This is a genomic window from Afifella sp. IM 167, assembly GCF_020144925.1.
In the GTDB taxonomy this organism is placed as follows: Bacteria; Pseudomonadota; Alphaproteobacteria; order Rhizobiales; family Afifellaceae; genus Afifella.
On record NZ_NSLC01000003.1, the window covers coordinates 391101 to 447782 of the forward strand.

49 protein-coding genes, 3 tRNA genes and 3 rRNA genes (2 of these 55 running past the window's edge) are annotated in these 56682 nt (G+C 65.8%); 32 read left to right on the top strand and 23 right to left on the bottom strand.

From position 1 onward, the window contains the following. The 10 genes from CLD20_RS07060 to CLD20_RS07105 all read left to right on the top strand — a co-directional run. Positions 1–714: the 3' portion of a ComF family protein gene (locus tag CLD20_RS07060; protein ID WP_370636840.1), read on the top strand. It extends 66 nt beyond the left edge of the window; 714 of the gene's 780 nt are visible here — the last part of the coding sequence; the start codon falls outside the window, past its left edge; it ends in the stop codon at positions 712–714. An 88-nt stretch (positions 715–802) separates the two neighbouring features. Continuing rightward, on the top strand, positions 803–1060 hold the full coding sequence (gene grxC, locus CLD20_RS07065; RefSeq protein ID WP_224405884.1) for a glutaredoxin 3: 258 nt from the start codon (positions 803–805) through the stop codon (positions 1058–1060). Further along, the gene (locus tag CLD20_RS07070; protein WP_224405885.1) at positions 1057–1917 is read left to right on the top strand and encodes a carbon-nitrogen hydrolase family protein; all 861 of its coding nucleotides are present in this window, start codon (positions 1057–1059) and stop codon (positions 1915–1917) included. The genes grxC and CLD20_RS07070 overlap by 4 nt, the downstream gene beginning before the upstream one ends. Next, the gene (locus tag CLD20_RS07075) at positions 1917–2396 is read left to right on the top strand and encodes a DUF1178 family protein (protein ID WP_224405886.1); all 480 of its coding nucleotides are present in this window, start codon (positions 1917–1919) and stop codon (positions 2394–2396) included. The genes CLD20_RS07070 and CLD20_RS07075 overlap by 1 nt, the downstream gene beginning before the upstream one ends. Before the next feature lie 167 nt (positions 2397–2563). Beyond that, entirely contained in the window at positions 2564–3406 is an 843-nt protein-coding gene (locus CLD20_RS07080; protein WP_224405887.1) for a cation diffusion facilitator family transporter, read from the top strand. Between the two features lie 283 nt (positions 3407–3689). Continuing rightward, on the top strand, positions 3690–4751 hold the full coding sequence (locus CLD20_RS07085; RefSeq protein ID WP_224405888.1) for a sensor histidine kinase: 1062 nt from the start codon (positions 3690–3692) through the stop codon (positions 4749–4751). A 219-nt stretch (positions 4752–4970) separates the two neighbouring features. Next, the gene (locus CLD20_RS07090; RefSeq protein WP_224405889.1) at positions 4971–5630 is read left to right on the top strand and encodes a hemolysin III family protein; all 660 of its coding nucleotides are present in this window, start codon (positions 4971–4973) and stop codon (positions 5628–5630) included. A gap of 248 nt (positions 5631–5878) precedes the next feature. Further along, positions 5879–7546 (top strand): putative transporter, encoded by a 1668-nt coding sequence (locus CLD20_RS07095; protein WP_224405890.1) that lies wholly within the window; start codon positions 5879–5881, stop codon positions 7544–7546. Positions 7547–7757: 211 nt separating this feature from the next. Then, positions 7758–9062, top strand: coding sequence for a nicotinate phosphoribosyltransferase (pncB, locus tag CLD20_RS07100; protein ID WP_224405891.1), 1305 nt, complete (start codon positions 7758–7760; stop codon positions 9060–9062). Between the two features lie 139 nt (positions 9063–9201). Continuing rightward, positions 9202–10356 (top strand): hypothetical protein, encoded by a 1155-nt coding sequence (locus tag CLD20_RS07105; RefSeq protein WP_224405892.1) that lies wholly within the window; start codon positions 9202–9204, stop codon positions 10354–10356. A gap of 202 nt (positions 10357–10558) precedes the next feature. Here CLD20_RS07105 and CLD20_RS07110 read toward each other — a convergent pair whose 3' ends face one another. The 3 genes from CLD20_RS07110 to ubiG form a co-directional block, all read right to left on the bottom strand. Beyond that, positions 10559–11566, bottom strand: a complete 1008-nt coding sequence (locus tag CLD20_RS07110) for a serine protease (RefSeq protein WP_224405893.1) — start codon at positions 11564–11566, stop codon at positions 10559–10561. Between the two features lie 457 nt (positions 11567–12023). Then, positions 12024–12623, bottom strand: coding sequence for a YjbE family putative metal transport protein (locus CLD20_RS07115; RefSeq protein WP_224405981.1), 600 nt, complete (start codon positions 12621–12623; stop codon positions 12024–12026). 118 nt (positions 12624–12741) lie between these two features. Continuing rightward, entirely contained in the window at positions 12742–13509 is a 768-nt protein-coding gene (gene ubiG, locus CLD20_RS07120; protein WP_224405894.1) for a bifunctional 2-polyprenyl-6-hydroxyphenol methylase/3-demethylubiquinol 3-O-methyltransferase UbiG, read from the bottom strand. 253 nt (positions 13510–13762) lie between these two features. Here ubiG and CLD20_RS07125 point away from each other — a divergent pair, with 253 nt between their 5' ends. The 5 genes from CLD20_RS07125 (at position 13763) to CLD20_RS07145 (ending at position 20378) form a co-directional block, all read left to right on the top strand. Next, positions 13763–15016 carry an aspartate kinase gene (locus tag CLD20_RS07125; protein ID WP_224405895.1) on the top strand — a complete coding sequence of 418 codons (1254 nt, stop codon included), beginning with the start codon at positions 13763–13765 and terminating at the stop codon, positions 15014–15016. Between the two features lie 122 nt (positions 15017–15138). Further along, on the top strand, positions 15139–17406 hold the full coding sequence (gene ptsP / locus CLD20_RS07130; protein WP_224405896.1) for a phosphoenolpyruvate--protein phosphotransferase: 2268 nt from the start codon (positions 15139–15141) through the stop codon (positions 17404–17406). 24 nt (positions 17407–17430) lie between these two features. After that, positions 17431–18510, top strand: coding sequence for a peptide chain release factor 1 (gene prfA / locus CLD20_RS07135; protein ID WP_224405897.1), 1080 nt, complete (start codon positions 17431–17433; stop codon positions 18508–18510). 22 nt (positions 18511–18532) lie between these two features. Then, positions 18533–19450, top strand: coding sequence for a peptide chain release factor N(5)-glutamine methyltransferase (gene prmC, locus CLD20_RS07140; RefSeq protein WP_224405898.1), 918 nt, complete (start codon positions 18533–18535; stop codon positions 19448–19450). 259 nt (positions 19451–19709) lie between these two features. Beyond that, positions 19710–20378 carry a DUF4167 domain-containing protein gene (locus CLD20_RS07145; protein ID WP_224405899.1) on the top strand — a complete coding sequence of 223 codons (669 nt, stop codon included), beginning with the start codon at positions 19710–19712 and terminating at the stop codon, positions 20376–20378. A gap of 79 nt (positions 20379–20457) precedes the next feature. Here CLD20_RS07145 and CLD20_RS07150 read toward each other — a convergent pair whose 3' ends face one another. After that, complete coding sequence (locus CLD20_RS07150; RefSeq protein WP_224405900.1) at positions 20458–21225, bottom strand: MOSC domain-containing protein; 768 nt, start codon at positions 21223–21225, stop codon at positions 20458–20460. Positions 21226–21428: 203 nt separating this feature from the next. Here CLD20_RS07150 and clpB point away from each other — a divergent pair, with 203 nt between their 5' ends. Both clpB and CLD20_RS07160 read left to right on the top strand, forming a co-directional pair. Continuing rightward, positions 21429–24059: an ATP-dependent chaperone ClpB gene (gene clpB / locus CLD20_RS07155; protein ID WP_224405901.1), complete on the top strand. Its 2631-nt coding sequence runs from the start codon at positions 21429–21431 to the stop codon at positions 24057–24059. Positions 24060–24278: 219 nt separating this feature from the next. Further along, positions 24279–25094 (top strand): lytic transglycosylase domain-containing protein, encoded by an 816-nt coding sequence (locus CLD20_RS07160; protein WP_224405902.1) that lies wholly within the window; start codon positions 24279–24281, stop codon positions 25092–25094. 9 nt (positions 25095–25103) lie between these two features. On the opposite strand, the gene CLD20_RS07165 is transcribed toward CLD20_RS07160, so the two are convergent. The 4 genes from CLD20_RS07165 to CLD20_RS07180 form a co-directional block, all read right to left on the bottom strand. After that, the gene (locus CLD20_RS07165) at positions 25104–25457 is read right to left on the bottom strand and encodes a DMT family protein (RefSeq protein ID WP_224405903.1); all 354 of its coding nucleotides are present in this window, start codon (positions 25455–25457) and stop codon (positions 25104–25106) included. A gap of 103 nt (positions 25458–25560) precedes the next feature. After that, positions 25561–25713 (bottom strand): hypothetical protein, encoded by a 153-nt coding sequence (locus CLD20_RS07170; protein WP_224405904.1) that lies wholly within the window; start codon positions 25711–25713, stop codon positions 25561–25563. A gap of 24 nt (positions 25714–25737) precedes the next feature. Further along, positions 25738–26334: an SCO family protein gene (locus tag CLD20_RS07175; RefSeq protein ID WP_224405905.1), complete on the bottom strand. Its 597-nt coding sequence runs from the start codon at positions 26332–26334 to the stop codon at positions 25738–25740. A gap of 64 nt (positions 26335–26398) precedes the next feature. Further along, complete coding sequence (locus tag CLD20_RS07180) at positions 26399–28309, bottom strand: M23 family metallopeptidase (protein WP_224405906.1); 1911 nt, start codon at positions 28307–28309, stop codon at positions 26399–26401. Between the two features lie 606 nt (positions 28310–28915). Between CLD20_RS07180 and CLD20_RS07185 the strand changes: the two genes are divergently transcribed. The 10 genes from CLD20_RS07185 (at position 28916) to CLD20_RS07230 (ending at position 39537) form a co-directional block, all read left to right on the top strand. Continuing rightward, positions 28916–30383, top strand: a 16S ribosomal RNA gene (locus CLD20_RS07185). A 235-nt stretch (positions 30384–30618) separates the two neighbouring features. Then, a tRNA-Ile gene (locus CLD20_RS07190) sits at positions 30619–30695 on the top strand. A 53-nt stretch (positions 30696–30748) separates the two neighbouring features. After that, positions 30749–30824 (top strand) — tRNA-Ala (locus CLD20_RS07195). A 343-nt stretch (positions 30825–31167) separates the two neighbouring features. After that, positions 31168–33921 (top strand): 23S ribosomal RNA (locus CLD20_RS07200). 66 nt (positions 33922–33987) lie between these two features. Then, positions 33988–34103 (top strand): 5S ribosomal RNA (rrf, locus tag CLD20_RS07205). The 16S, 23S and 5S rRNA genes sit together here with 3 tRNA genes alongside, the layout of an rRNA operon. A gap of 115 nt (positions 34104–34218) precedes the next feature. Beyond that, positions 34219–34295 (top strand) — tRNA-Met (locus CLD20_RS07210). Positions 34296–34465: 170 nt separating this feature from the next. Further along, on the top strand, positions 34466–36337 hold the full coding sequence (locus CLD20_RS07215; protein ID WP_224405907.1) for a mechanosensitive ion channel family protein: 1872 nt from the start codon (positions 34466–34468) through the stop codon (positions 36335–36337). A 164-nt stretch (positions 36338–36501) separates the two neighbouring features. Then, positions 36502–37782 carry a threonine/serine exporter family protein gene (locus CLD20_RS07220; RefSeq protein ID WP_224405908.1) on the top strand — a complete coding sequence of 427 codons (1281 nt, stop codon included), beginning with the start codon at positions 36502–36504 and terminating at the stop codon, positions 37780–37782. A 121-nt stretch (positions 37783–37903) separates the two neighbouring features. Next, positions 37904–39142, top strand: a complete 1239-nt coding sequence (locus CLD20_RS07225) for an MFS transporter (RefSeq protein ID WP_224405909.1) — start codon at positions 37904–37906, stop codon at positions 39140–39142. 38 nt (positions 39143–39180) lie between these two features. Beyond that, positions 39181–39537 (top strand): TraR/DksA C4-type zinc finger protein, encoded by a 357-nt coding sequence (locus CLD20_RS07230; RefSeq protein WP_224405910.1) that lies wholly within the window; start codon positions 39181–39183, stop codon positions 39535–39537. 140 nt (positions 39538–39677) lie between these two features. Here CLD20_RS07230 and CLD20_RS07235 read toward each other — a convergent pair whose 3' ends face one another. From CLD20_RS07235 to CLD20_RS07270, 8 genes are all read right to left on the bottom strand, one after another. Further along, entirely contained in the window at positions 39678–40190 is a 513-nt protein-coding gene (locus CLD20_RS07235) for a diheme cytochrome c (RefSeq protein ID WP_224405911.1), read from the bottom strand. Between the two features lie 21 nt (positions 40191–40211). Then, positions 40212–40607, bottom strand: coding sequence for a DUF1924 domain-containing protein (locus tag CLD20_RS07240; RefSeq protein WP_224405912.1), 396 nt, complete (start codon positions 40605–40607; stop codon positions 40212–40214). After that, positions 40604–41749 carry a cytochrome b/b6 domain-containing protein gene (locus tag CLD20_RS07245; protein WP_224405913.1) on the bottom strand — a complete coding sequence of 382 codons (1146 nt, stop codon included), beginning with the start codon at positions 41747–41749 and terminating at the stop codon, positions 40604–40606. Before CLD20_RS07245 ends, CLD20_RS07240 begins: the two co-directional genes overlap by 4 nt. Positions 41750–41843: 94 nt before the next feature. Then, positions 41844–43199 carry a HAMP domain-containing sensor histidine kinase gene (locus tag CLD20_RS07250; protein ID WP_224405914.1) on the bottom strand — a complete coding sequence of 452 codons (1356 nt, stop codon included), beginning with the start codon at positions 43197–43199 and terminating at the stop codon, positions 41844–41846. Next, complete coding sequence (locus tag CLD20_RS07255) at positions 43196–43867, bottom strand: response regulator transcription factor (RefSeq protein ID WP_224405915.1); 672 nt, start codon at positions 43865–43867, stop codon at positions 43196–43198. The genes CLD20_RS07250 and CLD20_RS07255 overlap by 4 nt, the downstream gene beginning before the upstream one ends. Positions 43868–43877: 10 nt before the next feature. Beyond that, on the bottom strand, positions 43878–44252 hold the full coding sequence (locus tag CLD20_RS07260) for a PepSY domain-containing protein (protein WP_224405916.1): 375 nt from the start codon (positions 44250–44252) through the stop codon (positions 43878–43880). Positions 44253–44314: 62 nt separating this feature from the next. After that, on the bottom strand, positions 44315–44881 hold the full coding sequence (locus CLD20_RS07265) for a UbiX family flavin prenyltransferase (protein WP_224405917.1): 567 nt from the start codon (positions 44879–44881) through the stop codon (positions 44315–44317). After that, a complete protein-coding gene (locus CLD20_RS07270) occupies positions 44878–46410 on the bottom strand; it encodes a UbiD family decarboxylase (protein ID WP_224405918.1) in 1533 nt (510 codons plus the stop codon). Before CLD20_RS07270 ends, CLD20_RS07265 begins: the two co-directional genes overlap by 4 nt. 97 nt (positions 46411–46507) lie before the next feature. Here CLD20_RS07270 and CLD20_RS07275 point away from each other — a divergent pair, with 97 nt between their 5' ends. Genes CLD20_RS07275 through CLD20_RS07285 form a run of 3 tightly spaced genes read left to right on the top strand, consistent with a single transcriptional unit; the run spans position 46508 to position 49051 of the window. Next, a complete protein-coding gene (locus CLD20_RS07275) occupies positions 46508–47062 on the top strand; it encodes an SCP2 domain-containing protein (RefSeq protein WP_224405919.1) in 555 nt (184 codons plus the stop codon). Between the two features lie 22 nt (positions 47063–47084). Continuing rightward, complete coding sequence (locus CLD20_RS07280; protein ID WP_224405920.1) at positions 47085–48071, top strand: peptidase U32 family protein; 987 nt, start codon at positions 47085–47087, stop codon at positions 48069–48071. Positions 48072–48121: 50 nt separating this feature from the next. Beyond that, on the top strand, positions 48122–49051 hold the full coding sequence (locus CLD20_RS07285; protein WP_224405921.1) for a U32 family peptidase: 930 nt from the start codon (positions 48122–48124) through the stop codon (positions 49049–49051). A gap of 3 nt (positions 49052–49054) precedes the next feature. Here CLD20_RS07285 and CLD20_RS07290 read toward each other — a convergent pair whose 3' ends face one another. After that, positions 49055–49990: a MaoC family dehydratase N-terminal domain-containing protein gene (locus tag CLD20_RS07290; RefSeq protein ID WP_224405922.1), complete on the bottom strand. Its 936-nt coding sequence runs from the start codon at positions 49988–49990 to the stop codon at positions 49055–49057. A gap of 346 nt (positions 49991–50336) precedes the next feature. On the opposite strand from CLD20_RS07290, the gene CLD20_RS07295 reads away from it, so the two are divergent. Further along, a complete protein-coding gene (locus tag CLD20_RS07295; protein ID WP_224405923.1) occupies positions 50337–51080 on the top strand; it encodes a GntR family transcriptional regulator in 744 nt (247 codons plus the stop codon). Positions 51081–51104: 24 nt separating this feature from the next. Here the strand turns inward: CLD20_RS07295 and CLD20_RS07300 are convergent, their stop codons facing one another. Together CLD20_RS07300 and CLD20_RS07305 are read right to left on the bottom strand one after the other, a co-directional pair. After that, on the bottom strand, positions 51105–52217 hold the full coding sequence (locus CLD20_RS07300; RefSeq protein ID WP_224405924.1) for a CaiB/BaiF CoA-transferase family protein: 1113 nt from the start codon (positions 52215–52217) through the stop codon (positions 51105–51107). 7 nt (positions 52218–52224) lie between these two features. Next, on the bottom strand, positions 52225–53415 hold the full coding sequence (locus CLD20_RS07305) for an acyl-CoA dehydrogenase family protein (protein ID WP_224405925.1): 1191 nt from the start codon (positions 53413–53415) through the stop codon (positions 52225–52227). A gap of 211 nt (positions 53416–53626) precedes the next feature. Here CLD20_RS07305 and CLD20_RS07310 point away from each other — a divergent pair, with 211 nt between their 5' ends. Next, on the top strand, positions 53627–55030 hold the full coding sequence (locus CLD20_RS07310; protein WP_224405926.1) for an MmgE/PrpD family protein: 1404 nt from the start codon (positions 53627–53629) through the stop codon (positions 55028–55030). A 4-nt stretch (positions 55031–55034) separates the two neighbouring features. Here the strand turns inward: CLD20_RS07310 and CLD20_RS07315 are convergent, their stop codons facing one another. From CLD20_RS07315 to CLD20_RS07330, 4 genes are all read right to left on the bottom strand, one after another. Further along, the gene (locus tag CLD20_RS07315) at positions 55035–55232 is read right to left on the bottom strand and encodes a DUF1127 domain-containing protein (RefSeq protein ID WP_224405927.1); all 198 of its coding nucleotides are present in this window, start codon (positions 55230–55232) and stop codon (positions 55035–55037) included. A 148-nt stretch (positions 55233–55380) separates the two neighbouring features. Next, entirely contained in the window at positions 55381–56208 is an 828-nt protein-coding gene (locus CLD20_RS07320; RefSeq protein WP_224405928.1) for a tetratricopeptide repeat protein, read from the bottom strand. A 49-nt stretch (positions 56209–56257) separates the two neighbouring features. Then, complete coding sequence (rpsU, locus tag CLD20_RS07325) at positions 56258–56527, bottom strand: 30S ribosomal protein S21 (protein WP_224405982.1); 270 nt, start codon at positions 56525–56527, stop codon at positions 56258–56260. A gap of 113 nt (positions 56528–56640) precedes the next feature. Further along, positions 56641–56682, bottom strand: the final stretch of a protein-coding gene (locus CLD20_RS07330; RefSeq protein WP_224405929.1) for a tetratricopeptide repeat protein. Its footprint extends 1299 nt past the window's final position; 42 of the gene's 1341 nt are visible here — the last part of the coding sequence; the start codon falls outside the window, past its right edge; its stop codon occupies positions 56641–56643.

Genomic DNA, 56682 nt, shown 5'->3' on the forward strand with positions numbered 1-56682 from the left:
GGCGCGGCGGACCTTCTCATGCCGCCGCTCTGCCCGGCCTGCCGCACGGCGGTCGGGGCGCATGACCGCCTTTGCCCGGCCTGCTGGTCGAGGCTGCGCTTCATCGAGCGGCCCTTCTGCCCGGTGCTCGGCGTGCCGTTTTCAGCCGATCTCGGCGAGGCGATCGTCTCGGCGGAGGCGCTGGCCGATCCGCCGCCCTTCCGCCGCGCACGCTCGGCGGTGCTTTTCGACGAGACGGCGCGGCTCCTCGTCCATCAGCTCAAATATCGCGACCAGCCGGGCGCGGCGGGGATCGTCGCGGCGCTGACCCTCCGGGCAGCGCGCGAACTCGCCGATAGGGCGGATCTCGTCGTGCCGGTGCCGCTCCACCGCTTTCGCCTCTGGCAGCGGCGCTTCAACCAATCCGCCGAGATATCCGCCCGCCTTGCCGCCGGGCTCGGCCTCGAACACGCGCCGATGGCGCTGATGCGCACGCGGCGGACACGCCAGCAGGTCGGTCTCAACGCCCGCGAGCGCGCCGCCAATATGCGCGGCGCCTTCTGCGTGCGCGAGCGCTTCCGCCCCCTCGTCGCCGGGCGGCAGGTGCTTCTGGTCGACGACGTCTACACGTCCGGCGCGACCATCAAGGCGGCCACGAAGGCGCTGCTGCGGGCACGGGCGGAAAGCGTCGACGTCGTCACCTTCGCGCGTGCCGGAATCGATCCGCTCGGCTGACCGGGATTGCCGGTGGCGGCCTAAACCGATGGTTCTGTTGCGAAAGCTGCGGCGCAGTCTATATCTGGCGCAATTCCCGGAGCGCCAAATGCCCAAGGTGACCATCTACACGAGACAGTTCTGCGGCTTCTGCTCGGCCGCGATCGGGCTGCTGCAGTCCAAGGACGCCGACCTCGAGGAGATCGACGCGACCTTCGAGCCGGAGAAGCGCCAGGAGATGATGACGCGCTCCAGGCGCCAGACCTTCCCCCAGATCTTCATCGGCGACACGCATGTGGGCGGCTGCGACGACCTCTTTGCCCTTGAAAGGAACGGGGAGCTCGACCGGCTCCTCGCCGCGTCATGACCTTCACCGCCGCCTGCCTGCAGATGCAGGCCACCAACGTCGTCGCGCAGAATATCGCCACGATCGACAAGCTTGCCCGCGAGGCGGCCGCCAAGGGCGCGAGCTACCTGCAGACGCCGGAGATGAGCAACATCCTGGAGCGCGACCGCGAGAAGCTCTTCGCCGCGATCTCGCCGGAGGAGGACGACGCGACGCTTGCCGCCTGTCGCCGCCTTGCCGCTGAGCTCGGCGTTCATTTCCATCTCGGCTCGGTGGCGCTGAAGGCGGGCGAGGGCAAGATCGCCAATCGCGGCTTCCTGATCTCGCCGCAGGGCGAGATCCTTGCCCGCTACGACAAGATCCACCTCTTCGACGTCGACCTTCCGAACGGGGAGAGCTGGCGGGAATCGCGCACCTATTCGGCGGGCGAGGAGGCGGTGCTCAGTGAATTGCCGGAAGGTCTCGTCGGGCTTTCGATCTGCTACGACGTGCGCTTTCCCCATCTCTATCGGGCGCTCGCCAGGCAGGGCGCCTTCATGCTGACGGCCCCCGCCGCTTTCACCCGGCAGTCGGGCGCGGCGCACTGGCACGTGCTCCAGCGCGCGCGGGCAATCGAGAACGGCGCCTACATGATTTCCGCCGCGCAGGCGGGCCTGCATGCCGACGGGCGCGAGACCTTCGGCCATTCCATCATCGTGGCGCCCTGGGGCGAGGTGCTTGCCGAAGCGGGCGGAGAGGGCGAGGCGATCGTCCTTGCCGAGATCGATGCGGAGAAGAGCGCGGAGGCGCGGCGCCGCATTCCCTCGCTCGCCAATGAGCGCGATTTCCGCCTGCCGCGCCCGCCGGCAGGGGCCGCGCCGCGTCTGAGGACGGCCTGATGATCCACTACGCACTCCGCTGCGATGAAGGCCACGCATTCGACGGCTGGTTCGCCTCCTCTGAAGCTTTTGAGACGCAACGGCAGGGCGGGCAGCTTTCCTGCCCGGTCTGCGGCGGCACGAAGGTCGACAAGGCGCTGATGGCGCCGGCCGTCTCGGCGAAGACACGCGGCGCGGAGCCTGACGAGGGAGCCGGGCCGGGCTCGTCGCCTTCAGGCAAGGCGCCCGTGGCCGCCATGCCCGCGCCCGCAGCCTTGCCGCCGCAACTTGTGGAGGCTTTGCGGGAGGTTCGGCGCCTGGTTAAGGTCCACTCCGAATATGTCGGCGACAAATTCGCCGAAGAGGCACGCAAGATCCATTACGAGGAAGCCGATCCGCGCGGTATCTATGGCGAAGCGAGCCCGGAAGAGGCGAAGGCACTGAGCGAGGAGGGCATCGAGTTCCACCCGCTGCCCCTGCTGCCGGAAGATCTGAACTAGCTTTTCAGGGACGCGAGTCCCCATCCAGGGAGGCCGCTATCGGCGGGCATCAGCATCACGGGCATTCTCATGGCGATCATGGCCATGAAGGGCACGCCCATCACGGTCATGGGCATGGGCACGGGCATCACGGCCACTTGCATGGCGCGGGGGGCAACGAGAAGCGCGTGGCGATCGCCGCTTTGCTGACCGGCGGCTTCATGTTCGCCGAGGCGATCGGCGGCTTTCTGTCCGGCTCTCTGGCGCTTGTTGCCGATGCCGGCCACATGCTCACCGATTTCGCGTCGCTGGCGCTCGCCTGGTTCGCCATCCGGATTGCCCGCCGCCCGGCCGACTGGAAGCGCACCTACGGCTTCGACCGCTTCCAGGTGCTGATCGCCTTCGTCAACGGCATTGCGCTCCTTGCCCTGTGCGTCTGGATCGCCGTCGAGGCGATCCGGCGTTTCATGGACCCGGTGGAAGTCCTCGGCGGAACCATGCTGGTCATCGCGATCATCGGGCTTGCCGTGAATATCGGCTCCTTCCTCGTCCTGCACGGCGCGGAGGAAAAGAACCTCAACATGCGGGGCGCGCTGCTGCACGTTGCCGGGGACATGCTCGGCTCGGTCGCGGCCATTGTTGCCGCTGGCGTCATCATCCTCACCGGCTGGATGCCGATCGACCCGATCCTGTCGCTGCTGGTCTGCCTGCTCATTCTCAGGAGCGCCTGGTACGTGACGCGCGAGGCCGGTCATATCCTCCTCGAAGCCGCCCCTCCGGGCCTCGATATCCGGGACATGGAGCGCGATCTCGTCGACAATGTCGGCGGCGTCGTCGACGTCCATCACGTCCATGCCTGGGCGATCAGCGAGGAGCGACCGATGGTCACGCTGCATGCCCGGCTTGCCGAGGGCACCTCGGAGGAAACCGTCGTCCGGGCCATCAAGGCGCGCATCTCGGAGCGCTTTTCCGTCGACCATGCCACGGTTGAGGTGGAGCGCGGGCGCTGCGCCGACGAGAAGGCGGCGTAGGCATCCCGAGCCTTTTGATGTCGCCTTTCTGCGGGGAGCGTCGGGGACCGGTCGCGCCGATCCGCCGGGGAGCTTGAGTTAGCCGGCAAACTCCGTCCGCCTTGACGCGTGGAGAGGCGGAAGGATTATGAAGGCGCGCTTGTTCCGTCTTCCGGGGGTGACAATGGAAGCTCGGCGCGGTGGCTCCGCGGCGGAGAGCCTTTCGCACCAGGACATCGATATCACGTCAGAACTCTGGCGACGTGCGCCGGAGGGGGCGGATTCCCTCGAGGAGGTGGGGGCGATGCAACGCATCGCCGACATCGTCAGCGCCGATCCCGACCAGGTCTATCAAGTCTGCGCGCAGGTGGCGCTGGAACTCAGCAGCAGCGACAGCGCGGCTGTGAGCCTCTGCGAGGATGGGCCGGCGGGAGGGGTCTGCCGATGGGCGGGCCTTGCCGGGGAGATCGAGGGCCTTGCGCTGTCACCGCTTCGCCGGGCGAAATCGCCTGTCGCGGTCTGTGTCGAGCGGGGCGAGGCGCTTCTTCTCAGACGGCCGGACGAGGCGATCTCCGAGTTAGGGGGCGGCCCGGTCTTGTTCGAAGCGCTTCTCGTGCCGTTCGGCGCGGCAGGCAGCGGCCTGGAAGGCGCCATCTGGGTGATGGCGCGTGAGGAAGCAAAGCGCTTCACGGCAGAGCATGCGCGCATGCTGGAGCGGGTCGCGCTCTTCACCACGACGACGCTGCACCTTGCCCAGGTCGCCAGGGTTGCGATGAGCCGGGCCGAGGAAAGCGACCTGCGCTACCGCGAGCTCGATCACCGCATCAAGAACATCCTGACGCTCACCGTCAGCCTGCTGCGCCGCCAGATCAGCGAGACGCCGGTGCCGGAAGCGCGCGAGGCGATCGAGGCGGCAAGTGCCAGGGTATCTGCGCTCGGGAGCCTTCATTCGCTCGAAGGGGAAGGCACGTCCGGGAACCTGGAAAGCATCATTTCCTCCATCGGCAAGGTGCTGGTGGAGCCGGACGAGCGCTTCCGCCTGCATCTCGACGTGGAGCCAGTGGCCATCGCGCCGCACAGGGCCGCCACCGTTGCCCTCATTTTGAGCGAACTCATCATCAACGCCATGAAGCACGCGCTGGGGGAGAGGGAGACCGGAACGATCACGGTCCGTCTTGCGCGGGGCGATGAAGGCGAGGCGATTCTCTCCGTTTCCGACGACGGCGAACCGCTGCCCGGCGACATCAAGGGTACGCCGTCCGGCATGGGTCTCGGCCTTCTCGACCAGCTGGCGCGCCATATGGGCGGGGCGATGCAGGTCGAGAGCGAGCCGAAGACCTTCAGCGTCCGTTTTCCCGTCGACTAAATCGCCTGCCACGTCTGCCCGGCGACCTAGCCGGACTGCCCTTTCGCCTTCCGCAAGCATGTTCCGGGTCAGATGTCGGGCGGCACGCAGGGGCGAATCCGCGTTGCCCGCGCTCTTGCCATCGAGCCCTGCATTCCAATCGAGCCGCGCCTTCTTCGCCCGGTCGCTTGCCGGCGGGGCTTTGCAGCCTATCATGCTCTGAAATTTGCAGGAGCGCATATGCCCGAAATCATCCCCGGCGCCAGAAGCTGGGACCACAGGCCGGCCGAGATATGGGCCGACGGCGTGGTGCATGTGCTCGGGCTGGTCGGGGCGACGGCAGCGACCGTCGCGTTGCTCGTCGTTTTCCTCGGTGAGATGCCGGCCGGCGAGCTTGCGGCCGTGGTCATCTATGTGGCGACCCTCGTTCTCGCGATCTCCGCTTCGCTTGCCTACAATATGTGGCCGGTGAGCCCGACGAAGTGGCTGCTTCGCCGTTTCGACCATTCGGGAATCTATCTCCTCATCGCCGGCACCTACACGCCCTTCGCCTTCAAGAGCGGCGTCTGGTGGCTGCTGATCTTCGTCTGGACGCTCGCCCTTCTCGGCGTTTTCGCCAAGCTCTTCCTGCCGGGGCGGTTCGACCGCTTTTCCATCGGCATCTATCTCGCGCTCGGCTGGAGCGGGCTTTTCGCCATCGGCGAAGTGACGAGCACGCTCTCCCCGCTCGTCCTGTGGCTGGTCGTCGCGGGCGGCGCCACCTACTCGCTTGGCGTGCCCTTCCATGTCTGGGAGCGGCTGCGCTTCAGAAACGCCATCTGGCACGGCTTCGTCATCACCGCGGCGGGCATCCACTTCGCCGCCGTCTGGGCGAGCTGCGCGGCGACGATCGCCGTCTGAGGCAAAAGTGCCGCCTGCCTCCGCTCAAGATGGTGGCCTTCAGCCCTTGCGGGTTTGAAAGAGCGGCGCGTCCCGGCTAGAAGCGGCGGCGAATCCGGGCGGCCGCTCATTTCCTCACCTCAACCGATGCGGCGCGGCACGGCTCCTGCATGGGGCGTTGTGGCGCCCTCGCCGGCATGTCGCGGGAAGGGGCCAGACTCGGGGCTTTCACCGGCGGCCGCCAGGACAGAGAAGAGAACGCTCACCTTATGGATTTTTCCGCCCTTCTTGCCGGCCTCGACCCTGTCGCCTCGGGTCTCGTCGTCCTGTGCATCGTCGGCGTCACCGGCCTCGCGCTCGGTTCCGTTAAGGCCGGATCGGTGTCGCTCGGCATCGGCGGCGTCCTCTTCGCCGGTCTCTTCTGGGGCCATCTCGGCTTTTCGGTCGATCCCGAGGTCGGGCATTTTCTGCGCGAATTCGGCCTCATCCTCTTCGTCTACTCGATCGGCATCGAGGTCGGGCCGGGCTTTTTCTCCGCGCTGCGGCGCTCGGGCCTCAAGCTCAACGGGCTCGCCGTTCTCCTCGTCTTCCTTTCCGTCCTCGTCGCCGCCTCGCTGCATCTCGTCGTCGGGGTGCCGCTGCCCGTCACGCTCGGCCTGATGTCGGGCGCGACCACCAACACGCCCTCGCTCGGCGCGGCGACGCAGATGCTGACCAGCGTCGGCGCCGGCCCGGACGCGGTGTCGAGCCCGGCGCTCGGCTATGCGGTTGCCTATCCTTTCGGCATCATCGGCATCCTCATCACCATGGGGCTCGTGCGCTTCGTCTTCGGCATCCGGCCGGAAAAGGAGCATGCCGATTTTGAGGCCGAGCGGGCGGTGAACCGGCGCGGGCTCGAAACGATCAACATCAAGCTCACCAACCGCAACATGGACGGGCTCACCATCGGCGCCCTGCCGGGGCTCGCCGAGATGGACATCGTCGTCTCGCGCATCATGCGCGACGGGGTGGTGGAGATCGCCTATCCGGAGACCGAGGTGAAGGTCGGCGACCTTCTCCTTCTTGTCGGCCCGGGCGACAAGCTGCCCGGCATGGTGCGCATCCTCGGTACGCGCGCCAAGACCGACCTCAAGGCCGTCGCCTCCGACGTCATCTGGAAACGGCTCGTCGTCACCAATTCGCATGTCTACGGGGCGAGCCTTGCCAGCCTCGACCTGCTGCACCGCTACGACGCCACCATCAGCCGGGTGACGCGCTCGGGCGTGGAGCTGACGCCGGGCGGCAACCTGCGCCTCCAGTTCGGCGACATCTGCACGGTGATCGGCCATCCCGACAATGTCGACCGCGTCGCCGTCCTCCTCGGCAACCGCCAGCAGGCGCTGCAGCAGGCGCAGATCCTGCCGATCTTCCTCGGCATCGCGCTCGGCGTCCTTGCGGGCTCCATCCCGCTCGCCATGCCGGGGATGCCCGCGCCGGTGAAGCTCGGCCTTGCCGGCGGGCCGCTCATCGTCGCCATCATCCTGTCGCGGCTCGGGCATATCGGCCCGCTCGTCTGGTTCATGCCGACGAGCGCCAACCATGTCCTGCGCGAAATCGGCATCATCCTCTTTCTCGGCATCGTCGGCCTCAAGGCCGGCGAGAGCTTCGTGCCGATCCTCGTCGATGGCGACGGGCTCTACTGGCTCGGTTACGGCGCGCTGATCACCATCATCCCGCTCCTCATCGTCGGCCTCGTCGGCCGGCTGGTGCTGCGAACCAACTATCTCTCGCTATGCGGCGTGCTCGCCGGCGGCATGACCGATCCGCCGGCGCTCGCCTTCGCCAACGCCATCTATCCTTCCGAGGCGCCGGCGCTCGCCTATGCGACCGTCTATCCGCTGGTGATGGTGCTCCGGATCCTCGCCCCGCAGGTGCTCATCCTCCTCTTCTGGTTCTAGGCCCGCCTGACCCTCTCCCCTTGAGGGAGAGCGTGGCCGGCGGAGCCGGCCGGGTGAGGGGGGTGCTTTCCACACGCAACGGGCCGGCGAGCGGGACGATTTCTCTTCCCGCCGGACACAAGGCCGCGCCGCGCCTTCCTGAAGAATGAGGTGTTTCGCCGGGCGGCCGGGTTTGCTTCACTCGGCGGCCGGCAACCACCCCTCAGGCGACATGGCCACCACCGACCTCGCGACCCGCGTCTACGATCACACCTGGAAGCTCGATCCGATCGTGCGCTCGCTGCTCGACACGGATTTCTACAAGCTCCTGATGCTGCAGACGATCTGGTCGCTGCACCGGGAAACGCAAGTCACCTTCTCGCTGATCAACCGCACGCAGCGCGTCCGCCTCGCCGAGGAGATCGACGAGGGCGAGCTGCGCGCCCAGCTCGACTATGCCCGCTCGCTGAGCTTCACGAAAAAGGAGATGATCTGGCTCGCCGGCAATTCCTTCTACGGAAGGGCGCAGATCTTCGCGCCGGAATTCCTCGCCTGGCTCGCCGATTTCCGCCTGCCGGAATACGAGCTTGCCACCGTCGACGGCCAGTTCGAGCTCTCCTTCGCCGGGCCCTGGACGCATACGACGATGTGGGAGATCCCGGCGCTCGCCATCGTCAACGAGCTGCGCTCGCGCGCCGCGCTGAAGAAGATGGGCCGCTTCGCGCTCGATGTCCTCTATGCCCGCGCCAAGGCCAAGCTCTGGGACAAGGTGGAGCGGCTCCGAACCCTGCCGGAGCTCCGCCTTTCCGATTTCGGCACGCGGCGGCGGCATTCCTTCCTCTGGCAGCGCTGGTGCGTGGAGGCGCTGAAGGAAGGGCTCGGCGCGGCCTTCATCGGCTCCTCCAACGTGCTTCTCGCCATGGACGCGGACCTTGAGGCCATCGGCACCAACGCCCACGAACTGCCGATGGTGGAGGCGGCGCTGGCAAAAAGCGACGAAGACTTGCTTCAGGCGCCCTACCGCGTCCTGAAGGACTGGGAGACGCTCTACGGCGGCAACCTCCTCATCGTGCTGCCCGACGCCTACGGCACCACGGCCTTCCTGAGAAACGCGCCCGACTGGGTCGCCGACTGGACGGGCTTCCGCCCCGATTCCGCCCCGCCGATCCCGGCCGGCGAGGAGATCATCGCCTGGTGGAAAGAGAAAGGCCGCGACCCGGCCGAAAAGCTCCTCATCTTTTCCGACGGCATGGACGCCGACACGATGGAGGAAACCTATCGGCATTTTGCGGGGCGCGTGCGGCTTTCCTTCGGCTGGGGCACCAACCTCACCAACGATTTCCGGGGCTGCCTGCCGGAGCCCTCAAGGGCGCTCGACCCGATCTCCATCGTCTGCAAGGTCAGTGCGGCGAACGGCCGCCCGGTGGTGAAGCTCTCCGACAACCCGAAAAAGGCGAGCGGGCCGGAGGGCGAGATTGAGAGGTATCTGAGGGTGTTCGGGGGGAGTGGAAGGGTGGAGAGAGAGGTGGAGGTTTGAGGGAGCCGCTCTGCGCCCGTTGCGCAGTTTGATCGTGGGTTCGGATACTCCAAGAAAGGCCCCCAGTCGCTCGGTAGCGAATGCATTGACGAGTGGACAGAGGCCGATGTTCTAGTGAGCTTGAAGTTAGGAGGAGCCGTTGGTTGGAAACAAGACGAAGACCGAAGGTGTGGGAACCGTCGCAGAGGAGGAGGCCGACCGGTTTCCCTGCGTGCTGGCCGCACCCCGGAATTTCCACCTATTCGTGCAGGACGACGATGACGTCTGGTCGCCAACGCTCGATGAAATCAATGCAGGCACCTACGATGCACTCAAGCTCAAGCGGGTGTCATTCTATCTGGACGTCGGGCTTCCGCACGGAAACCCAATGGCGTTCGCTTTCGACGGTTCGATGATTATCCCCCGTAACCCGCACCTGCGCAGCGCTGACGACGCAATGGATGAGTTCAATCGTGTTGTGGGGGCAATGGTTATCGGGGGGCTCGGGCTGGAGCAGGTTTGCTCGGGTGATTTGGCATTCGGGTCGCTCTACGCAACGGGCTACTTCCGGTACGAGCAGCCGCACGGCCTCCTGCCGACACTTCACCAAGCTTGGGGCGAGGCGAGTGCTGGCGGCTACCTCAACATCGCCTTGCTAGATCCGCCGCGGATCACCAAAGGCGAAGTCCAGGCCGCGATGGCCTCTGGCAAGCCCGTGCTCGATACGGCGCAGAGAATGGACCCCGCTACCCTGGTCATGGCCGTTAGCCACCACGCTGCGGCCGAATACCGTAACTCGTTGCTCTATTCTTGGCTAGTTGTGGAGCAGTTGATAGGACAGATTTGGGACGATGTGTTTATTCCGGCGAAGGCCGCTAGTTTTCAGGAACGTATTGGTCAGCTCCGCTCTAGCGCCCGCACGCCAGCCGTGCGGATCGAGTTTCTTGCAGAGGCCGGCCTGATTGATCGCAAGCTATATCGCTATGTCAAGCGGGCGAGGAATGCGCGGAACGAGCTGATTCATAAGGGCTCGAAGCCAGATCAGGACGATTCCTATTTCTCGCTCGTCGCCTTGACGCAGTTCCTCGAGCTAATCTGTAACGAACGCGGTGTCGGGTTCGAGGGGAAGTCGCTTCTACAAGGCGTCGGACGGAGGCGAAAGCGCCAACAAAGCCAAGGTGTTATGAGCGCTGAGAAGGCGAATTGGCCGAAAGTGAGTCACTGGCGGCCTTTGAAGCCGATCCCAGGAGAAAACAGCTGGACGGGCGAATACGAGAGGCGCCCCGGCATAGCGCTGGTTCGGACGCTCCGATGACTGTTTTGATCTGCAAAGATTTGAGATTTTCGTGTTGCGCTGGCCCGGCTGTTGTAGCGCTACAGGTGGGCGATCCGGGTTGGGCGCTCGTAGATGACAGTAGCGTCTGCGGCGGATGGTCTGCTGCTCGGATGCTTTAGCATCAATAGCCCGACTGCGAGCTCATGGTCGTCGTTTGTTAGACAACCGTTTGTGGTTTTACTCAGTTGCAAAAAGGACTGATAAAATCCAGAACGTGCCTCGCTGGAATAGCTGAATTTGCTTTCTCGGTGCCACCCTGATGTTGGGTCTCAAACGAATTGACTACGACACCCAGACATAGCCCCGCCTCGTCCAAGACCGGCCCGCCGCTATTTCCCGGTGAGACGAAATTTGAAATGATCAATCGATCTTCACCATGATAAGTATTAACAATCGCATTTAGCTCTCCACCATGAGCGAGCATATATGACGAGTCGGTGGTAGCGATACTTGGGTAACCGAGTGTAATTGTGCGACTTAGTACAAGTGGAGTGCCGATTGGAAATATTGGAGGGGGATTTCTCTCACACTTAACTTCAATAAGAGCCAAATCTAATTTCGGATGTAGAATCCATTTGCCGCTTATCGGCGTGTAAGTGCATCCGTCGATCTCATTAAATCCAACGAATTCTATTTTTTCTTCGGAGTCAATGTTATGCTTTGCGCTAACTATGACGAATTTTTTTCCCGAGGTGTTGGTGGTTGTAAGAAAGCCGGTTCCTGTATATTCATTTCCATCTTTACAAACGTACACGGCAGGAACGCTTCTGCTGTATTTCCTAGCTATATAGCTGGGTCCAAGAAGAACATTATCGAGGATATTTAATTGTAGAAATTGTGCAATTCGATCCTTGTTCCACATGTGATCCACCAAAGCAAGACCGCCGAACATAGACTGGTCGAGAACAAGCCCCCAATCTATCAGTCGTCTGAGTAAAGGCATCAGCGTGGCCGTGTTAATACCGCTCCCGTCTCCGCACGCGTGCATAAGAAATAGTATATCTTGAGTGTGAAAGTGTCTCATCTCAAGAAAATACTTACGTTTCTCGAAATGTGGCGTTTTTCTTAATTGTTCATTTACAAGTTTGATGTATTCATCATCTTGAACAACGATGCCAGCGAGTTTTAATAGTGCTTTAACTTCTTTCGGTGGATTATTACTTATTTCATCCAGTATTCTTGCAACCATTTTATTTTCCCTTCCGATTTTCGGCTCCTTTGACCATTATTATTATCTCATTCAGAATATATTATTGATATATCACTGATATTCAACGCACGTTTGATCATTGTTCTGCATTTTTTTTTGGACTGCGCCGGCCTCGACTAAATGTTGGCAATACGCCGCTTGACGTCTCGCTGAACTACCGTCGATCACTGCTTTGTAGCTGCGATGGATGACAATTTGGTCAGTCCCGTTGTGGCTGCGGAAATTGTATAGTGAGGCTATTTGCTACGCGTGCGCTATATGAGCCTCAGGCCTCCTCCCGCCTTTCCTCAATCACCGCCTCTCCTACGTCATCGCCTTCCTGCAGGCCGCCAAACCGCTGAGGGGGACGCTGCGCTCCGGCGCCTCGTCCGGCGGGCGGCCTGAAAGCACCGCGGGGCTGCCGCCTGTCGCTCTTCCTCCTCTGCGGTGTGGCCTCCTAGAACATGCCGGCGGCGACGCCGACGTCGTGGCCGCCTTCCAGGATCATGTCGAAGGCCACGTAGACGATGACGAGCAGTCCGACATAGGCGATCCAGCGGTAGGTCTGCAGCAGGCCGGCAACGATCGAGGCGGCGATGCCCATCAGTGCCACGGAAAGGACGAGGCCCGCCGCCATCACATAGGGGTGCTCGTGGGCGGCGCCGGCGACGGCGAGCACGTTGTCGAGCGACATCGATATGTCGGCGAGGATGATCTGGATAATCGCCTGGCGCAGCGTCTTGTCGCCGCGCGCCCCTTCCGCCGCCGCCTCCTCGGCGCCGGCGCCCGGCACGGCGCTCTCGCGCCGGCGGCGGCGCCTGTCCTCCTCCAGCTCGCGCCAGAGCTTCCATGCGACCCACAGGAGCAGGATGCCGCCTGCGAAGAGGAGGCCGATGACGGTCAGAAGCTCCACCGCCACCAGCGCGAAGCAGATCCTCAGCACCGTCGCGGCGGCGATGCCGACGGCGATCGCCCGCACGCGCTGCTTCGGCGGCAGGCCGGCCGCCGCCATGCCGACGACGACGGCGTTGTCGCCGGCAAGCACGATGTCGATCATCACGACCGTGAGGAAAGACCAGATTTCCGGTGGAAGGCTCACATTGTTTCCCGGGCCGGGGGAGGGCCGGCCAGCGCGTCTTTTTCCGGCGGCGGGGCCCGGCGCTTGTGCCGGGATTTTACGCCGCGGCCTTTTTCTCCGCCAGCATCATGTAGTTGACGTCCATGTCGCGTGAAAGCTGCATGCGATCGAAAAGCGGATTGTAGGTGACGCCGGTCTCGTCCTTGATGGTGAGGCCCGCCGCGACGAGCTGCTCGGCAAGCTCGGAGGGGCGGATGAAGCGCGAATGGCTGTGGGTGCCGCGCGGCAGCCAGCGCAGCACGTATTCGACGCCGACGATGGCGAGCGCAAAGGATTTCAGCGTCCGGTTCAGCGTGGCGAAGAAGATGAGGCCGCCGGGCTTTACCAGCGCAGCGGCGGCGGCGACGTAGCCCTCCACATCGGAGACGTGCTCGATCACCTCCATGGAGAGGACGACGTCGAAGCTCGCCTTCTCGGCGGCGAGGTCCTCCGCGCTCGCATGGCGGTAGTCGATGACAAGCCCCGCCTCGGCGGCGTGGGCCTTCGCCACCTCGACATTGTTGGCCGAAGGGTCGACGCCGGTGACGGTGCCGCCGAGGCGGGCCATCGGCTCGGCCAGAAGCCCGCCGCCGCAGCCGACATCGACGAAGGTGAGGCCCTTGAAGGGCTCCTTGCCGCCGCGCGGGCGGCCGAAATGGGCGGCGATGTGGCGGCCGATGTAATCGAGCCGGACGGGATTCAGCTTGTGCAGCGGGCTGTTCTTTTCCCCGCCCCACCAGTCGGAGGCGCTCTGCTCGAATTTTGCGACCTCTTGCGGGTCGATACTGGAATGGGGCTGGGGCGCGCTGGTCTGGGCTCGGCTCATCGTCTCGTCCTTCAATCGGTCCCAAGAGAAGGTGGCGGCCCGCTGCGAAGTCAAGGCTTTCGGCTGCGGCGTTTTTTGGGGCGCGGGGGAGAGGAGGGGGCGCCGTGATCGCAGGGGGCGATTGCAGCGGGCGATTGCAGGGGAGCGATTGGGGGCGAGCGATTGCGGGCAGGGCCGTTCCCCGCTAAAAGCACGCGCGCCGGCCGGGCCGGCTTTTCTCCAATCCGGGCTTTCCAGGCGAATCTTTTCGAAAATGTCCCGCCTCGTCATGAAATTCGGCGGCACCTCCGTCGCCGACCTGGAGCGCATCCGCAACGCGGCGCGCCACGTCAAGCGCGAGGTGGATGCCGGCAACGAAGTCGCCGTCGTGGTCTCGGCCATGGCCGGCGAGACCAACCGGCTCGTTTCGCTCTGCCGCGAGGCCTCGCTGATGCACGATGCGCGCGAATACGATTCCGTCGTCGCCTCCGGCGAACAGGTGACGTCGGGCCTGATGGCCATCGTGCTGCAGTCGATGGGCGTCGATGCGCGCTCCTGGCTCGGCTGGCAGATCCCGCTCCGCACCGACGCGGCGCATTCGGTGGCGCGGATCGCCGATATCGACTGCCGCGCCCTGATCGAGCGGATGGGCCGCCAGCAGGTCGCCGTCGTCGCCGGCTTCCAGGGCCTGGCGCCCGACAACCGGGTGGCGACGCTCGGGCGCGGCGGCTCCGACACCTCCGCCGTGGCGCTCGCGGCCGCGCTCGGGGCGGAGCGCTGCGACATCTATACCGACGTCGACGGGGTCTATACGACCGATCCCAGGATCGTCGCCGGGGCCAGGCGCCTGCCCAAGGTCGCCTTCGAGGAGATGCTGGAAATGGCCTCCCTCGGGGCGAAGGTCCTGCAGGTGCGCTCGGTCGAACTTGCCATGGTGCACGGGGTCCGGACCTTCGTGCGCTCCTCCTTCGACGATCCGGACGCGCCCCAGACCGGCCCGGGCAACCTGCCGGTCGGCACCCTCATCTGTGACGAGGACGAAATCGTGGAAAAGCAGCTTGTCACCGGCATCGCCTATTCCAGGGACGAGGCGAAGATCACGCTGCGGCGGGTGGAAGACCGGCCGGGCGTCGCCGCCGCCATCTTCGGGGCGCTCTCCGACGCGGCGATCAATGTCGACATGATCGTGCAGAACGTCTCGGAAGACGGGCGCACCACCGACATCACCTTCACCGTCACCACGGCCGACTACGAGCGGGCGCTGCACCTCATCGAGAATCTGCGGACGCAGGTGAAGATGGAGAGCGTCACCGGATCGGCGGACGTTGCCAAGGTCTCCGTTATCGGCATAGGAATGCGAAGCCATGCGGGTGTCGCTGCGGAGGCCTTCAAGGCCCTCGCCGCCCGCGGAATCAACATTCAGCTGATCACGACCTCGGAGATCAAGATCTCCATCCTGATCGATGCGGCCTATACCGAACTTGCGGTGCGCACCCTCCATTCAATATACGATCTGGACAAGACCTGACGGCCGCACATCCGGCCTGGCGCGGACGGCCCGGGGCGGACGGGCTTTCGGCGCCCTGGGGGCCAGCAGCCCGCATGCCCCGCTGAGGGGCCGAGCGAGGATATGAGGGGGTTCATCCCGCAATGCGCGAGACGCTTGCCGGACCGAGAGTGCTGCTCAGGCGGCTCCGCGAAGTCATGGCGGATCCGATCGGCGCACAGGAACGCCTCGACAAGATCGTCCGGCTGATCGCGTCGAACATGGTGGCGGAGGTGTGCTCCGTCTACATCCTGCGCGCCGACGGATCGCTCGAGCTTTTCGCCACCGAGGGCCTTCTGGCGAGCGCCGTCCACCGCGCCACTTTGCGCGTCGGACGCGGCCTCGTCGGCCTCATCGCGGCGGAAGCGCGGCCGCTCAACCTGCCGGACGCCCAATCCCACCCCGCCTTCGCCTACCTGCCGGAGACGGGCGAGGAGATCTACCACTCCTTCCTCGGCGTGCCGGTGCTGCGCGCCGGACGCACGCTCGGCGTGCTCGTCGTGCAGAACCGCTCGCACCGCTCCTATACCGAGGAGGAAGTGGAGGCGCTGCAGACGACGGCGATGGTGCTCGCGGAGATGTTCGCCGCGGGCGAGATCGAGGATCTCGCCACGCCCGGCGCCGATCTCGACCTCAACCGGCCCTTCCGGCTGGAGGGTGCCGTCTTCGCCGACGGCATCGCGCTCGGCCATGTGCTTCTGCACGAGCCGCGGGTGGTCGTCACGCAGCTGATCGCCGAGGATGTCGACCACGAACTGGCGCGGCTGGAAGACGCCATGCGCAGCCTGCGCCTTTCGGTCGACGACCTTCTGGCGCGCGGCGTGGAAGCCGGTCAGGGCGAGCACCGCGACATCCTGGAAGCCTACCGCATGTTCGCGCAGGATCAGGGATGGGTGCGGCGCCTGCGCGAAGCGGTCGAGGCGGGCCTTACCGCCGAGGCGGCGGTGGAGAAGGTGCAGAGCGACATGCGCGCGCGCCTGTCGCGCAGCACCGACCCCTATCTGCGCGACAGGCTGCATGATCTCGACGACCTCGCCAACCGGCTTCTGCGAACCCTGATGGGGCGCCCGCACGGCCCGGCCGGCACACTGATGCCCTCGGACGCCGTCATCGTGGCGCGCAACATGGGCGCGGCCGAACTGCTCGACTACGATCGCGAGAAGCTGAGGGGCCTCGTCCTGGAAGACGGCGCGCCGACCAGCCATGTGGCGATCGTTGCCCGGGCGCTCGGCATCGCCACGGTCGGCCAGGTCGACAATGCCGTGGGACTCGCCGAATCGGGCGATCCGATCATCGTCGACGGTGAGACGGGGGAGGTGCATCTGCGGCCTCCCGGCGATATCGAGCTTGCCTATGTCGACAAGGTCCGCTTCCGGGCGAGGCGGCAGGAGCAGTTCCGGCGCCTGCGCGAGAAGCCCTCGGCCACCAAGGACGGCACCGACATCACGCTGATGATCAATGCCGGGCTGATGATGGATCTGCCGCACCTGACGGAATCGGGTGCGGCGGGGATCGGTCTCTTCCGCACCGAGCTGCAGTTCATGATCGCCTCTTCCTTCCCGCGGCTCGGCGAGCAGGAGGCCTTCTACCGCGAGGTGCTGGAGGGGGCGGACGGCAAGCCCGTTACCTTCCGCTCGCTCGATGTCGGGGGCGACAAGGTGCTCCCCTATATCCGCACGCATCCGGAAGAAAATCCGGCGCTCGGCTGGCGCGCCATCCGGCTCGGCCTCGACCGGCCCGCCCTGTTGAAGACGCAGATCCGCGCCCTGCTGAAGGCCGCTTCGGGGCGCACGCTGCGCCTCATGTTCCCGATGGTGACGGAGATTTCCGAGTTCGAGCGCGCCCGCCAATGGGTGCGGAACGAGCAGGAGCATCTGACGCGCCACGGGCACGCCACCGCGGACAAGGTCGAGCTCGGTGCCATGCTGGAAGTGCCATCGCTGCTCTGGCAGCTCGACGAGCTCCTGGAGACGGTCGACTTCCTGTCGATCGGCTCCAACGACCTCTTCCAGTTCCTGATGGCCTCCGACCGCGGCTCGACGCGTCTCGCCGGGCGCTTCGACGCGCTTTCGCCCGCGTTCCTGCGGCCCCTCAGGAAGGTCGCGACAAAGGCGCGCAAGGCGCAAAAGCCCGTCGCCGTCTGCGGCGAAATCGCCGGACGGCCGCTGGAAGCGATGGCGCTTCTGGCTATCGGCTATCGCAGCCTTTCCATGTCGCCTTCCGCGATCGGCCCTATCAAGGCGATGATCCTTGATCTCGACCTCGACCGGCTTTCGCAGCGCCTCAATGCCATGCTCGACGGGGCGGTGAGCGCCTCGGAGGTGCGCACCGAACTTCGCGCATGGGCGAACGCAGAGCGCATCCCGGTCTGAGCGAAAATCGCCTATATCAGTGACATGATACCGAGAGACCGACTGGACGCCCTCATCGCACGGCGCGCGCAAATCACCGCCGAGCTGACGAAATCGCAGGAGCGCGACGCCTTCGTGCGCCTGTCGCGCGAGCTTTCCGAACTGGAGGAAGTGGCCGACAAGGCCGAGGCGCTGAAAGCCGCCGAGGCGGAGCTCGCCGATGCGCGCACGCTGATGGAGGACCGATCGAGCGAGGCGGAGATGCGCGAACTCGCCGAAATGGAGGCCGATGAGCTTTCTGAGCGAATCGAGGCGCTGGAGGATGAATTGCGCATCCTGCTCCTTCCGCGCGACGAGGCGGATGCGGGCAGCGCCATCCTGGAAGTCAGAGCGGGAACCGGCGGCGACGAGGCGGCGCTCTTCGCCGGCGATCTCTTCCGCATGTACTGCCGCTATGCGGACCTGAAGAAATGGAAGGTGGAGATCCTTTCCGTCTCGGAGGGCGATGTCGGCGGCTACAAGGAAGTCATCGCCTCCATCTCCGGGCGCAGCGTCTATGCCCGGCTGAAATTCGAATCGGGCGTGCACCGGGTACAGCGCGTGCCGGAAACGGAAGCGGGCGGGCGCATCCATACCTCGGCGGCGACGGTCGCCGTCCTGCCGGAGGCGGAGGATGTCGACATCGATATCCGCCAGGAGGATCTCAGAATCGATACGATGCGGGCCTCGGGCGCCGGCGGACAGCACGTCAACACCACCGATTCGGCTGTCCGCATCACGCATCTGCCGACCGGCATCGTCGTTACCTCGTCGGAAAAGTCCCAGCACCAGAACCGGGCCCGGGCCATGCAGGTGCTGAAGGCGAGGCTCTACGAGATGGAGCGCGAGAAGGCGGACAGCGAGCGTGCCGCGGCCCGCAAGACGCAGGTCGGCTCGGGTGACCGTTCCGAGCGCATCCGGACCTACAACTTCCCGCAGGGGCGGGTGAGCGACCACCGCATCAACCTGACCCTTTACAAGCTCGACAAGGTGCTCGCCGGCGAAGCTCTGGACGAGCTCGTCGATGCCCTCGTTTCCGACGACCAGGCGAGCCGGCTGGCGACCATGGAAGCGGAGCCGGCGTGAGATCCTCGGCCTGCCGCGCGCAATGACGAGCCGCGGGGAGGCGCTCGATCTGGCGCGCCGTCTGCTTGCCGGGGCGGGGGTCGCCGATCCGCGGCGCGATGCGCGAAAGCTCCTTGCCGCAGCGCTCGGCATCGACGATGCGGAACTGATCGCCCGGCCGGAGACAGAGATCCGCGAGGACGAAGAAGCGCGCTTTTCGCTCCTTGTGAAACGCCGCGCGGCGCGCGAGCCGGTCGCCCGCATTCTCGGCGAGACCGAGTTCTGGGGCATCGCCCTGGAGGTGACGGCGGACGTTCTTCTGCCCCGGCCGGAGACGGAACATGTCGTGGAAGCGGCGCTTGCCTGGCTCGGTCAGCGCCGGGATGAAAGGCTTCGTCTCGCCGATCTCGGCACGGGCAGCGGGGCGATCGCCATCGCGCTCCTTTGCGAACTGCCCGAGGCCGAAGCGATCGGCCTCGATATCAGCGCGAAAGCGCTCTCTGTCGCACGGCGGAATGCCGGGCGGAGCGGTGTTTCGGAGCGGTTTCATCCCGTCCAGGGCGACTTTTCTTCCCTCAAAGGGCCTTTCGATATCGTCGTCTCCAACCCGCCCTATATCGCGAGCGGCGAGATCGCCGGGCTAATGCCGGAAGTGCGGAGCCACGATCCGGCCCAAGCGCTGGACGGCGGCGAGGACGGACTTGCCGCCTACCGGGCGATCGCAGCGCGGCTGCCGGCCCTCTTGAAGACAGGCGGCGCGGCCTTTCTGGAGGTGGGGGAGGGACAGGCGGAAGCGGTCGAGAGACTTCTCGGCGAGGCGCGCCTCGCTGCGCTTCCGACCGTGACCGATCTTGCTGCTATTGGGCGGGTCGTGAGCGGCGAAACGAAGCCGGCTAGCTTGTCCGAAACTGGCGGAGGGGGTTTCCGCATTGCGAAAAAAGCACTTGGAAAACCTGACTGATATCGCTAGGTTCAGGCTGCGATCCGGGGCACATCGCCGAAACGAGCGTCCTTGGGACAGGCGGAGTTATCGCCCCCTTGCACGGATCGACTGCTTAAGTCTTCGCACTGACGAGTACGTTTCTCGAACAGTTTCGACTGAAACGGAGCTCGTGCGGATGGGGGCTGTCAGCCCCGGCAATGCCGGGGTTGAGCGGGAGCACGGGTGTCAGCTCAAGATCGTGGACGCATAGGCGATCTGAAACCAGCGAGAACGGTTTATGAGGCATAACCAGAACAGGCGGTCGCGGGGACGCAACCGCAAGGGGCCTAATCCTCTTTCCAGAAGTTACGAATCGAACGGGCCGGATGTGAAAGTGCGCGGGACGGCCCAGCACGTCGCCGACAAATACACCCTCCTGGCCCGCGATGCGGTCTCTTCGGGCGACATCGTTGCGGCCGAGAACTATCTGCAGCATGCCGAGCACTACAATCGCATCCTGATGGCCGCGCAGGCCCAGCAGCCGCAATTCCAGGAATCGCGGAACCAGGACAATCAGGACGACGACGACGGCGACAACGACGATCCGCGTCAGATGAATGGTCATCGCCAGCCTTCGCGCGGCGACTACAACAACGACCGCGATAATGACCGGGACAACCGCTACCGGGACGAGCGCGACGACGATCGCGAGGAAAAGCGCGGGTCGGCCGAGGCTTCCTCTTCCTCCGACGACGAGGGCGAGGAGAAGCCGCGCAAGCCCCGCCGCGCCCGCAAGCCGCGCGCGCCGGAAGGCGAGAACAGCCCCGCCGAGGCGAAGGCTTCCCAGCCGAAATCCGACGAGGAAAAGCCCGCGCCGCGCCGCCGCGCCAAGATGAAGCCGGCGGAGGCTTCCGAGGGCGATGCGACCAATGACGGCGCAGCTGCCCTGGCGGCTTTCCCCGATTAAGGCTTCGAACCTTGTGAAGAGTTCAAGGCGCGGGTTCTTCCCGCGCCTTTTTTCGTTTTGCTACCTTTAGGCTGCCCCCTCAGGCCAGCAGGCGGAATTCCTCGCCCCGGCGGATCGTGCCCGCCGTCTCTGCGGTGAGGTAGATGCCGAAATCGGTGTGGCCATAAAGACCGAGAAGCGTGCGGGGTAGCTGCATGTCGCGCGCCCCGTTCGCCGGATCGACATTGGTCGCAGCGCAGCGCTCGGTGCGTTTTGTGCCGCGAAGGCGGATGCCCGGCAGCTCCAGCGTCTTTCCGAGCCAGCCGAACTCGCAAAAGGCGGGCGCGGCGTCGATGACGAGGTTGGGGCGGAAGCGCAGCGGATCGATCGTCTGCCCGGTCCTTTCCTCCAACTCGCGCAGGCTCGTCAGGTTGACGAGATGGACGACCTTTGCCGCGACGTCTGAAAAGGAATGGCCGTCCGCCTGGAGCAGGCGAGGGGGGCCGCGCAGTTCGTCCGCGAAGGTCGCCTGGATCCATGCCTCGAGCGCCGCCCGGCCTTCGGGGGTTGCCGGCTGGCCTTCGAACCCCGGCACGCCCGCATCCTTCGCCTTCACCGAGAAGACGCCGCTCGCCTCGTCGTAATGGCTCTCGAAGGCGGCGAGGCGCTCGTTCTTCATCAGCATCAGAAAGCGGATCTTCGGCAGGTGCCGTGGATTGCGCGGATCGAAGCCGGAGGCGCCATTCTCGATCGCGAAGGCGCGGTCGAAGGGGATGGTGCCGCCCTTCTCAAGCCGCGCCTCGGCGAGCGGCTCGGGCGAAAACCCCTTGACGGGGTAGCGATAGAGAGCGGCGATTTTGGCGGTCATGAATATCCCTGGTGGAAGGCCAACGAACAGCGCTTTCGCTCCGGCGCGTCAAGCCGGCGTTGCCGTGCGATCAAATCCGCTCCGCAGCCATTGCGTTGCAAATCGGCCACAACCATATCAGCGACGAGCCCGGGGCGCTTCCCAAGAAGGCCCCAATCGAATGCCAGGCGTCGTCGCTCGCGAGACGCCGAAAGGGGTCGATCATGAACCTGGAAAAATACACCGAACGCGCGCGCGGCTTCATCCAGTCCGCGCAGACCTATGCCCTCGGACAGGGCCATCAGCAATTCACGCCCGAGCATATCCTCAAGGTGCTCCTCGACGACCCGGAAGGCATGTGCGCCGGCCTGATCGAGCATGCGGGCGGCCGCCCGAAGGAGGCGCAGCTGGCCACGGATACGGCTCTCGCCAAGATGCCGAAAGTCTCCGGCGGCAATGCGCAGCTTTATCTGGCGCAGCCCGTCGCCAAGGTCTTCCAGACGGCCGAGGAGATCGCGAACAAGGCCGGCGACAGCTACGTGACCGTGGAGCGGCTCCTGCTGGCGCTCGCCATGGAAAAGAGCGCGGCGACCTCCGACATCCTCGCCAAGGCGGGGGTGACGCCGAACGGCCTCAACGCCGCCATCAACGACATCCGCAAGGGCCGTACGGCCGACACGGCCTCGGCCGAGTCGGGCTACGACGCGCTGAAGAAATACGCCCGCGACCTCACCGAGGAAGCGCGGGCCGGCAAGCTCGACCCGGTGATCGGCCGCGACGAGGAGATCCGGCGCACCGTTCAGGTGCTTTCCCGGCGCACCAAGAACAACCCGGTGCTGATCGGCGAGCCGGGCGTCGGCAAGACGGCGATCGCCGAGGGGCTGGCGCTGCGGATCGCGCATGGCGACGTGCCGGAGAGCCTGAAGGACAAGAAACTGCTCGCGCTCGACATGGGCGCGCTGATCGCCGGGGCGAAATATCGCGGCGAGTTCGAGGAGCGGCTGAAGGCGGTTCTTTCGGAGATTGAGGCGGCGGCCGGCGGCGTCATCCTGTTCGTCGACGAGTTGCACACCCTCGTCGGCGCCGGCAAGGCGGAAGGAGCCATGGACGCCTCCAACCTCCTCAAGCCCGCTTTGGCGCGCGGCGAGCTGCATTGCGTCGGCGCGACGACGCTCGACGAGTACCGCAAATACGTGGAGAAGGACGCGGCGCTGGCGCGGCGCTTCCAGCCGGTCTTCGTCAACGAGCCGACGGTCGCCGACACGATCTCCATCCTGCGTGGCCTGAAAGAGAAGTACGAGGTGCATCACGGCGTGCGGATCACCGATTCGGCGCTCGTCTCGGCCGCGACGCTTTCCAACCGCTACATCACCGACCGCTTCCTGCCGGACAAGGCGATCGACCTCATGGACGAGGCCGCGGCGCGGCTTAGGATGCAGGTCGATTCCAAGCCCGAATCGCTCGACGAACTCGACCGGCGCATCATCCAGTTGAAGATCGAGCGCGAGGCGCTGAAGAAGGAGACCGACACGGCCTCCAAGGAGCGCCTGACCAAGCTGGAGAAGGAACTCGCCGACCTTGAGGAGGAGTCTGCCGCGCTGACCCAGCGCTGGCAGGCGGAAAAGGAAAAGCTCGCCGGCGCCTCGCGGCTGAAGGAGGAGCTCGACCAGGCGCGCTTCGACCTTGAGAAGGCGCAGCGCCACGGCGACCTCGCCCGGGCGGGTGAGCTTGCCTATGGCGTCATCCCGGATTTGGAAAAGAAGCTGAAGGAGGCCGAGGCCCGCGAGGCGGAGGCGAACGGCGCAGGTGAGGGGCTGGTGGAGGAGGCGGTGACGCCCGACCACATCGCCCATGTCGTGTCGCGCTGGACGGGCGTTCCGGTCGACAAGATGCTGGAAGGCGAGCGCGACAAGCTGCTCAGGATGGAGGACGATCTCGGCCGCCGGGTCGTCGGCCAGGCGGAGGCCGTGCATGCCGTCTCGACCGCCGTGCGGCGGGCGCGGGCGGGCCTGCAGGACCCGAACCGGCCGATCGGCTCCTTCATGTTCCTCGGGCCGACTGGCGTCGGCAAGACGGAGCTGACGAAGACGCTCGCCGACTTCCTGTTCGACGACGAGACGGCCCTCGTCCGCCTCGACATGTCGGAATACATGGAGAAGCACTCGGTCGCGCGGCTGATCGGTGCGCCTCCGGGCTATGTCGGCTACGAGGAGGGCGGTGCGCTGACCGAAGCGGTGCGGCGGCGGCCCTACCAGGTGATCCTCTTCGACGAGATCGAGAAGGCGCATCCGGACGTCTTCAACGTCCTCCTGCAGGTGCTCGACGACGGGCGGCTGACGGACGGCCAGGGGCGGACGGTCGATTTCCGCAATACGCTGATCATCATGACCTCCAATCTCGGGGCTGAGTATCTGACCGGCCTCAAGGAGGACGAGGACGTGGACGCCGTGCGCGAGCAGGTGATGCAGGTGGTGCGGGCGAACTTCCGGCCGGAATTCCTCAACCGCGTCGACGAGGTCATCCTCTTCCACCGGCTGAAGCGCCAGCAGATGGCGGCGATCGTGGCGATCCAGCTGAAGCGGCTGGAGCGGCTCCTGGAAGAGCGCAAGATCACCATCCATCTCGACGAGAGCGCCGTCGCCTGGCTCGCCGACAAGGGCTACGACCCGGCCTATGGGGCGCGCCCGCTGAAGCGCGTCATCCAGAAGTCGCTGCAGGACCCCCTGGCGGAGAAGATCCTCGCGGGCGAGGTGAAGGACGGCGCCGAGGTGAAGGTGACCGCCGGTTCCGACCGGCTCCTCTTCCACGTCACCGGCTCCAAGTCCGGCACGGAAGGCGAGACGATCGCGGCATAAGACGCGGTCTGCCTGCCATCGTCATGGCCGGGCTCGGCCCGGCCCTGCCATCGTCATGGCCGGGCTCGGCCCGGCCATGACGCCGCCCCCTTTTTCAGGGGCCCGAGCGCTCCCGGCTGCCCATCCCCGCCAGGCTCACCTTCAAGATATCATTAGGCTTGCCTGCCATGATGGGGCAACGCGCGGTCCCCCTGCGGCTGCGGGCAAAGGGAGAGATCCATGCAAAGGATGCTGAAAGCCGCCTGTCTGGCGGCACTGGTGGCGGCCCTCGCCGGACCGGCCTCGGCCGCGAGCTGCGGCAACGGGCCGGGCGGCTTTGCGCCATGGCTGGAAAGCTTCAAGCAGGAGGCCGTGCGCGCGGGAATCTCGCCGAACGTCGTCGCCTCGGCGCTGAACGGCGTCTCCTATTCCTCCAAGGTGATCAGCCTCGATCGCAACCAGCATTCCTTCAAGCTGTCGTTCGACCAGTTCTACAAGCGGCGGGTCTCCAACGCGATGATCAGCCAGGGACGGAGCCTCATCCAGCGCCATTCCCGGCTTCTGTCCGCCATCGAACAGCGCACCGGCGTGCCGCCGGAGATCATCGTCTCCATCTGGGGGCTGGAGACGGGGTACGGGCGCAATTCCGGCTCGATGGCGACGTTCCGCTCGCTGGCGACGCTCGCCTACGACTGCCGGCGCTCCGCCTTCTTCACCGGCGAGCTTCTGGCGGCGTTGAAGATCGTGCAGCGGGGCGACCTGTCGCCTGGCGAAATGCGCGGCGCCTGGGCGGGCGAGCTCGGCCAGACGCAGTTCCTCGCCTCCTCCTATCTGCGCTTTGCCGTCGACGGTGACGGCAACGGCCGGCGGGACCTCATCCGCTCCGTGCCGGACGTGCTGGCTTCCACCGCCAACTACCTGAAGGCCTATGGCTGGCAGGCGGGCGCGAGCTGGGAACCGGGAACGGCGAACTACAATGTGCTGCGGCAATGGAACAAGGCCGAGGTCTACGTGCAGACGATCTCGGTAATGGCTTCCAAGATGGCCGGCCGCTGAGCGCGGCTCTCAGCCGAGCGGGCCGCGGAAGATGAAGAAGGCCCCGAGTGCCACGAAGCCGAAGCCGACGAGGTGGTTCACCGTCAGCGGCTCCTTCAGATAGAGCGCGGCGAAGGCGACGAAGACGGTGAGGGTGATCACCTCCTGGATCGTCTTCAGCTCGGCCGCGTCATAGACCTGATAGCCGATCCGGTTCGCCGGAACGGCGAAGCAGTATTCGGCGAAGGCGATTCCCCAGGAGACGAGAACCACGATCCAGAGCGGCCGGTCCGTGAAGCGCAGATGGCCGTACCATGCGAAGGTCATGAAGACGTTCGACAGGGAAAGGAGAAGGATCGGGGCGAGCTGCGGGGAAAGGGTCATCCGGAGCCTTGCGGGGCGGTCAGGGAGCAGTCGGAGACGATCATGGGCTCCGGGCCGCTTCCCTCGCGCACCTCGCCTGTGGGCTTTGTGAGCGCGCGCAGGCTCAGAGGCCGAAGCAGCCGGGCAGGCCGGCGATCAGCATGGAGATGAAGAGCGCGTCCGACTGGATGAACCAGCCGAGAAAGGCCGCCGCCGCCACCGCGGAAGCGAGGACGATGGTAGCCGCGGCCAGCGATGTCGGTCCGTCGATCTTCATGAAGAGGTTTTCCAACGGCGACCATCAGCCGTCAAGCAGGGCCCGCAGCTTGGCAAGGGCATTCGCCTCGCTCTCGTCGAAGGAGATGGTGCCGGCGAGGCGGCCCTTCGCGTCGAGGAGAAAGATGGAGGCGGTATGGTCCATCGTGTAGTCGCCATCCTCCGTCGCCACCTTGCGGTAGTAGACATGGAAGTCGTCGAGCGTCTCCCGCACCTTTTCAGGCTCGCCCGTGATGCCCGTGATCCGCGGGTCGAAGGCGCCGAGATAATCGTGCAGCGGGCCCGGCTGGTCGCGCTCCGGATCGACCGTCATGAAGACGAATTTCATCTTCGCCGCCTTCTCGCCCAGAGCCTCCATCCAGCCCGCCATCTCGGCGAGCGTGGTCGGGCAGACGTCCGGGCAATGGGTGAAGCCGAAGAAGAGGGCGGTCGGCTTGCCGCGCAGGGCTGCTTCGGTGATCGGCGCACCGCCCGCCTCGGTCAGTTCGAAGGAGCCGCCGAGCGGCTGGCCGGCGGCAATCCCGCCGGCCTGGTCGCGCGTGGCGAGCCACATTCCGGTGACGCCGATGAGGGCGGCGGCTGCCGCCACCCACAACGCAATCAGGATGCCGCGTGGCACCATGTCTAACTCCCTGAACTGAACCTGTTGCGAACTGGACCCGTCTCGCGCTTTGGGCGTGCCCGCCCTAGCGCGACATGTCGGCGAGGCGGGAGGGCGAATCCTTGGCGATGAGCGAGTCGATCCGCTGTCGCTCCTTCTCGAAATCGGCCAGATCGCCGCCGGTGAGCGTGCGTCCGCGCGGCAGGCGGATCTTCATCGGATCGACGAAGCGGCCGTTGACGAGGATCTCGAAATGGCAGTGCGGGCCGGTGGAAAGGCCGCTGGAGCCAATATAGCCAATGACCTGACCCTGGCGCACCTTGGTACCGACGGCGATTCCCTTACCGATGCGCGACATGTGATTGTAGGTGGAGACGTAGCCGTTGGCGTGGCGGATCTCCACGCGCCGCCCATAGCCCGACTTCCAGCCCGCATGGATGATGGTGCCGTTGCCGGCTGCGAGAATCGGGCTGCCGCGCGGGGCAGCCCAGTCGACGCCGGAATGCAGCTTGTAGCGGCCCAGGATCGGGTGCTTGCGCATGCCGAAGGCGGATCGGAAGACGGCGTTCGGCACCGGCTTGCGCAACAGGAACTTCTTGGCGCTCTTGCCTTCCGGATCGTAGTAGGCGGCGACGCCGTCGTCCGGCGTGCGATAGCGGTAGAAGCGGTGCTCTTCGCCCCCGACGGTGAGCGAGGCATAGAGGATCTCCTTCTCCTCGTCGCCGGAATAGATCGCTTCGATCTGGTCGGAGCGGCCGGCGCGAGCCTGAAGGTCGACGTCGAAGGAGAAGATGCGCACGAGGCTCTCCACCATATCCTCGTCCATGCCGAGCTCCAGCGCCGAGCGCCAGATACCGGAATAGATGCTCGGCAGGGAGCTTGCCGGACTCTCGCTCTGCGCGCTGTCGAACATGTCGGCGTCGAAGGTCGGCTCGGAGGCGGCGACGTAGTTGCCGATGTCGGAAAGAGCCACCGTCGCCAGGTGCTGGCCGTTGGAATAGAGGCTGACGCGCACGGGGCGCACGCGCCCCTCGTCGTTGGGCGCCAGGCCGAGCCGCAGCTTCTGGCCGGCGCGGAAATCGAAGGAGTAGTTGGCGATCAGCGCCGACTGGATGGAAGCCGCCTCGTATTCGGTGGCGCCCTCGCTGCGCAAGAGCGCCGTCAGCGCGTCGCCGGTGGACACGGCGATGATCTTCTCCTCGATCTTCGGACCGCCCGCGCCTTCCTCGTTCTTTTCGATGAGGGAGACGTTCTCCGGCACGATGGCGATGGCGAGGTTGTTGAGGGCGAGCGGATCGGCACTCGTCTCGAAACGGCCCGGGTCCACATAGGGAAGAGAGGCGACCTCGACAGCGCCATCGGCCAGGAAGGGCGCGTTGGAGCGCACGATGCGCTCCACCTCGGCCGTCTTCAACTCTGTCTGCTCGTCGAACTCGCCGGAATCGACCGGAAAGGGATCGGTGCGAATGGTCACCTCGCCGTCGACATCGGCGCCGTAGATCGTCTCGGCGGCTGCGATCTCCGGTTCCGGTTCGCCATTGTCGGAGAAGAGGGCGAGGGCGTTGAACTTCGGGACCTCGGCGATCAGACCGTCGTCGACCGGGGCGGCGAGGCCGCGGCGCACAAAGACGAAGGGGCGTACCTTGATGTGCTCGCGATCGTCGATGCGCGTGACGGTCGAGACCTGGATGACGCGCTTCAGCTCGTTGCCGTCCGGCTCCAGCCGGATGCGGTCGCCCTTGCGGCCGACGGCGCCGCTGGTCATCGGCCCGGCATGCAGGGCGGCGAGCGCGGGCCGTATAATAGAGTGCGGCTTCCAGCCGATGGCGGCCTGGAGCGCGCCGCCGACGAGAATGACCGAAAAGATGCCCGTGAGGATGGCGCCGCCGAGCCAGCGCAGGCTGAGCCGGCGCCGGTCCGGCCGGCGCTTGAGGCTCAACAGATAAAGAGGCTCCTCGTCGCCGAGATCGATTGTCGGCTGCGGGCGTTGGTTCAAGAACGGATGCACCGTCTTATAATCCCTTCCCCCGGCGGCCCTTCAAGGAATTGCGGGCGCCTTGCGCAGCCTTCGGATAGGGGTCCAATTGTGACTGCTTCGTGACGTTTGGTGCCGCAAGCCCGGGGCCCTGTCAACGCGCACAGGCCAAAACCGCGGAAATCCGGGCTTTTCGGGCGGGAGCTGGAAAAAAATGCAGCTTCTGTCAGACCGGTGTTGACAGGGCCGAGAGGGCTGAATATATACCCCAACACCGGCGGCGAGGCGCACTTGTTGCTGCGGCTTCGCCGGTTGGTTCTCCTAAACTCCAGGGTTTATCCCGGCAAGACCGGTGACGCTCTGGCGGTCGTTCGAGAGATCAGACGACCGGGACGGCATTGTCGTCCGCTCTTTGACAATCTGGTTTTGAAGAAAGAGAAGCGTGGACGGCGATGTTTCGTCGGGCGCCGCCTCCCGTCAAAAGGAAGCGGTTGCCGGAAGAGACTTCGGCGGTCAACGTTTTCTCTGAGCTCACAATGTGTGATGGATGCTCCTTCAGGGGCGGACATCAGACTGTGTGACCTCGTCAAGACGTGCGATCAATAAAAGCCGATCAATGTTCTCATCCAACTTGAGAGTTTGATCCTGGCTCAGAACGAACGCTGGCGGCAGGCTTAACACATGCAAGTCGAACGCACTCTTCGGAGTGAGTGGCAGACGGGTGAGTAACGCGTGGGAATCTACCCAGTGGTACGGGATAACCCGAGGAAACTCGAGCTAATACCGTATACGCCCTTCGGGGGAAAGATTTATTGCCATTGGATGAGCCCGCGTCGGATTAGCTTGTTGGTGGGGTAATGGCCTACCAAGGCGACGATCCGTAGCTGGTCTGAGAGGATGATCAGCCACACTGGGACTGAGACACGGCCCAGACTCCTACGGGAGGCAGCAGTGGGGAATCTTGGACAATGGGGGAAACCCTGATCCAGCCATGCCGCGTGAGTGAAGAAGGCCCTAGGGTTGTAAAGCTCTTTCAGCGGGGAAGATAATGACGGTACCCGCAGAAGAAGCCCCGGCTAACTTCGTGCCAGCAGCCGCGGTAATACGAAGGGGGCTAGCGTTGTTCGGAATTACTGGGCGTAAAGCGCGCGTAGGCGGATTGTTTAGTCAGGGGTGAAATCCCGAGGCTCAACCTCGGAACTGCCTCTGATACTGGCAATCTCGAGTCCGGAAGAGGTTGGTGGAATTCCGAGTGTAGAGGTGAAATTCGTAGATATTCGGAGGAACACCAGAGGCGAAGGCGGCCAACTGGTCCGAGACTGACGCTGAGGCGCGAAAGCGTGGGGAGCAAACAGGATTAGATACCCTGGTAGTCCACGCCGTAAACGATGGATGCTAGCCGTTGGTGGGTATACTCATCAGTGGCGCAGCTAACGCATTAAGCATCCCGCCTGGGGAGTACGGTCGCAAGATTAAAACTCAAAGGAATTGACGGGGGCCCGCACAAGCGGTGGAGCATGTGGTTTAATTCGAAGCAACGCGCAGAACCTTACCAGCCCTTGACATCCCGATCGCGGTTTCCAGAGATGGATTCCTTCAGTTAGGCTGGATCGGTGACAGGTGCTGCATGGCTGTCGTCAGCTCGTGTCGTGAGATGTTGGGTTAAGTCCCGCAACGAGCGCAACCCTCGCCCTTAGTTGCCAGCATTCAGTTGGGCACTCTAGGGGGACTGCCGGTGATAAGCCGAGAGGAAGGTGGGGATGACGTCAAGTCCTCATGGCCCTTACGGGCTGGGCTACACACGTGCTACAATGGCGGTGACAGTGGGAAAATCCCCAAAAACCGTCTCAGTTCGGATTGTCCTCTGCAACTCGAGGGCATGAAGGTGGAATCGCTAGTAATCGTGGATCAGCATGCCACGGTGAATACGTTCCCGGGCCTTGTACACACCGCCCGTCACACCATGGGAGTTGGTTCTACCCGAAGACGGTGCGCTAACCCGCAAGGGAGGCAGCCGGCCACGGTAGGGTCAGCGACTGGGGTGAAGTCGTAACAAGGTAGCCGTAGGGGAACCTGCGGCTGGATCACCTCCTTTCTAAGGAAGATCCCTTACGGTCGTCTCTCACGAGACAACGCCGTTTCGGATCTCTTGGAACATGGCCGATCAGTCAGATCGGCCGATCAAACTAAAGGCGGGACGTCGCCGTCTTCGTTTCTCTTTCTTCGCAAAACGCGTGATCAGCGCTCGAGTGCTGGCCTGCCGGTTCCGCCTTCGGGTCATACCGGAGGAGGCTTCTCGTCTTTCCGGCCCTCTCGGGCGGATGGGGCGAGGGCCTGTAGCTCAGTTGGTTAGAGCGCACCCCTGATAAGGGTGAGGTCGGTAGTTCGAATCTACCCAGGCCCACCACCCTCCCATCACCGGTTCGGTCTACGCCGGCCGCCCTCGCGGCGGTGGCCCAAGGGGCCATAGCTCAGCTGGGAGAGCGCCTGCTTTGCAAGCAGGAGGTCGTCGGTTCGATCCCGTCTGGCTCCACCATTTCCTGTGGATTGGGCCTTGCGGGTGATCGCGTGTTTCGAAGGAAGCCAAGTTTCGCGGCGATGTGAGGGTTTGACCCGCATCGATCGCAAGATTTCTGACATCGTGAAGAGAAGATGTGTCCGGATGCACCCTCGGGTGTAGGCCCTCAAAAGCCAATTCCGCTCTCCGGCGGAGTTTACGGGCAGATCTCGTGTGACACTGGTCTTTCCGATCCATCCTTCCGCCTCATCAGCGGCAGGTGGATCGACTGTCCGCCTATGCTCCCTCTGACCGGGGAGCAGCTCTCAGGTCTTCTCCTGGTTCTTCAGGAGCGGATTGGGCGGACATTGATAATGAGAGCGATCAAGTGCTTTAAGGGCGTTCGGTGGATGCCTTGGCATGCGCAGGCGATGAAGGACGTGGTACGCTGCGATAAGCCGTGGAGAGCTGCGAACAAGCTTTGATCCATGGATTTCCGAATGGGGAAACCCACCGCTTCGGCGGTATCGTCATCTGAATACATAGGGTGACGAAGCGAACCCGGGGAACTGAAACATCTAAGTACCCGGAGGAAAGGACATCAAACGAGACTCCGTTAGTAGTGGCGAGCGAACGCGGATCAGGCCAGTGGCGAAGGTAAGCTAAGCAGAACCGTCTGGAAAGTCGGGCCATAGTGGGTGACAGCCCCGTATGTATAATGTGAACCTTCGTCCTTGAGTAAGGCGGGACACGTGAAATCCTGTCTGAACGTGGGGGGACCACCCTCCAAGCCTAAGTACTCGCGCATGACCGATAGTGAACCAGTACCGTGAGGGAAAGGTGAAAAGCACCCCAACGAGGGGAGTGAAATAGTCCCTGAAACTGGACGCCTACAAACAGTCGGAGCCCGCAAGGGTGACGGCGTACCTTTTGTATAATGGGTCAGCGACTTAGTCTAACGAGCAAGCTTAAGCCGATAGGTGTAGGCGCAGCGAAAGCGAGTCTGAATAGGGCGATAGTTCGTTGGATTAGACCCGAAACCGGGTGATCTAGCCATGGCCAGGCTGAAGGCAAGGTAACACTTGCTGGAGGGCCGAACCCACGTCTGTTGAAAAAGACGGGGATGAGCTGTGGCTAGGGGTGAAAGGCCAATCAAACTCGGAAATAGCTGGTTCTCCGCGAAATCTATTTAGGTAGAGCGTCGAATGAATACTCCCGGGGGTAGAGCACTGGATGGGCTAGGGGGACTCACCGTCTTACCAAACCTAACCAAACTCCGAATACCGGGAAGTACTGTTCGGCAGACACACGGCGGGTGCTAACGTCCGTCGTGGAGAGGGAAACAACCCTGACCACCAGCTAAGGTCCCCAAGTCATGGCTAAGTGGGAAAGGATGTGAGGATCCCAAAACAACCAGGATGTTGGCTTAGAAGCAGCCATCATTTAAAGAAAGCGTAACAGCTCACTGGTCTAAATAAGGGTCTTTGCGCCGAAAATGTAACGGGGCTTAAGCCATGCACCGAAGCTGTGGGTGTGCTTCATTCTTCGGATTGAAGTACGCGGTAGCGGAGCGTTCCGTAAGCTGATGAAGGGAGACCCGCGAGGGCTCCTGGAGGTATCGGAAGTGCGAATGCTGACATGAGTAACGACAAACAGTGTGAGAGACACTGTCGCCGAAAGTCCAAGGGTTCCTGCGCAATGCTAATCAGCGCAGGGTTAGCCGGCCCCTAAGGCGAGGCCGAAAGGCGTAGTCGATGGGAATGCAGTTAATATTCTGCAGCCTGGAGGTAGTGACGAATGCCGTAAGTTGTCTGTTCTTATCGGATTGAACAGGCCGCGATGGTGTTCCAGGAAATAGCTCCTCCTTATAGACCGTACCCTAAACCGACACAGGTGGACTGGTAGAGTATACCAAGGCGCTTGAGAGAACGATGCTGAAGGAACTCGGCAAATTACTCCCGTAAGTTCGCGAGAAGGGAGCCCGGTTTGTGGGCAACCATGAGCCGGGGGCACAGACCAGGGGGTGGCGACTGTTTAGCAAAAACACAGGGCTCTGCGAAGCCGTAAGGCGACGTATAGGGTCTGACGCCTGCCCGGTGCCGGAAGGTTAAGAGGAGAGGTGCAAGCTTTGAATCGAAGCCCCGGTAAACGGCGGCCGTAACTATAACGGTCCTAAGGTAGCGAAATTCCTTGTCGGGTAAGTTCCGACCTGCACGAATGGCGTAACGACTTCCCCGCTGTCTCCAGCATCGACTCAGTGAAATTGAATTCCCCGTGAAGATGCGGGGTTCCTGCGGTCAGACGGAAAGACCCCGTGCACCTTTACTACAACTTCACACTGGCATTTGTGTCGTCATGTGTAGGATAGGTGGTAGGCATTGAAGCCCAGGCGCCAGCTTGGGTGGAGCCGCAAGATGAAATACCACCCTTGAAGTCATGAATGTCTAACCGCGGTCCGTTATCCGGATCCGAGACAGTGTGTGGTGGGTAGTTTGACTGGGGCGGTCGCCTCCCAAATGGTAACGGAGGCGCGCGATGGTTGGCTCAGAGCGGTCGGAAATCGCTCGTTGAGTGCAATGGCATAAGCCAGCCTGACTGCGAGACTGACAAGTCGAGCAGAGACGAAAGTCGGTCATAGTGATCCGGTGGTCCCGAGTGGAAGGGCCATCGCTCAACGGATAAAAGGTACGCCGGGGATAACAGGCTGATGACCCCCAAGAGTCCATATCGACGGGGTTGTTTGGCACCTCGATGTCGGCTCATCACATCCTGGGGCTGGAGCAGGTCCCAAGGGTTTGGCTGTTCGCCAATTAAAGTGGTACGTGAGCTGGGTTCAGAACGTCGCGAGACAGTTCGGTCCCTATCTGCCGTGGGTGTAGGAGAATTGAGAGGAGCTGTCCCTAGTACGAGAGGACCGGGATGGACGCACCTCTGGTGGACCTGTTGTGGCGCCAGCCGCATTGCAGGGTAGCTATGTGCGGAAGGGATAACCGCTGAAGGCATCTAAGCGGGAAGCCCACCTCAAAACGAGTTCTCCCTTGAGAGCCGTGGAAGACCACCACGTTGATAGGCCGGGTGTGGAAGCGCAGCAATGCGTGAAGCTTACCGGTACTAATAGCTCGATTGGCTTGATCGTTCTCATTAATCAATGTCCGCCTGACAAGCTCAGGCGAAAGTCCAGTGTCACGCTGCAATTCGCCGGCCTGGTGGTCCTAGCGAGAGGCATAAAACCCGATCCCATTCCGAACTCGGCCGTTAAACCTCTCAGCGCCGATGGTACTTCGTCTCAAGACGCGGGAGAGTAGGTCGCTGCCAGGCCTGCCAATTGCAGCTACACGAGATCATCTTCTCTTTTCACGATGCCGGGCGCAGGTTCTCGAACGCGCTCGACGCCGGTCGCCGGCACTACCCAGACGTTGCGACCGAAGGACAACGCGGGGTGGAGCAGTCTGGTAGCTCGTCAGGCTCATAACCTGAAGGTCAGAGGTTCAAATCCTCTCCCCGCAACCAACATCACAGCCGCACCAAGGCCGTTCCTCACCGGAGCGGCCTTTTTTGCGTTCTGGCCCGGGTTTTCGCGGTGCGGGCGGCGCTTCGGATGTGCCGCGTTCCGCGCGGCCCGCACAGCGCCAGGCTCGTCGCACACCTTTTCTTAAAAGCCGCAGACCTAGCCTTGCGGCATGCGGATCAAAGCCTTCCTCCCAATTCTCGCGCGCCGGGCTCGTTCCGGGCGTCTTGCGCTACTGCTTGCGGGTGCGGTTCTTGCGGCCGGCGCGGCCGGGCCAGCCGTTCCCCAGAGCGCACCGGACGGGCTGTCTGGGCTTGCTCCTGGCGCCGAGGCCGAAGCCGCCGAGATCCTCGCCTCGCCGCTCGCGCCCGCGCCGACAACCTCTCCCCGCGAGACATTCGCCAGCTTTCGCGCCCTCGCCCAGCGGGCCTCCGATCTCCTCGTAGAGGCGATCGACCGCTCGGCGAACAACGATGCGATCTTCGACACGCCCGAGCTCAAGGCGCTGAAGGCGGCTGCCGTCGAAGAACTCGACAAGGCTGCCTCGACGCTCGACCTCTCCGGTGTCGCCCCGGCAAGCCGGCGGGCGGTCGGGATCAGCTCGGTGCTGCAGCTCGAAGAAGTGATGGATCGCATCCCGCTTCCGGTCCTCTCGGCCATTCCGGACGAGGCGGCGGTCGATGCGGGAGCGGCGCCCAACGGCTGGACGCTTCCCGGAACCGAGATCCGCATGGTGCGCCTCGAAGGTCCGGACGGGGAGCCGCGCTTTCTGTTTTCCGGCGACACCATCGCCCGGCTCGGCGGTTTCTATTCCGAGGTGCAGGCTCTCCCGCGGAACTCGGCGGACAAGATCGATTTCTACCAGTCTTTCGTCATCGGTCCCGGGCTCTCCATGCCGGTGGAGATCTACCGCTATATCCTCAGCCTTCCGCCCTGGATGCTGTCGGTGCATTTCGAGCAGGCCGTCTGGCAGTGGCTTGCCTTCGCCGGGCTGACTTTTGTCTTCGTCGGTCTGAGCTTCTTGGTTTTGAGATGGGAGGCGCGGCGGCCGCGCTCCATGAATGCTGCGATCCGCTCCATGCAAAGGATCGTTCCGCCGCTCTTCATCATCGGGCTTTTGGCGCTCTATCGCTGGATCAATGACGACGTCATCAATCTGACGGGGACCTTTCTCGCCGATGTCGAGCTTGCCTCCGTCGTGCTGCAGTCGCTCGCCTTCGCCGTCATCGCGGTGCTCGCCTTCAATGCCCTGGCGGCGGTCATCGTCTCGATGCCGAGAATCGGCAAGGAGACGCTCGATGCCAGCCTCATCCGGCTCGTGCTCAGGGTGCTGGGCATTGGCGTGGCCGGCTACATTCTCTTTCTGGCGGCGGCGCGGGTCGGCATCCCGCTCTACGGCATCATCGCTTCCCTCGGCGTTGGCGGTCTGGCGCTCGCGCTGGCCGTGCGCCCGACTCTCGAGAACTTCATCGGCGGCATCATTCTTTATGCCGACCGGCCGGTGAAGGTTGGGGATTTCTGCAAGTTCGGCGACAAGCTCGGCACGGTGGAAACGATCGGCCTGCGCTCCACCAAGGTGCGCGGCCTCGACCGGACGCTGATCACGGTGCAGAATTCGGAATTCGCGCAGATGTCGATCACCAACTTCACGCGGCGCGATTCCAACCTGATGAGCGTCACGGTCGGCCTGCGCTACGAGACGAGCGCGGAGCAGCTGCGCAACGTCATCGAAAAGACCGCCGAGATGCTGCGTGCCGACGAACGGGTGAAGCCCGATACGGTGCGCGTCTGTTTCCGCGGCTTCGGGGAATGGGCGCTCAACCTGGAGATCTGGGCCTATGTGAACTGCGCCGATTGGGGCCAGTTCCTGAAGATCCAGGAAGAGCTTTTCCTCAAGGTGATGGAGGTGGTGCACGGCGAGGGGGCCGAGTTCGCCCTGCCGGCGCAGACGACCTATCTCAACTCCGACAAGATGGCCGTTCGCCCTCCGGCCGAGGCGGGCGGCGCGCGCGCCCTGCTCGCGAAGGTGGCGGAGGCGCACTAACGCCTGCCAAAGGGCGGCGAGCGGGTCTCTCTCGGTGAGGGCAGAGGATGGGCGGGCAGCAGGTATTCCGTCATGTTGCGGCGCAGCATGATGTGACGTGCTAGGCATCCGCCCACAGCAACCGCATTCGCGCGAAGGGTGGGCCGCGCTCCTCGGGAGACGAGATGACCGACAGGAATGATCCGGTCGTACTGCGCCACCGCCATCTGGAACAGGTCGCCATGACGGCGCTCGAGGCCGGCCGCGTGCTGGTGGAGACCGGCGCCAAGGCCGACGTGGTGCGTCAGGGCATGGTGATGGTCGCCGAGGGGCTGGGCGCGGAGGAGATCTACGTCCGCATCGGCTTTGCCTCGCTCGCCATCACCGTCTCCTCCCGCGAGAACACCATCACCCGCATGCGGATGGTCGGCGCCCATGGCGTCAACCTTCGCCTCAACCACGCCGCGCGGCGCCTCTGTGCTCGGGTGAAGCGGGGCGACATGAACGCGGCAACGACGCTGAAGGCCTTCCGGCGGGTCGCCGCCGCGACGCCGCGCCATTCCTGGTACCTCGTCGCCATCGCCGTCGGGCTTGCCTGCGCCTCCTTCGGCCGGCTCCTCGGCGTCGACTGGCAGGCTTTCGTTCCGGTCCTGGCCGGAGGGACGATCGGGCAGGGGCTGCGGCATTTTCTTCTCAAGGCGCACACCAACGCCTTCGTCGTCGCGGCGATCGTCGCCTGCGTGGCCTCGGCGACGGCGGGCCTCGGCTGCGAACTCGTCGGCAGCCCGATGCTGCAGGCGGCGATGTTCTCCGCCGTGCTGCTGCTCGTGCCGGGGGTTCCCGTGCTCAACGCGCAGACCGACATCATGGAAGGCTATCCGACCATGGGCAGCGCGCGGGCGATGACGGTGGCGATGATCCTCGTCTTCATCACCGTCGGCGTCTGGGCGGCGCAGATGAGCCTCGGCGTCGCCGGACCGAAAGTGCCGCCGATCGCGCATGGCCTCGCGCACCAGGCCTTCTTCGGCGCCACAGCCGCCTTCGGCTTCGGCATCCTCTTCAATTTCGGCTGGCCGACGCTCGCCTGGGCCGCTGCGGCCGGTGCGCTGGCGCTCCTCGTGCGCAGCATCGGTCTCGATCTCGGCTGGAGCCTGGCCGCCGCCTCCTTTGTCGCCGCGGCCTCGGTCGCGATCGGGGTGCGCCTCGTCAACCTCCTGCCCGATCGCTGGGGACGCGCCGGCAACGTGCTCGCCGTCGCCGGCTGCATCCCCATGGTACCAGGCAGCGCCGCCTCGCAGGGCATCATGGGCCTCATGGAGCTGACGGCGCAGGCGCCGGTCGACGCGCAGGCGACGCTGATGACGACGGTCGAATACACGCTGAAGGCCGGCTTCACCATCGGCGCCATCGGCGCCGGCCTCACCATCGTAAGCTCCATCCTGAAGCGGCCGGATTTCCCGGCCTGAACGCTTAGCTCTCTTTCCTTCCCAGAGCCGCGCGGGTTTGCGCGGCGGCCGGATGGGTTTAGGAATGGGGCATGCGGCGAAGCGGCGCAGCCGGCTCTCGCCACTTTCCGAATAGGCTCTCATGTTTTCCAGACACATCAAGCTCCTCAGGACGGAGCCACGCGCCGTTGCCTTCGGCGCCTTCTCCGCCTTTCTTTCCAGCCCCGGCCAGACCTTCTTCATCGCCCTCTTCGTGGCGCCGATCGGTGCGAGCCTCGGCTACAGCGCCGCCGAGATGGGCGCGATCTATCTTGCCGCCACGCTTTCCTCGGCGAGCCTTCTGCCCTTCGTCGGGCACTGGATCGACCGGCTGGATCTCAGGGTCTATGTCTCCCTCGCCGTGGCGGGCCTGGCGCTCGCCTGCTTCTCCGCCTCCATCGCGATAAACGCGGCCATGCTCTTCGTCGCCTTCCTGCTGCTGAGGATGTGCGGACAGGGCTTGATGACGCATATCGAGACGACCTCGGTGGCGCGCTATTTCACGCTCGACCGCGGGCTCGCGCTGTCCGTCACCAGCCTCGGCTTTCCGGTCGCCATCGCGGCGACGCCGGTCGTTGCGGCCTTTCTCATCCATGGCTTCGGCTGGCGGCTGAGTTACGCCATCGTCGGCGTCTTCCTCCTCGTCGCGGCGCTGCCCGTCCTCGTCTGGCTGATCGCCGGCCACAGGCGCTTCTTCATGCCGGCCGAACGGCCTGCCGGTACGCTGGCGCCGCGTGCGCTCGACGGGATGAGGGCTGTGACGAAGACGCGCTTCTTCTGGCTCGCCGTTCCGATCCTCCTGTTCATGCCCTTCACCTCGACGGCGCTCACGTTTCATATCGAACCGGTGGGCATGGCGAAGGGCTGGTCGCGCGAACTCATCGCCAGCGGCTTCTCGACGATGGCGCTCGGCAATTTCTGCGGATTGTTTCTCTCCGGCTTCGTCATCGACCGGCTGACCGCGCGGCGCATGCTGCCGGTCATCAACCTTCCCTTCTTCTGCGGGATCGCGGTGCTTGGGCTCTATTCGGGCCCGGCGGCGCTGTTCGTCTTCTTCGCCCTGATGGGGATTTCCTCCGGGCTGGTGCAGACGACCTTCGGCTCGGTCTGGGCGGAGGTCTATGGCGTTGCCCGGCTCGGCACGGTCCGCAGCTTCGCGGCGATGCTGATGGTCGCCGGCACGGCGGCAGGGCCGGCCGTGCTCGGCCTCTTCCTCGATGCCGGCGTGCCGATCGGGACGATCTCGCTCGGCTTGATCCTCGCCGGGCTCGCCGCCACGCTGATGTCGCTGTTCGCGCTCACGGGTAGGATGCCCGTGCAGATTGAGGCCTCGCCGCGATAGCGCCAGGCCGCAAGGGGCGGCGCTGGGAGGGGTAGGCCATGGGCGAGTTCGAGCCGCAGGAACTGCAGGCGCTCGGTGCCGCGATGCAGGCCGAGCTTGCCGAGCTGACGGCCCTGGATGGCAATAGTGCGGAGGATCGCAAGCCGGTGGAACTCGACCAGCAGGGGGTCGGGCGCCTGTCGCGCATGGACGCCATGCAGGTGCAGGCGATGGCGATGGCTTCCGGTCGCCGGCGCACGCAGCGGATTGATGCGCTGAAGGCGGCGCTCGCCCGGCTTGAGTCTGGAGAATACGGATATTGCGCCATCTGCGAGGAGCCGATCGCGGTAAAGCGGCTGAAGGCCGATCCGGCCGCGCGGCTCTGCCTAGCCTGTGCGGCCTTTGAGGAAAGGTAGGGCCGGGCAGCGCCCGGCCCCGAGCCGCTTGGCGGGCCGGCAAGGCACGCCTTGATAAAAAGTCGGGCCGGGCGAGCCCGCGCCAGGGGGAAGTTGGCCCGGGCCCTCGGAGAAGGCCCGCCAAGCCCGGCCCGCAGGTATCAGTCTTCCTCGAAATAGCCGCGCTCGGCGCCTCGGTGACAGGCGGCGCAATTGGCGATCGAGCCGGCCTTCTCCAGCGCCCGCGGTGAGATCTCTCGGTCATGCTCGCGCTTGAACCAGGGAAGCTCGGAGATGCGCAGCGGGGGGTTCGCCATGTTGACGCCTCGCAGCGCGCGCGGGCGCCAGCCGCCGGCATCGGCGGCATTGGCGAGCAGATAGGCCTCGATATCGGCGCGGACCGCCTCGTCGAGGGCGGCGTTCTCGCCGAAATGGTTTTCAAGGTCGCCCATCACCGCCTTCCAGGATGCCTGCGGCAGGAAGCCGGCCGGATAGGCCATATGGCAGACGCCGCATTCCTCCTGCGTTGCCTGGTGGGTGACCGGGGCGACGCGGTGGCCCTCCCCCCGTCTGCCATCGGCGAGAGCAGGGGCGAGAGCGGGGGCGAGAGCGGCGCCGATGGCCGTGACGCCAAGGGCGAGAAGGGTGGCGAAAGTGAAGGCCGATCGGTTCATCGCGGTTTTCCTTTGTGCGGTTTAGAGGCTGGAGAGCCAGGCAACGATGTCCGCCTTCTCGCCCGGCGTGCAGGCGCGGCCGAGGACGCTGTCGCAGTTGCGGCCGAGCCATTTCTCGACCTTGGCGCTGTCGGTCAGCCGCTCGGGATTGGCCGAGGGCGCGAGCGGGTCGATCGCCTTGCCGGTGCGCGCCTTGCCGGCGGCACGCGGATCGTCGGTGTGGCAGGTGGTGCAGGAGGGTGTCTCCGGCTTGCCGCCCGAATGGTTGGCGAGGAAGAGCTCGCGCCCCCGCGCCGGGTCAGCGGCCGTGCCCGCTTCGGCGGAATAGCGGGCGAGAAGCTCGGCGGGGGAGGTGTCCGCCGCGAAAGCGGGGCTCGCCATGAGAAGCGCGGGCAGGATCAGAAGATGGGCTTTCATTGTTGGGTCTCCTTGTTGATGCGGGTGGGGGATGGGACGTCGATGGCGAAGGGGCTGAAGAGCCCGGAGGCCGCGTCGCGGTGGCAGGCGGCGCAGTTGGAGGCGCTGCCCACCGGTTTGGAGGCAAAGAGCGCTTCCGGCAGGTCCCCATGGACATGCTTCCAGAAGGGCGTCTCGGTCAGGGTGAATGGGTTGGCCTCGGCCGTGCGGGCAAGGACGTGGGCCGGCTTGGTGTCGGCCGTGCCGGCGGCATTGGCGAGGAGCCAGGATTCGATTTCGGCGGCGGTCTCTTCATCGAGCGAGGCGTTCTCGCCGAAATGGTCTTCGAGCCCGGCCATCAGCGCCTGCCAGGAGGCGGCAGGCAAAAGGCTCGGATGGTAGGCCATGTGGCAGGCGCCGCATTCCTCGGCATAGACGGGGTCGAGGGTCGCGACCGGCATCCGTGGGATCGGCCGGGAGGCAAGGCTCGCATTGGCGGCCAGAAGGATGGCGGCGAGGAGCGCCATGACGGCGGCCGCGGCCATGGCATTCGCCGCGACGGGGCGCGAGGGATGGTCGCCCGGCCGCGCTTCCTTTTCGCCGGTGAGCATGGAAGCGGCGAGATTTTCCCGGCTGCGGCGGCTTTCCAGAAGGACGCCAGCGACATGCAGCGCCACCATGGCGAGAAGGGCGAAGGCGAGGAGTTCGTGGACCTCGCCGAACCCATGGCCCGTGTCGAAGGAAACGAGCGAGGCGAGGGGACCGGTCTTCAGGACGCCGCCGAGAAGGGCGAGGCCGGTGACGGCCAGAACGAGGATCGCGGCCATGAAGGCCAGCACCATCGCCCCGCCGAGGGGGTTGTGACCCCGGTGGCGCGGCCCTTCCGAAAGATGCTCGAAGAGGGCGGCCGGGCGCGGGACGAAATCGGCAAAACGGGCATAGGTCGGGCCGCCGAAACCCCAGACGATGCGGGCAAGGACGAGGCCGGCGGCAGCAAGACCGGCGGCGATGTGCCAGCGGATCCAAGCGGCGTCGGCAAGGAAGCCGGTGAGGGCGGCGACCGTGATGGCGGCGACGAGCGACCAGTGAAAGAGGCGCACGAAGACGTCCCAGACCTTCACCCTGGCGGTGAGCATGACGGTTTCGGGATTTCTCTGCAGCATCGCGGCCCCCATCTCGGCCCGCTTCCTCGCGGGTCGGGGAGCACCATCGCAGGAGGTCGCTGACGGCGGCCTGATCCGGCCTGTCAGCGAAATGTCAGGCTGGCGGCGTGCCCGCTTCCGGCAGGAGGAGGAGAGCCTCCAGGCCCGGCTCGCAGCGCTTCAGGGAGAGAGATCCGCCTGCCGCCTCGGCGATCTCGGCGGCGATCGCAAGGCCTAGGCCAGTGCCGGGTCCGGTGGTATCGCGCGCGCCGCGCTGCATCAGCGCGGCGATCCGCTCCGGCGGGATGCCCGGGCCGTCGTCGCGCACGACGAGGCCGATCCGCCCGCCCTGCCTTGCCGCAGAGATCGAGACCGTCTCGCGCGCATGCCTTGCGGCGTTTTCGACCAGCGCGCCCAGCGCCTCGGCAAGGTCGGCGCGGTCGATGGCGGCGGCAAGGCCGGCGGGAACATCCGTCCGCCATTCGATCTCGGCGCCCTCGGCGGTGCGGCGGATGACGCCGACAAGGCTTTCCACGACGCCAGCAAGCTCGGAACGCGCGCCCTTGCTCTTGATGGCGGTGCGCGCCCGGGCGAGCTCGCGGTCGGCGTGCCGGCGCATCTGTCCCGCGATCTCCTCGATCGCGCCGGCGGCGTCCTGCCTTCCCGTGGCGCGCAGCCGGCCGGCTTCGCCGAGCAGGGCCTGGAGCGGCGTCTTCAGCCCGTGGGCAAGGTCGCCGGCGCGGGCGCGGGCAAGGGCGATCTCCTTCTCGCGCTCCTCCAGGAGCGCGTCGACCTCGCCGGCGAGCGGGCGCACTTCGGCGGGAAAATCGGCGCCGAGGCGGCGCGCGGCGCCGGAGCGCACGGAGGAAACGCGTGCCTCCACGGCCGCGAGGGGGCTGAGGCCGATGGCGATCTGAAGGCCGCCGGCCAGGATGAGGAAGAGGGCGAGGATCGCCATGTAGGGCAAAAGGTCGCCGAGGAAGTCGCGGCGCGCCGCCTCCAGCTCGGTCCGGTCCATGGCGACGGTGACCCGTGCCGTTCCGCCGCCGAGGCGTTCGGGCAGGGTGACGCTGCGTTCCACCGTCAGGAGCGGCTCACCGGAAGGGCCTGCGAGTTCGTGGACGTGCTTCTGCCCGTCGCTCAGCTCATCGGGCGGCAGCGGCAGGACATAATCCCACAGCGAGCGCGAGCGCAAAGTCGTCCCGCCCTCGACGATCTGCCAGTAGAGACCGCCGAGCGGACGCTCGAAGCGCGGATCGGCCGGCGTCCTGGAAAGGGCGAGCTGGCCGTCTTCCCCGCGTTCGAGGCCGGCGAGCACCTGGTCGAGCTGGACGGAAAGCTCGGCGAGGGCGCGGCGGTCGACATGGGCCGCAAAGAGCGCCGACAATCCGAAAGAGGCGAGCGCCAGCGCGAGGAGGACGGCGACCGCGCCGGCGAGGATGAGGCGGAGCCTGAGGGAAAGCCGCTTCAAGCCGGGCCGCTCCCGGCCTCAAGGAAATAGCCGAAGCCGCGCCGCGTGCCGACGATGCCCGGGCCGAGCTTGCGGCGAAGGCGCGTCACCAGCGCCTCGATCGCATTGGTGTCGCGCGAATCCTCGTCGCCATAAAGATGCTCCAGCAGCTCCGTCGGCGGCACGGCCCGGTCCTTGTGCAGCATCAGATAGGCGAGAAGCCGGTATTCGAGCGTCGTCACCGGCACCGGCACGCCCTTCAGCGCGACGGTCATGCGGATGGCGTCCAAAGTGAGGTCGCCCGAGACCTGCACGGCGGAGCCGCGCCCGGCGGAGCGGCGCACGAGAGCGCGTGCCCGCGCGACGAGCTCCTCCATGCGAAAGGGTTTCGGCAGATAATCGTCGGCGCCGGCATCGATGCCCTCGACGCGTTCGGTCCAGGCGCCACGGGCGGTAAGGACGAGAACCGGCATCTCGCGGCCGTTGGCGCGCCAGCGCTTCAGGAGCGTCAGCCCGTCGAGGCGCGGCAGGCCGAGGTCGAGGACGACGAGATCGTATTCCTCCGTGTCGCCAAGGAACCAGGCATCCTCTCCGTCGCCGCATGTCTCGACGCGAAAGCCCGCGGAAGAGAGGGCGGCAGCGAGGTCGGCGGCAATTCTCGGATCGTCCTCGACGGCGAGCGCGCGCATCGTCGGCTCCTCAGTCGCGCCGCTTGCGCGAACGCCCGTCATGGCCGTGCGGGCGGTCGCGGAGAACCTCGCCCGTTGCCGCATCGACGAGAATCTCCAGGATCTTTCCGTCCGGCCGGATCAGCTCCAGCTCGTAGACATAGGTCCCGTGCTTTTCCTCCAGATCGACCTCCAGCATCCTGGCTTCGTAGCGCTTCTCGATGGCGGGCAGGATATCGGCAAGCGAGAGCACCTCGCCACGCGACAGGGCCTCGCGGGCGCGGTCGTGGTCGTGCCCACGGCCATCGGCAAAGGCCGGGGTGGCAAGGCCCGGGACGGCAAGGAGTGGAATCGCCAGGACCGGGGCGGCCAGAAGGAATGAAAGTAGGAAGAGCGCACGCTTCATTGCCGCGATCCTAGCCCGGATTGGCTGACGCGCCCCTGACAGGCGGGAAGGCCGAGCGGATTTCAGGCGAGGCCGCCGCCATCCCAGGCGGAGGCGGAGGGCGGGCCGATCTGCAGGGCATCGACGGCGCGGCGCGCGATCTGATCGACGATCTCGCCGACGCTTTTCGGCTTCAGATAGAAGGCGGGGACGGGCGGCATGACGATGCCGCCCATTTCGGTGACGGCGGTCATGGCGCGCAGATGGGCGAGGTTGAGCGGCGTCTCGCGCGCGACGAGGACGAGGCGCCGGCGCTCCTTCAGATGGACGTCGGCGGCGCGCGAAAGAAGATTGTCGGCAAGCCCATAGGCGATGGAGGCCAGGCTGCGCATGGAGCAGGGGGCGACGATCATGCCGGAAGTCGGATAGGAGCCGGAAGCGATCGCCGCGCCGACGGCGTCGATCGGATGGGGGCGCAGATTGCGCGCCGAAAGGGCGTCCGGGCCGATCTCCTCGGCAAGCGTCTTCTCGCCGGCGCGGGAGACGACGAGCTCGACGGGAAAGTCCATGCCGGCGAGGATTTCCACGACGCGCAGGCCGATGGCGGCGCCCGAGGCACCGGTGATGCCCACGACGACGGGGGCTTTCATCCCGCTCTCCGGGCGGCCGGCTGCCTTGCGGCATATTTTCCCGAAAGGCCGAGGCGCGGCCAGAGCCTGTCCACCCGCTCCTCCACCTCGGGGCTCATCTTCAAGACGCGGCCCCATTCGCGGCTCGTTTCCGCGCCGATCTTGGTGGTGGCGTCGATGCCGAGCTTGCCGCCGAGGCCCGATTGCGGGGAGGCGAAGTCGAGATAGTCGATCGGCGTCGAATCGAGGACGAGAAGGTCGCGCGAGGGATCCATGCGCGTCGACAGTGCCCAGACCACATCGGCCGGGTTCGTCACGTCGATATCCTCGTCCACGACCACGACGCCCTTGGTGTAGCTGAACTGCGGCAGCATGCCCCAAAGCCCCATCATGACGCGGCGGGCCTGGCCCGGATAGCGCTTGTTGATGGAGACGATGGCGAGCCGGTAGGAGCAGGCCTCCGGCGGCAGCCAGACGTCGACGATCTCCGGCATCTGCTGGACGATGAGGGGCTTGGCCAGGTGGTTGAGCGCCTCGCCGATGACGGAGGGCTCGTCCGGCGGGCGGCCGGTATAGGTGGACAGATAGATCGGGTCGCGGCGATGGGTGATCGCCGTCACGCGCATCACCGGAAAATCGTCGACGGCGTTGTAGTAGCCGGTGTGGTCGCCATAGGGGCCTTCGGGCGCCGTCTCCTCGGCCGAGACGTAGCCCTCGATAACGATCTCGGCCTCGGCCGGCACCGGCAGCGGCACGGTGACGCCCTCGGCGACCTTCGGGCGCTCGCCGCGCAGAAGACCGGCGAAATCGAGCTCCGACAGCGTTTCCGGAATGGGCATCACGGCCGACAGGATGGTCGCCGGATCGGCGCCGATGGCGATGGCGACGGGCATGTCCTTGCCCTTCTTCGCCCAGGCGCGGTGGTGGGCGGCGCCGCCGCGATGCGCCAGCCAGCGCATGATCAGACGGTGCTCGTCCAGCATCTGCAGGCGGTAGACGCCGACATTCATCGGCCCCTCGCCCGGAGGGCGGGTGATGACGAGCGGCCAAGTGACGAGCGGCGCCGGCTCGTCCGGCCAGCAGGTCTGGATCGGCAGGCGCGCAAGGCTCGCATCGGCGCCGCGCAGCACCTCCGCCTGGACCGGGGCGTTCTTCACCTTGTCGAGGCGGGTGTTGAGCGCCGCCTTCAGCATCGGCAGGTGCGCGATGGCGTCGCGCAGGCCGTGCGGGGGCTGTGGGGAGCGCAGCGCCGCCAGGGCCTCGCCGAGCTCGCCGAGCCGCTCGCGCTTCACCCCGAAGCCGGCGGCGACGCGCTCGACCGTGCCGAAGAGATTGGTGACGACGGGCATTTCGGCGCGCTTGCCGGCCGCGTTGAGCGCATGGCCGAACTCCAGCACCGGGCCGCCGCAGGCCAGCACACGGCGCTGGATCTCCGTCACCTCGTGCACCATGGAGACGGGCTCGGAAATGCGCGCGACATCGCCCTCGCGCGCGAGATGGTCGAGGAAGTCGCGCAGCGTGCGGAAGGTCGGCAGGTCGCGGAAGGTCAAAGCATCACCCTTGCGCGATCGATGCGGCAGCGCGGCCGTGGCGGCTTTGAGCTAGATCAAGGACGCCCTGCTTTGTTCGGGGCGCAATGACGCCGTCATGCAGCCTGCCATCGATATCGTCGCCGTGCCGGCGCCGGTCCGCTTATTCCTGCGACCGCTGCCGCTTCTGCCGCTCCGCCTGATGCTGGAAAGGATGGTCCTCGGGCTCATCCGCCGGCGGCCGGGGCTTTTCGCGCGTCTCGACCACCATGCCGAGAAGACCTTCCTCATCGATCCGCTCGACCTTCCCTTCGTCTTCCGGCTGAAGCCGCGGCAGGACAGGCCGACGGTGGAGCCGCTGCGAAGGGGCGAGGAGGGCATGTTCGATGCGCGAATCGCCGGCCCGCTGGGCGCTCTGATGGGGATGATCCACGGCGCCTTCGACGGCGATGCGCTGTTCTTCTCCCGCGACATCGTGATCGAGGGGGACACGGAGGCGGTGCTGGCGCTGCGCAACGCGCTCGATGACGGGGAGATCGACCTGATGGAAGAGGCGGCCGCCGCCTTCGGGCCTTTCCGCCCGGCGATCGAGCCGTTCCTCAAGCGGGCAACGCCCATTGCCGAGCGCGTCACCGGCCTGCCGCTGCGCCGCGTCGACACAATGCAATTCTAGGGGCAATTCCAGGGGTCTCGATATGGATCGGCTCGAACTCGTCTGCCCGGCCGGCACACCGGCCGCGCTCCGCGCCGCCGTGGATGCGGGGGCCGACACGATCTATTGCGGCTTTCGCGACGAAACGAACGCGCGCAATTTCCCGGGGCTCAACTTCTCGCGCGAGGAACTCGCCGAGGGGGTGCGCTACGCCCACAATGCCGGCGTGAAGCTGCTCGTGGCGATCAACACCTTCCCGCGCGCGGGCGAGCCGGAAAAATGGCACGCCGCCGTGGACGACGCGGCGAAATACGGCGCCGACGCCGTGATTCTCGCCGATCTCGGCCTTCTCGCCTATGCCGCGGAAAAGCAGTCGCAGCTGCGCCGGCACCTTTCGGTGCAGGCGGCGGCCGCCAACGCGGATGCGATCAACTTCTACGTCGACACTTTCGGGGTGAAGCGCGTGGTTCTGCCGCGCGTCCTCACCGTGCAGGAGATCGCCGCCATCAACCGGCAGATCAAATGCGAGACGGAAGTCTTCGTCTTCGGCGGTCTCTGCGTGATGGCGGAGGGGCGCTGCGCGCTCTCGGCCTATGCGACCGGCCGCTCGCCCAACATGAACGGCGCCTGCTCGCCGGCGAGCCACGTCGTCTACCGCGAGGAAGGCTCCGACCTCGTCTCCAAGCTCGGCCCCTTCACCATCAACCGGGTGAAGCGCGGCGCGCCGGCGCCCTATCCGACGCTGTGCAAGGGCTGCTTCTCGGCCGGCGGATACGAGGGGCATGTCTTCGAGGATCCCGTCAGCCTGGACGCGGCGACGCTGCTGCAGGAATTTGCCAAGGCCGGCGTGACGGCGCTGAAGATCGAGGGCAGGCAGCGCTCGCGCTCCTACATCCAGACGGTGGTGCGCTCCTTCCGCGAGGCCACGGAGGCGCAGGCCAAGGGCCTGCCGATCATGGCGAACGAACTGAAGCGGCTCACCGAGGGCCAGACCACGACCGCCGGCGCCTACGCCAAGACTTGGCGGTGAAACTGGGGCGCTGAAACTGGGGCGCTGAGACACAGGAAAGGGTCACGACATTGACCGCACGCGCATCGCTCACCCTCGGGCCGGTCCTGTTCAACTGGCCGGCCGACAGCTGGAGCGACTTCTACGCCCGCATCGCCGACGAGGCGGAGGTCGACCGCGTTTTTCTCGGCGAGGTCGTCTGCTCCAAGCGCTCGCCCTTCTACGAGGACCGCATCCTGGAGGCGGCCGAGCGGCTGCAGAAGGCCGGCAAGGAGGTCTATCTCTCCTCGCTGGTGCTGGTGACGCTGCCGCGCGAGCGGAAGGCGATGAAGGAGCTCGCCGAGGGCGCCGAGCTGCCGCTGGAGGTCAACGACCTGACGATGATGCGCTATCTGGAGGCCGGCAAGGCGTTCGCCGTCGGCCCGCTCGTCAACGTCTACAACGAGGGCACGCTCGCCTGGCTCGCCGGGCGGGGGGCGCGGCTCGTCTGCCTGCCGCCGGAGCTGCCGATCGGCTCGGTGGCCTCGCTGGCCGCGGCCGGCGGGAAGGCGGGCATCGACACGGAGGTCTGGGCCTTCGGACGCGTGCCGCTCGCCATTTCCGGGCGCTGCTACCATGCGCGCATCCACGGGCTCTCGAAGGATTCCTGCCAGTTCGTCTGCGGCGAGGATGCCGACGGGCTGAAGGTGGAGACGATGGACGGGGAGGACTTTTTGGCCGTCAACGGCGTGCAGACGATGTCCTTCACGCATGCGAGCGTGCTCGGCGACCTGGAGGCGCTCGAGGCGGCGGGGGTCACCTCGTTCCGGCTGTCGCCGCATGACTGCGACATGGTCGAGGTGGCGCGGCTCTTTCGCGCCCGGCTCGACGGCAGGCTGGAGGCGGGGGCGGCGATGGAACGGCTCGGCGCGCTCCTGCCGGAGGCGCGGTTCTCCAACGGCTTCCTCTTCGCCGATTACGGGGCGGAGATGGTGGAAAAGGCCGAGCGGCAGGTGGCGTAGGGGCTACCAGTTCGCGCTGGCGCGCAATGTCGGCGCGCCGGTGGCACCTGCGACCCACAGGTCGAGGCCGGTTCCGGGATTGCCGTTCGCCTCGGCGGCGTTCAGCGTCACGTCGCTGCCGTCGAAGAGCGGCTTCACACCGCGGAAGGAAAAGCGCCGCGGCGCGGCGCCGCGCGTTTCTTCGGCCAGACGGACGAGCCATGTCGCCTGCAGCGGGCCGTGCACGACGAGACCCGGATAGCCCTCTTTCTCGATGGCGTAGCGGCGATCGTAATGGATGCGGTGGCCGTTGAAGGTGAGGGCGGAGTAGCGAAACAAAGTGACGGGATCGGCGGCGACATGGCGCTGCCAGCGTGGGGCCGGCATCGGCTCGCCCGCAGATCCGCCCTGCGGCTCTCTCTGCCGCTCGTCCCGTTCTCCTTCCTGTTTCTGGGCGGCGGGGGCCGGGCGCGCCGTCTCCTCAGCCTCGCGGTAGACGATGTCCTGGCGCTCCGTCAGGAGCGTGCCGCGCGCGCTTTCGATGACGTGGTCGACGGTGACGAAGCAGAGCAGGCCGCTCCGGCCTTCCTTCACGGCGATGTCGGAGACGGTGGAGGTGCGCGTCACCGTCTCGCCAACGAGAAGGGGCGCGGAGAAATCGAGCCGGCCGCCCGCCCACATCCGGCGCGGCAGCGGCACCGGCGGCAGGAAACCGCCGCGCGCGGGATGGCCATCCGGCCCGAGGGCGGAAGCCGGTGCGAGCGGCGGGGCAAGGCACCAATGGAGGCAGGGCGGCGCCTCGTCGCCTTCGGCAGGTTCGCCGGGAGCGTCGCCGAGCATGGCCCGGAAGGCTCCCACCAGCCGCGGGGTCACGATGTCCGCCGCTTTCTCCCGCCGACCGATCCAGCCGCGCAGATGCCCAAGATCAAACGTGGCGGGAGAGGTATTCTCGATCGCCATTTCTACTTCCTGAAGTTGCTTTGCCGACTAATAGACAAAAGAGGGATGCGGCGAAAACGCCAAAGGAGCAGATGCCGTTACGTCACGGCCGGTCGAACAGCTACGCCATATACAAAAAACATGATAAGCATATCCGAGCTTACGCGCCGGTTAAGCATAAACCGGGAGGTGTGAGCATATGGCCCGGAACCAGGCTCCGGGTCGGGGCGGGGGCCCGAACGTCTTCTCCGGACACGGCAATTGGCCGATCGTCCGGGAGCACGCGCGACCACATTCATTTTGCGTAACGTTACGTTACGTTCAGGGAAACCCCTCCCGAAGGCAGCGCCTGGCCGGGGGAGTAACCATGACGAGTCGCTTGGAGAAGGAGGGCGCTCCGCGACGGCATCAGGTGACGAGCATGTTGCGCCTGGCCATCGCCACGGGGGAGGTCGAGCCCGGCACCCGGCTGCGCGAGCGGGTATTGTGCGAGGAACTGGGCGTCAGCCGCACCTCGGTGCGCGAGGCGCTTCGCGAGCTCGAAAGCGAGGGCCTCGTCACCTCGATGCCGCATCGTGGAGCGATCGTCGCGACCTTCGAACGGCGCGACGCCGAGGACATCTTCGCCACGCGCGGCGCGCTGGAGGCTCTGCTTTTGCGCCAGTTCGCGGAGCGGGCGAGCGACCGGCAGATCAAGCAGCTCGGGGAGGTCGTGCGTGCGCTCACCGAGGAGCCGGAGAAGCACGACGTGGAGAGCTTCACGAGCCGCAAATACCGCTTCTATGAGATCGTCGCGGAAGGGGCCCGCAACCGGTCCGCCGCATCCGCCCTGAGGCCGATCTATGCGCGCGTGGCGCGCATCTGGTTCGCCGAACTCGTCCGCTCCGGCCGGATCGCCGCGTGCGCAAGGGAGGTGCAGGATATCTACGAAGCGGTTGCCCGTCGCGACGGGAAGGCCGCCGAGGAGGCCTGCATCCGCCACTACCAGAACATCATTGAGAATGTCGTGCGCGCCGCCGAGGCGCGCGAAGCGAACGTCAGGCCGCAGCCGGAGACGGGCGGAGGCTCGCTCGCCGCGGCACTGGCGCGCATCGCCGCCCGCGCCGAGTAACGAGGTCCTTCGCTGCTTCTTGAGTCAGGCAGCAAATTCCCGGCGGACCTTATCGGTGTCGGCGCCGAGCGAAGGCACGCCAGCCGGCTCCATTTCCGGACGGAGCGGGGAGGCGACGCTCATGAAACTGCCGCCGGGGATCGCCACTTCCATGCGCCGCAGCGCGGGGTGGCGCGAGAGCTCGGTGAGGCTCGATGCCTTGCCCCAGGCGAGCCCGCTTGCCTCCAGCCGGGCGATCATCTCGGCCCGCGTCTCCGCTGCGAAGACGGGGCCGATGATGGCGTCGAGCTCCGGGCGGTTGCGAACGCGGGAAGGATTGTCGGCAAAGCGCGGATCGCCGGCGAGATCCGGCCGCTTCAGGACCCCCTCGCAGAAGCGCCGCCATTCGCCCGGGTTCTGGACGACGGCGATCACGGCGCCATCGGCGCAGGCGAAGCTGCCATAGGGATAGATGGAGGCATGGCTGAGACCCATGCGGGGCGTGTCGCGGCCGCCATAATCGAGATGGAGCAGCGGCACCGACATGAAGTCGGCCATGACGTCGAACATGGCGATCTCGATCGCCCGGCCGCGGCCGGTGCCGGCCCGCTCGATCAGGGCTTCCAGGATCGCCGCATGGGCGCTCATGCCGGTGGCGATGTCGGCGACCGACACGCCGACCTTGGAGGGCGTTTCCTCGGTGCCCGTCACCGCGCAGATGCCGCTCTCGGCCTGGACCAGCATGTCGTAGGCCCGCATCTGCCGGTAGGGCGTCTCCTGGCCGTAACCGACGATATCAAGGGCGATCAGACGCGGATGGCGCCGGGTCAGCTCCTTGCTGCCGAGACCGAGCCGTGCCGCCGCACCGGGGGCGAGGTTCTGCACGAAGACGTCGGCGCGGGCCGCCATGCGGTGGGCCAGGGCGAGATCGGCTTCGTCCTTGAGGTCGAGGACGCAGCTCTCCTTGCCGCGGTTGAGCCAGGCAAAGTAGGCGCTCGTGCCCTTCACCGCGCTGTCGTAGTGGCGCGCCGTCTCGCCGGCCTCGCGCTCGATCTTGATGACGCGCGCGCCCGCATCGGCGAGCCGCACGGTGCAGACGGGCGCGGCGACGGCCTGCTCGATGGCGACGACGAGGATATTGGAAAGCGGTCCGGGCATCGCCGCCTCAATAGGAACGGGGTAGGCCGAGGACATGCTCGGCAAGATAGGACAGGATGAGGTTCGTGGAGATCGGCGCCACCTGATAAAGGCGCGTCTCGCGAAACTTGCGCTCGACGTCATATTCCTCGGCGAAGCCGAAGCCGCCATGCGTCTGCACGGCCGCCTCGGCCGCCGCCCAGGACGCCTCGGCGGCCAGCATCTTCGCCATATTGGCTTCCGCGCCGCAGTTTTCGCCGGCCTCGTAGAGGCGCGCGGCCTCGTGCACCATCAGCTCGGCGGCGCGCATCTGCGCATAGGCGCGGGCGATGGGGAACTGGATGCCCTGGTTCTGACCGATCGGCCGGCCGAAGACGACGCGCTCCCTAGCATAGGAGGTCGTGCGGTCGAGGAACCATTTGGCGTCGCCGATGCATTCGGCGGCGATCAGGATGCGCTCGGCGTTCATGCCGGAGAGGATATAGCGGAAGCCCTTGCCCTCCTCGCCGACGAGGTTTTCGGCCGGCACCTTCACGTCGTTGAAGAAGACCTCGGTGGTGGCGTGGTTCATCATGGTGCGGATCGGGCGGATGGTCAGCCCCGCTTCCTTCGCCTGGCGCATATCGAGGAGGAAGACGGAAAGCCCGTCCGTGCGCTTTTCGACCTCCTCCTTCGCCGTGGTGCGGGCGAGAAGCAGCATCAGGTCGGAATGCTCGGCGCGCGAGGTCCACACCTTCTGGCCGTTGACGACGTAGTGCTCGCCCTCGCGCCGGGCGAAGGTGCGGATGGAGGTGGTGTCGGTGCCGGAGGTCGGCTCCGTCACGCCGAAAGCCTGGAGGCGCAGTTCGCCCGATGCGATGCCCGGCAGGTAGCGCTGTTTCTGCGCCTCGCTGCCGTGCCGGAGCAGCGCACCCATGATGTACATCTGCGCATGGCAGGCGGCGCCGTTGCCGCCGGCATGGTGGATCTCCTCCATGATCGCCGCGGCCATCGAAAGCCCGAGGCCGGAGCCGCCGTATTCCTCCGGGATGAGCACGGCGAGATAGCCGGCCTGCGTCAGCGCGGCGACGAATTCCGCCGGATAGGCCCGCTCGCGGTCTAGGCGGCGCCAGTACTCGTCGCCGAAGCGCTCGCAGAGCTTGCGGATGGCGAGGCGGATTTCGCGGAGCGCTTCCTCCTGTCCTTGCCGGTGGGCGGCGGTGGGATCGTCGAGTGACATCGCTTGGCCTTGTCTTGTCGGGTCCGAGGGTTTCTTCTGGGACGAGAGCGGCGGCGGGGCGGCGCGCGCCGGATATCCGAGCCGGGCGCGGAAGGGCGGCAAGATGCCCCCGCGCCCTGGCCGAGGCAAGGCGATCGGGCGTCGCTCCCGGCAGGTCCCGCCTGAAGGCAGGCGGGCTGCGGGCAGGCGGGCGGCAGCGGCGGAGGCGAAGATGGCAGGCGAGACCGACAGGCTGGCGGGCTTTGTTGCGGGGCTCGGCTTTGAAGACATTCCCGCAGAGGTGGTGGGCCGGGCGAAGGCGCTGACGCTCGACCTCTTCGGCAGCGCCATCCGGGCGCGCGCGCAATCGGATTCCACGCCCGCCCTGCTTGCGGCGCTGAAGGCCCTCGGCATGGCGCCGGATTTCGGCGGGGAGTGCCTGGCGAGCGTTGCCGGCGACGCGCATCTTTATCCGCCCGCCGCGGCCGCGCTCCTCAACGGCGCCCTCGGCCATTCGCTCGATTTCGACGACACGCATGCGGCGAGCTCGCTCCACCCTTCCGCGCCGGTCGTGCCGGCCGCGCTCGCCGCCGCCGAGATGGTGGAGGCGAACGGGACGAGGCTGATCGCCGGTATCGTGGCCGGCTACGAGGTCGCCTGCCGGCTCGGTCTGGCGCTCGATCCGGCGGCACATTACGCCCGCGGCTTCCACCCGACGGCGACCGCGGGCACGTTCGGCGCGGCGGCGGCCGCGGCGCGGGTCTTCGGCCTTACGCCTCAATCGATCTCCAGCGCCTTTGGCATCGCCGGCAGCCAGGCGGCCGGATCGCTGCAGTTTCTCCAAAGCGGTGCCTGGAACAAGCGCTATCAGGTGGGCGCGGCGGCAATGAACGGGCTGATGGCGGCGACGCTGGCGCGCGAGGGATTTCAGGGCGCCGCCGAGGCGATCGAGGGGCGGCACGGCTTCCTTGCCGGATATTCCGACGGGGCGGATCCGGCCCACGCCGTCGCCGGGCTCGGCTCGCAATGGGAGACGATGCGCATTGCGGTGAAGCCCTACCCATCCTGCCGCTACACGCATGCCGCGCTCGACGCGCTGATCGCGCTGCGCGCCGAATACGGGCTTCAGCCGGGCCAGATCGAGAAGGTGGAGGTCGGGCTCCACAGGAACGGCATCGCGCTGACGGCGGAGCCGATCGAAGCCAAGCGCCGGGCGCGCAACATCGTCGACGGCCAGTTCTCCATGCCGTTCACCGGCGCGCTGGCACTCCTTCAGGGAAGCTTCGGCTGGGACGATTATGCGCGGCTCGGCGAGCCCCAGGTGGAAGCGCTCGCGGCCCGCTTCGATGTGCGGCGCGACGCGGCGCTGGAGGGCAGGGCGCATCCCTTCGGCGGGCGGGTCGCGGTGACCCTGACGAGCGGCGAGCGGCTCGAAAGGCTGGTCTGCGACCCGGCGGGTGAGCCTGAGAGCTTTCCCTGCGCGGCCATGCTCGCGCAGAAGTTCTCGGCGCTGGCGCGTCCGGTCCTGGGCGAGGCGGCGGAGATGCTCCGGCGGCGGATCGAGGCGCTGGAAGGGGCGACCGACATGCGTGGCCTGCTGCGTGCGCCCGGCCCGGGAGCGATCACCGCCGAATAGGGTCTCACCGCAGATCGCGATGCGTCAGGCCGATATCGTCCAGCTGGCGGGTCGACAGATTGCGCAGATGGCGCATGTCACGCGCAGCGCGCCTGTTGCGGGCGAGCTGGCCAAGCAGCACCGCCGCCAGACCAAGGCGCGCGACGGCGGCCGGGCGGGAGCGCCAAGCTGCGTCATGTGCTGCGAAGATGCGCGGTCGCATAATCCTCTCCTGTGCGTTTCGGAGCGGTCTGCTCCGGAAGGCGGGAGGCTATGCGCCGCCACGTGAAACGTGACTGTGAGGAAGCTCACTCAAGCGGGAATGGGAGAAAGGAAGAAAGCCGGCGCATGGCCGGGGAGGGAACGCCGCCTCAAACGGTGGTGCGCTGCATGCCTTCCTTGGCGGGGGCGTAGCGCGGATTGAGGTTGGCGGCGCGGGCGAAGGCGGCGAAGGCCTTCTGGCGATCGCCGAGCGCCTCCAGGGCGAGGCCCTGATTCGTCCAGGCGATGTAGGAATTGCGATCGCGCTTGACCGCCTCGTTGAAGTCGTCGAGGGCGGTCTTGTAATCGCCGAGCGCCATATAGCTCTGGCCACGGCCGTTGAACGGCTCGGAGGCGAGCGGCGACAGGCCGATGGCGGTGGTGAAGCTCTCGATGGCGCCGGTGTGGTTCTTCAGCGCCTGCTGGGCGAGGCCGAGATTGTGGAAGGCCTGCGGGTCGGTCGGATCGAGGCGGATGGCCTGCTGATAATCGTTCAGCGCCTCGTTGTAGCGACCCTGCTGACGATAGATCGTGCCGCGGCCGATATACGCCGTGGCGTAATTGGAATCGGCCTGGATGGCGCGCGAGTAATCGTTGAAGGCTTCCTGCGTATCGCCGCGAAGGCGATGGATCAGGCCGCGATTGGCATAGGCCGGCGCGAAATTCGGGTCGAGCTGAAGCGCGGTGTCGAAGTCCTCCAGCGCCCGCTTGTAGTCGCCCGCCTTGCCATAGGCCGCGCCGCGCACATTGTAGGCCGCAGGATCGCGCGGATTGCGTTCGATCACCGCCGTCAGCGAGCCGATATTGGCCTCCGAACCCGTGGCGGGATCCACATCCACCCGGTTCGACAGGCCTGCACCGCCCATCGACTGACAGGCGCCAAGCGTCAGCGCGAGGAGCGCAGCCGCTGGCCAGAATCGTGCCGATCGGGGCTTCATGGCCTGTATTCGCCTCAAGCTCTGGCGGTGAAAGAAATGAGCGGACCGATCAGCGGCCGCGGCGCTTGCCGGGGATGAGACCCTCGCGCTGCGCGCGCTTGCGAGCCAGCTTGCGGGCGCGGCGAATCGCCTCCGCCTTCTCGCGCGCCTTCTTCTCGGAAGGCTTCTCGTAGAAATTCCGCAGCTTCATCTCGCGGAAGATGCCTTCGCGCTGCATCTTCTTCTTCAGCGCTTTCAGCGCCTGATCGACATTGTTGTCCCTGACGACGACTTGCACGTTGATCCCGTTCCTTTCGTCCCGTTCCGGTCCCGCGGAAATCCGCGGCGTTCGCGTCGGGCCGGTGACGGAAGGAGCCAGCCACCGCAAAAGCCCGCATGAAAACAGATGGAGCGCCCGCTGTCGCTTTGCGACCGGGCGGAGCGCATATAGCTCTATTCGCCCGCTTTGTCCACCGGAGGCGCCGCGCCTTCTTC

Excerpts from the sequence above, each read along its gene's own strand:
- grxC (WP_224405884.1), top strand. The coding sequence starts at position 803 with ATGCCCAAGGTGACCATCTACACGAGACAGTTCTGCGGCTTCTGCTCG.
- CLD20_RS07070 (WP_224405885.1), top strand. The coding sequence starts at position 1,057 with ATGACCTTCACCGCCGCCTGCCTGCAGATGCAGGCCACCAACGTCGTC.
- CLD20_RS07075 (WP_224405886.1), top strand. The coding sequence starts at position 1,917 with ATGATCCACTACGCACTCCGCTGCGATGAAGGCCACGCATTCGACGGC.
- CLD20_RS07085 (WP_224405888.1), top strand. The coding sequence starts at position 3,690 with ATGCAACGCATCGCCGACATCGTCAGCGCCGATCCCGACCAGGTCTAT.
- CLD20_RS07090 (WP_224405889.1), top strand. The coding sequence starts at position 4,971 with ATGCCCGAAATCATCCCCGGCGCCAGAAGCTGGGACCACAGGCCGGCC.
- CLD20_RS07095 (WP_224405890.1), top strand. The coding sequence starts at position 5,879 with ATGGATTTTTCCGCCCTTCTTGCCGGCCTCGACCCTGTCGCCTCGGGT.
- pncB (WP_224405891.1), top strand. The coding sequence starts at position 7,758 with ATGGCCACCACCGACCTCGCGACCCGCGTCTACGATCACACCTGGAAG.
- CLD20_RS07110 (WP_224405893.1), bottom strand. The coding sequence starts at position 11,566 with ATGGTTGCAAGAATACTGGATGAAATAAGTAATAATCCACCGAAAGAA.
- CLD20_RS07115 (WP_224405981.1), bottom strand. The coding sequence starts at position 12,623 with ATGATCGACATCGTGCTTGCCGGCGACAACGCCGTCGTCGTCGGCATG.
- ubiG (WP_224405894.1), bottom strand. The coding sequence starts at position 13,509 with ATGAGCCGAGCCCAGACCAGCGCGCCCCAGCCCCATTCCAGTATCGAC.
- CLD20_RS07125 (WP_224405895.1), top strand. The coding sequence starts at position 13,763 with ATGTCCCGCCTCGTCATGAAATTCGGCGGCACCTCCGTCGCCGACCTG.
- ptsP (WP_224405896.1), top strand. The coding sequence starts at position 15,139 with ATGCGCGAGACGCTTGCCGGACCGAGAGTGCTGCTCAGGCGGCTCCGC.
- prfA (WP_224405897.1), top strand. The coding sequence starts at position 17,431 with ATGATACCGAGAGACCGACTGGACGCCCTCATCGCACGGCGCGCGCAA.
- prmC (WP_224405898.1), top strand. The coding sequence starts at position 18,533 with ATGACGAGCCGCGGGGAGGCGCTCGATCTGGCGCGCCGTCTGCTTGCC.
- CLD20_RS07145 (WP_224405899.1), top strand. The coding sequence starts at position 19,710 with ATGAGGCATAACCAGAACAGGCGGTCGCGGGGACGCAACCGCAAGGGG.
- CLD20_RS07150 (WP_224405900.1), bottom strand. The coding sequence starts at position 21,225 with ATGACCGCCAAAATCGCCGCTCTCTATCGCTACCCCGTCAAGGGGTTT.
- clpB (WP_224405901.1), top strand. The coding sequence starts at position 21,429 with ATGAACCTGGAAAAATACACCGAACGCGCGCGCGGCTTCATCCAGTCC.
- CLD20_RS07160 (WP_224405902.1), top strand. The coding sequence starts at position 24,279 with ATGCAAAGGATGCTGAAAGCCGCCTGTCTGGCGGCACTGGTGGCGGCC.
- CLD20_RS07165 (WP_224405903.1), bottom strand. The coding sequence starts at position 25,457 with ATGACCCTTTCCCCGCAGCTCGCCCCGATCCTTCTCCTTTCCCTGTCG.
- CLD20_RS07170 (WP_224405904.1), bottom strand. The coding sequence starts at position 25,713 with ATGAAGATCGACGGACCGACATCGCTGGCCGCGGCTACCATCGTCCTC.
- CLD20_RS07175 (WP_224405905.1), bottom strand. The coding sequence starts at position 26,334 with ATGGTGCCACGCGGCATCCTGATTGCGTTGTGGGTGGCGGCAGCCGCC.
- CLD20_RS07215 (WP_224405907.1), top strand. The coding sequence starts at position 34,466 with ATGCGGATCAAAGCCTTCCTCCCAATTCTCGCGCGCCGGGCTCGTTCC.
- CLD20_RS07220 (WP_224405908.1), top strand. The coding sequence starts at position 36,502 with ATGACCGACAGGAATGATCCGGTCGTACTGCGCCACCGCCATCTGGAA.
- CLD20_RS07225 (WP_224405909.1), top strand. The coding sequence starts at position 37,904 with ATGTTTTCCAGACACATCAAGCTCCTCAGGACGGAGCCACGCGCCGTT.
- CLD20_RS07230 (WP_224405910.1), top strand. The coding sequence starts at position 39,181 with ATGGGCGAGTTCGAGCCGCAGGAACTGCAGGCGCTCGGTGCCGCGATG.
- CLD20_RS07235 (WP_224405911.1), bottom strand. The coding sequence starts at position 40,190 with ATGAACCGATCGGCCTTCACTTTCGCCACCCTTCTCGCCCTTGGCGTC.
- CLD20_RS07240 (WP_224405912.1), bottom strand. The coding sequence starts at position 40,607 with ATGAAAGCCCATCTTCTGATCCTGCCCGCGCTTCTCATGGCGAGCCCC.
- CLD20_RS07245 (WP_224405913.1), bottom strand. The coding sequence starts at position 41,749 with ATGCTGCAGAGAAATCCCGAAACCGTCATGCTCACCGCCAGGGTGAAG.
- CLD20_RS07255 (WP_224405915.1), bottom strand. The coding sequence starts at position 43,867 with ATGCGCGCGCTCGCCGTCGAGGACGATCCGAGAATTGCCGCCGACCTC.
- CLD20_RS07260 (WP_224405916.1), bottom strand. The coding sequence starts at position 44,252 with ATGAAGCGTGCGCTCTTCCTACTTTCATTCCTTCTGGCCGCCCCGGTC.
- CLD20_RS07265 (WP_224405917.1), bottom strand. The coding sequence starts at position 44,881 with ATGAAAGCCCCCGTCGTCGTGGGCATCACCGGTGCCTCGGGCGCCGCC.
- CLD20_RS07275 (WP_224405919.1), top strand. The coding sequence starts at position 46,508 with ATGCAGCCTGCCATCGATATCGTCGCCGTGCCGGCGCCGGTCCGCTTA.
- CLD20_RS07280 (WP_224405920.1), top strand. The coding sequence starts at position 47,085 with ATGGATCGGCTCGAACTCGTCTGCCCGGCCGGCACACCGGCCGCGCTC.
- CLD20_RS07290 (WP_224405922.1), bottom strand. The coding sequence starts at position 49,990 with ATGGCGATCGAGAATACCTCTCCCGCCACGTTTGATCTTGGGCATCTG.
- CLD20_RS07295 (WP_224405923.1), top strand. The coding sequence starts at position 50,337 with ATGACGAGTCGCTTGGAGAAGGAGGGCGCTCCGCGACGGCATCAGGTG.
- CLD20_RS07300 (WP_224405924.1), bottom strand. The coding sequence starts at position 52,217 with ATGCCCGGACCGCTTTCCAATATCCTCGTCGTCGCCATCGAGCAGGCC.
- CLD20_RS07305 (WP_224405925.1), bottom strand. The coding sequence starts at position 53,415 with ATGTCACTCGACGATCCCACCGCCGCCCACCGGCAAGGACAGGAGGAA.
- CLD20_RS07310 (WP_224405926.1), top strand. The coding sequence starts at position 53,627 with ATGGCAGGCGAGACCGACAGGCTGGCGGGCTTTGTTGCGGGGCTCGGC.
- CLD20_RS07315 (WP_224405927.1), bottom strand. The coding sequence starts at position 55,232 with ATGCGACCGCGCATCTTCGCAGCACATGACGCAGCTTGGCGCTCCCGC.
- CLD20_RS07320 (WP_224405928.1), bottom strand. The coding sequence starts at position 56,208 with ATGAAGCCCCGATCGGCACGATTCTGGCCAGCGGCTGCGCTCCTCGCG.